Genomic DNA, 57,671 nt, shown 5'->3' with positions numbered 1-57,671 from the left:
TCTACCCCCATGCAACCGATCACGAGGCAGCGGAGTCGTCCCGAACCCTGTCGCGCGACGAATATATGACGAGCATGATCCTGTTCGCACGCAAGCGCGAGCGCGGCGGACAGCCGGTCTATCTCTATTTGTTCGACTACAAGTATCTCAACGCGGCGGGCCAGGACTTTGGCGCCTTTCATACCGCCGAGGTGCCCTTCATCTTTGGCGCGCTGGACAAGGGTGGCCGATCTCCCAGCGAGAACGACCGTCGCGTCACGGCCGAACTTCAGTCGCGGTGGCTGGCATTCATCCGCTCCGGCGATCCTTCCGCCGCGGCAGCGCCCTGGCCCCGTGCCTCCGAGCGATCGCTCATTGTCATGGGCCTCGGCACGAGCAACGCGCCGCGTCCTGGTGTCTCGAGCCAGCAGCGGTTCGACGTGCTGCGGGACTTTGCCGCGAGCGGCGGGACGCTGGCATTCATGTAGAGCGTTTCGATATGCCGACCCCGGACCTGTTTCCGGGCATCTCATCGCCTTCGATAAGGGATGGCCAGCCCCCCCAACGACCGGTCGGGCTGGTCGCGTCGTCAAACCGCCTGTGTCCAATCGCTCATCGCCAATCCTGCCACGGGACTGCGGAAACTCGGGATCGAGGTCTCCCGAAGGCTGCCTCATCCGATTCCGCCAGGATGCATTCCGGACGAACCAGATCCTGGCCGGCATGGGTGACTTGGCGAGGATCGAGCCGGAAACCGGCCAGGGAATTCGGGCCGGACGAGGTGCGGATAAGTGTCATGCGGTCACTCCGGGTTGACCCGTTGCCCCGTCGGGACCGAGCCATGTTCAAGTTCATGGGGGTCGGGCTCGATCATCATGAGGCAAGCTGCCTTGGCCATGCCGACGGCTTCACTCTGCGGTCCACCCGCCGTCGACGACGAGGCTGGTGCCCGTCACGAGTGCGCCGGCATCGCTGGCAAGGTAGAGGACGGATCCCATCAGATCCTCAACCGCACCAAGGCGCCCGAGCTTGATCCTGGCGAGGACGCTCGCCTTGAACGCAGGATCTTCGAAGAAAGGCCTGGTCATGGGTGTTTCGATGAAGGTGGGCGCGAGCGTGTTCGAGCGGATGCCGAAGGGCGCCAGGTCCAGCGCAATCGCCTTGCTCATGCCCTCGAGCGCCCATTTGGACGCGCAGTAGAGCGAGCGATCGGGGCCGCCGACATGACCCATTTGCGATCCGACATGGACGAGGCTGCCCTGCACGCCTTCAGCCATCATCCTGCGGGCGCAGGCCTGCGCGACGAAATAGGCCGATTTGAGGTTGAGGCCCATTACGGCGTCGTAATCGGCTTCGCTGACGTCCCACATGGCCCGCGGCCGGTTGGTCCCGGCATTGTTGACGAGAATGTGGAACGCGGGCTGCTGCGCGAAATAATCCCTGACCGCTTGGAGATCGGTCACGTCGAGGGTAACGGCCCGGGCACGTCCACCCGCCGCTCCGATCGCCCGCGCGCCTTGCTCGATCTCATCGCGGGTGCGCGCGACCAGCGTTACCTCGGCACCGGCCTCGGCCAGCGCCGCTGCCAGCGCGAGACCGATCCCGCGGCCTGCGCCGGTCACCAGTGCGCGCCGGTGATCGAGCCGAAAACTTGGAGTGCGCGGCAGGTCCACAGGCTTCAGATCGCGTCGGCGGGCTCGACCCGCCCCGCATAGGGCACGTTGCGATGGCCGAAGCGCCGAACCCGGATATTAGCCTGCTCGCCATGGCCCGCAAAGCCCTCGAGCGCGCACAGGCGGGAGCAATATTCCCCGATCATGGCCGAAGCCTCGTCGGTGAGGATCTTCTGATACGTGCAGGTCTTGAGGAATTTGCCGACCCAGAGGCCGCCCGTGTACCGCGCAGCCTTCCTGGTTGGCAGCGTGTGGTTTGTGCCGATGACCTTGTCGCCGTAGCTGACATTGGTGCGGGCACCCAGGAACAGTGCGCCATAATTGGTCATGTTCTCGAGGAAATAGTCAGGGTCGCGGGTCATCACCTGAACATGCTCGGAGGCGATCCTGTCGGCGATCGCGACCATCTCGGCGTCGCTCTCCGCTACGATCACCTCGCCATGCGCCTCCCATGCACGCCGGGCATGCTCGGCCGTGGGCAGGATTTCCAGGAGGCGCTCGACCTCGGCAATCGTCTCGCGGGCGAGATGTGTCGATGTCGTGAGCAGCACTGCCGGGCTGTCAGGCCCATGTTCGGCCTGGCCCAGCAGGTCGGTCGCGGCCAGTTCGGGGTCGCACCCGATCTCGTCGCAGATGATGAGCGTCTCGGTCGGCCCGGCGAACAGGTCGATCCCGACCCGGCCAAAGAGCTGCCGCTTCGCCTCGGCGACGAAAGCGTTGCCGGGACCGACAAGCATATCGACAGGCGCGATGGTTCGCGTCCCCAGACCCATGGCGCCGATCGCCTGGATGCCGCCGAGGCAATAAATCTCGTCGGCGCCTGCCAGGGCCTGCGCGGCGACGATCGCGGGCGAGGGCTTTCCCTGGAAGGGAGGCGCGCAGGTGACAACGCGCGGGACCCCGGCCACCTTGGCCGTCACGACCGACATATGGGCAGATGCAAGCAGCGGGTACTTGCCGCCCGGAACGTAGCAGCCGGCAGCATTGAGCGGCACATTTCTGTGGCCGAGTATCACGCCGGGCACCGTCTCGACCTCGACATCGGCCAGGGATTGACGCTGGATGCGCGCGAAGTTCCTGACCTGCGCCTGCGCGAACTCGATATCCTTGAGATCCTGGGCGGTCAGCTGGGCGATACACTCCTGGACTTCGGCAGGGGTCAGCCGGTAGCTTTCGCGATCCCACTGATCATATTTGATCGACAGCTCGCGTACCGCGTCGTCCCCGCGAGCCTCGATGTCGGCAAGGACCTCCTCGACGATATGCCGCACGGACCTGTCACGACTGGCCTTCGCCTCGGTTGTCGTTCCCAGCTTGAGATGAAAAGCCATCCTCGGTCCCCTGACGCATGCAACCACCTTCGCGGCTGAATTTATTCCCCTTATAGGGAATATATCCCGGACTAGCGTGGCTCGCCAGGGAGTGCAACAGGAAGGTGCCTCCCGCCTCGACGGGGCGACGGCAGGAGATCCATGATCGTTGCGCGCCGGCCGAGGGCTTGCTGGCCGTAGGGTGGCCTTCGCACGGCTGCCTTATGACGGTCGCTGCATAGCGTCCGAGCAGGCCTGCATCTGGCCTTTTCCCCGGCCGCCTCCTATCGTGGCTGCATGAATGGGGCCCGCCCAGGGGCTGGAACGATGACTTGAAAAGGCGCAACTATTGTCGGAGCAGACACCCAAGCGTGGCAGGGGACGGCCATCGCGGGACAGCGGTGATGTGGGGCCCGATGCCCTGGTCGAGGCCGCCCGCCAGGTGCTGATGAAAACCGATCCCGCGCTCGTGACGCGCCAGGCGGTCGCAGCCCATGCCGGCGTGGCACCGCGACTGGTGCGCTATTATTTCGGCAACATGCGCCAGCTCCTGGGCGAGGTCGTCTCGGGCGTGCTCAGGCAGGTCCGGACCGACATGGCGGCAAAGCGCGAGGATAGCCCGACCGACCGTATCCGCTTTAGGGTCGAGAGGACATTCCGCCTGTTCAATGAGAACAGGGGGCATCACAAGCTCGTCTCGGCGATGTTCTATGGCGACGAGGAAGAATCGCCTGAGCGAACCGAGTGGGTGAAGCTGCTCAACGATACCGTCGCGGACATCCAGAACATCGTGGACGAGGGCGTCCGCAGCGGAGAGCTGCGACCGATCGAGCCACGTTTCCTTCACATGATGATCGTGTCGATCTGCGAGTTCTGGAGCAGCAACGAGCCGATCATCGGCATAATCTTCAAGGACGACAGCGACCGGCCGGATCTCGAACGACGCTATGTCGAGTTCGCGACCGATATCATCCTGAACGGCGTGAAGCGGTGAAACCGGGCATGGGCTTTCGCGGTCAGCGGACGGTCATGCGCTAGCCTGCTGTTCCTCGAGCCACCGCTCGGCTTCGGCATAGGAGGGAAAGGCGCGAATGACCTCGCCGGCCGAGAGCCGCTTGGCCTGCAGGCCCGCGATCGCCGTTCCGAGCACCAGCGCCACGACATGCCGGCTATCCGACGTCACCTTCGCGATCGATCCGCCGATATAGTCGGCGACCTCCTTGGGATGCGCGAGCCGTTCGCGCAGGTCGACCAGCCAGAAGGAGCGCGCCGCCTCAGCATCGAGGCTTGTGGCCACCTTGAGCAGCGCGGCCCGGTGCTGTTCGGCAATCGATATTGTCCAAGTACCGACGATGCTGATCTGGACCCATCGCCGGGCTTGGTCCGCATCGATGGTGAAGCTCGCTTCTCGTTCCGCATGACGAAAGCGCACATTATCCTCCTTGGACATGCTCTCAAGATCGACGCGCTCGACGGAGAGCCCGGATGACCCCCTTGTCGGAATTCACGACCGAGCACGGGGCTGCCAAAACCGGGAACAATACCGAGCGAGCATACTGGCCTAGCTGTAGGATTCCTTCATGCGCTCTCGTGCCTGCGCCATGATCTCTGTCCTTTGGGAGACAGGCTCTCCGGCCATCTCCATCCGCCCCAGCTTCAATGACGTCTCCACGACATACTCCACGCGCGGAGACCGTATCTTCATGAACGAGGCAAAGGCTCTTGAAACGCAGCCAGCGCTTGCGTCGACTTCTCGCGCGAGGACGAGGGCGTCCTCTACGGCGAGGCCGGCGCCGGCCCCGAGGTGAGGGGTCGGGCCATGCGCTGCGTCACCGATCAGGATGACGCGACCCCGGTGGTAAGCGCCCCGGACGAGACAGGCGTCCAGCGGCCGGTAGTTGATCTCCACATGCTCGTCGATCGCGGGGATGAGGCCGGCCAAGGCCTTTTCGAACTCGCCCAATATCTCTCGCAGCCGGTTGGCCAGATGGCTCCGGCTGTGGCGCTGGGGCTCGGCGACCGCCTCGTTGAAGAACATGTACATCTTGTCGCTAGAGCACGGATTGAGGCCCATCTTGGCGTGATCCGACTGGAACATCATGCCTCGGACCACATGGGCCGGTCGGTCGAACAGCGCGCGCCAGCAGACCTGACCGGAATAAGGGGTCGCGGCGAACTCGGGCATGATCAGGCGGCGCATGCTCGAATATGCGCCATCGGCGGCCACCACCATGTCGTAGGTGCCCTGCCGGCCATTCGAGAAGGTCACGGTACAGCCCGTGGCGGTGCTGCTGAGGCCTGAAACCGATGCACCAAGTTCGAGTCTGACGTCGGTCGCGCGGACTCTGTCGGCAAGAATGGCGTGCAGAACCGGCCGCAGGATGGCGCCTTCGAGCAGCTCACCGCTATCCGAAGGCGCTGACAGGACCGACTCGATGTGATTGCCGTGGCGATCATGGACGTCCCATCCATTGTGCCGAAAGCCTTGGGCGGCAACCTCGTCACCGACCCCGAGGTCGCGCAGCGCCCGGCAAGTCAGAAGGGACATGGTGAGACCGGTGCCGATGGCCTGGAGGCGGGGCTGGACCTCGACGAGATGCACCTCGCTTCCAAGCTTCGAAAGCGCAAGGGCAGCAGACAGGCCCGCGATGCCGCCGCCAACAATCAGGATCCTCACCGCGTACTCCCACCTGATTTACTTTGCCCTTGTTGGACGCCCGCGGCCCTTCCCGACGGGAGGCGTCGACAACGCCGCTCGGTTGGGAGGCGGACCGGCCCTCGCTGCGCGGTGCGCCGCGAGGTCCGGTCCCGCAGATCGGCGCTAGAAATTATAGCCTACGGTCACGCCAAAGGTGCGCGGCGGGCTGATCGAACCCGAGAGTGGCGTGCCGAACGACGCCGAGTTCACGATCCCGCCAGTCTTCGTGATCTTGTCGGTGAGATTGCGGCCGAAGACCGTCGCGCTCACATGGCCGTCATCGCTCGTCCAGGTCAGGAACGCGTTGAACTTGGTGTTCCTGGGCTCCGCTATGCTGTCGACGTTGAAGGCGGTGAAATAGACCTTCGAGCGATAGTTGAGCTCGCCCCGCAGCTTGATCTCGCCACCCAGTCCGGCGAAGCTGTACTGCGCGCCAGCGGTCAGCGTGACGTCGGGCGCCTGGACCAGGCTGTTCCCTTCGAGATTCTGGAGCCCGAGCGCAGGCCGCCCCGGATCGACCGAGGAATAATCCCGATACTCCGAATGCATGACGGAGAGAACGCCGTCGAGCTGGAGGCCGTTGAAGGGAAGGAAGGTGAGCTCGGCCTCGCCGCCATACAATATGGCTGCGCCCGCATTCTCGGTCACGACGGAATTATTGACCACCTTCGCCAGCTGCAGGTTGGAATAGTCGTAGTAGAAACCCGCAATGTTCGCCCGCAGCCGGCGGTCGGCGGTCGTCAGCTTGAGCCCCGCTTCATAGGCCCAGATCTTCTCGGGCGAGAATGCAGGCACGTTGACGCCAAGATTATACCCACCGCTCTTGAACGCGCGCGATACCGTGCCGTAGATCAGGGCATCGTCGTTGAGCTTCAGCTCAAAGCCCGCCTTTGGCGTGAAGGCATTGTCGGTCACTTCGTCCTGGCGAGGAAAGCCCGGCATCGGCACCAGTGGTGCGTTCGGCGCATAATCGCGGACGAAATCGAGCTGGAAGATGTCGTTGATCGAGTGCTTTTCGTGATTGTAGCGCGCGCCGAGGATGACCTTGAACGCGTCGCTGACGGCGAGGTCGAGCTGGCCGAAGACGGCCGTGGCCTTGGTGCCGAGTCGCCCTTCGACCTTGAAGCCGTTGACCAGGCGATCCGCGCCGCCGTTGACGAGCAGGTTCCTGGCAGCCTGGGCCGACCCGAGGATCTTCTCGTCGAAATAATAGCCGCCGATGAGCCAGTTGCTGTTGCCGAACGATCCCGAGAGCTGAAGCTCCTGGCTATACTGGCGCGCCCTCTCGAAGAAGATGAATTGCGAGAGCGGCCGCTCGGTCATGTCGATGTCGGTGACGTCGCGAAACTCGGAATGGCGATAGGCGCTGATCGACTTCAGCGTCGCCGGCCCAAGGTCCCAGGTCAACGTGCCGGCAAGGCCATAGAGTTCGCGGCGGTTGGTGGGATCGAAGTCCGACCGGATGTTCCGCAGCTTTGATGAGGTGGTACCGCCCAGCACCGCGCCTCGGAGCGGGATGTCGGGCGAATATTGCCCGAAATAGTGGATGCCATAGGCGTGGTCGTTCTCGCGATAGGAGTCGGCGGAGAGATCTATCGTGAGATCGTTGGCGGGCTCGATGCGTACCGAGGCCCGGGCGCCGCGCTGGTTGGCGTCGTCGATGTCGTTGCCGGTATATTCGTTCTTGCCGTAGCCGCCGCGATTGTTGGACATGACGGCAAGGCGCGCCGCGACATCGTCGGACAGGCTGCCGCTGATCGCGCCCTCGGTAGCGACGCGGCCATAATTGCCGATCGTCAGGTTCAGATAGCCGCTGAGGCCATCGGTCGGTGCCCGGGAAATGACGTTGATCGAACCACCGGTGGCATTGCGCCCATAGAGTGTGCCCTGCGGGCCGCGCAGCACCTCGACGCGATCGACGTCGAAGAAGGTGCCCAGCTGTGCAGCCGGGCGGCTGATGTAGACGCCATCGAGGTGATAGGCCACCCGTCCTTCGGAGCCTGGATCGGGAATGTCGAAGCCGATGCCACGGATCGCGATCCGCGCGGCGCCGCCATAGGTCCCAAAATTGACGCTCGGTGCGATCGTCGTGAGCTGGTCGACTGCGGTTACCTGCCGCTGCTGAAGCGTATCGCCCTGGATCGCCGTGATGGCGAGCGGGATATCCTGCACATTCTCCGCGCGCTTCTGCGCGGTGACGACGATATCGCCGATCGTCCCCTCGTCGGCACCGGTGCTCGTCGCTTCGGTGCCTCCCGTCTGCACATTCGTCGGCACGGCATCCTGCGCCCAGGCCAGCGCGGGGGCGCAGCCTGCGGTCAGCAGCAGCCCGAGCTTCATGGTTCCCTGCATATTTCCTCCCCCGGGATCGGTTCGTGCGGGCGCCTCTGCCCCCACCTTTGCGGGCCGCCGCCAGCCTTCATCAGGCCGGACGATCTATTTCCCGCAGAGGGGAATAAAGGCAATGCGGTTAGGTCGTCAACGCGGTTTTTTTGAGACGCCGACCGACGCCGTGCTTGACGGTCGCGCTACCGGCGTCCATTAATTCCCCATTAAGGGAAAATTAGAAACGAGGCTTCCCAGAGGCCTGGAGGGTGCGAAAGATGGCGACAACCGTGACTGCGACACCCGCAGTCGAGCCCGTCGAAAGTGCGGTCCGGAGAGTCGCGCCGCACTGGTGGCTGGTCGCCGTGCTCACGGCGGTCAGCACCCTGGCCTACATCGACAAGAATATCGTCGCCCTCATGATCGTACCGATCCGGGCGGATCTGGGCCTGACGCCTACCCAGGCGGCCTTCGCACTCGGCTCGGCCTTCGCGATCGCCAACCTGTGCATCACGATCCCAGCCGGCTGGCTAGCGGATCGGGGAGATCGCCGCCTGATGATCATGCTGGCCATGTCCGCCTGGTCCATACTGACGGTCACCAGCGCCTTTTCCCAAGGCTTCTTCACCCTCCTCCTCGCGAGGGCAGGGGTGGGTCTCGCCGAGGGGCTTCTTCCACCCGCCTGCTATTCGTTGATCCGCCAGTCGCTCGCGCTCGATCACCGCGGCCGAGCCCTCAGCATCTTCTCGATGTCGGCGCTGGTAGGGAGCGGACTGGCCTTTCTCCTCGGCGGCTTCGCACTGGCGTTCCTTGAAGGCGTCGACATCAGTGCGCTGCCGCTGATCGGGCATCTCCCCACCTGGGGCGTGACGCTCGTCGCTACAGGAATGCTCGGGATCCCCGTGGCCCTCCTCATCCTCTCCCTCGCGGAGCCGCATCGCGCCGCGCCGCAGGCAACGGATCCGACGGTGCGGCTGAACGACGTCCTGCGCGCACTCTGGGCAAGGCGAGAGATTTTCGGGCCGCTGACCATCTTCTCGGTGGCTTTCGCGATGCTCAGCAACTCGCTCAACCTCTGGATGGCTCCGCTCCTTGCCGAACGCTTCGATATGACTCCCGGAGAGACCGGGCCTCGCATCGGTATGCTGCTCCTGGTCTTCGGCCCGATCGGCCTGATCACCGCCGGCATGCTCATCGATCGGATCGAACGCCGCTGGGGGCGCGGCGCGCAGCTCGTCGGGCTGCTTGTGTCGCTGCTGCTCTTCTTACCGGCCATCATGCAGCCGCTCGCATCCACCCGCATCGCCTTCTGGATCTGGCTGGCCGTCATCCTGCTCGGATCGACGACTTACTTGCTCGTAACGTCCAGTCTCGTCGCCCGTATGCTCGATCCTTCGATGACCGGCCGTGCGATGGCCATCTTCCTGCTCATCCAGGGCATTCTCGGCGCCGGGGTCGCGCCCACGGTCACGGCCGTGGCTATCGACACCGTCTTTGCGACCGCTGCGCACCCCATCTCGACCGCGATGAGCGTGCTGCATGGCGGATATGCCCTGGTGGCGCTCGCCGCGGCCTCCGTTCTCTTCCTGCGCAGCCCACGGCCGCCCACGGCCGCTGAAGCGGCCGAATGACATCCACGTCCGCAAGGCGTGAGCCAGGCCGACAGCATTTACCGGGGAGTTCAAACTTGATGCTACAAGACAATGCGCCACGTTTCCTGACCGACGATGACGTCCGGTCGGCCTTCGACTGGCGCGAAGCCTGCGAGGCGCTACGCGCGGCCTATGCCATGCCGGCGGGCGAGAGCCTGTTCCCGCCGCGGACAATGGCGCGCGGCGATGGTCTCTGGCTGCGGACGCTGAGCGGCATCTCGCCCGACGGCCGGGTCATGGGCGCGAAGCTGATCGCAGCTTCGCCGCGGATCGGCTTTGCATCCTATCTCATTGCGCTGTTCGACCAGTCCAGCCTGTCACTTGTCGCGCTGCTCGATGGCAATTCCGTCACCGGGTTCCGTACCGCCGCGACGTCTGCGGTCGCGGCTGACCTGCTCGCCGCGGACGGGCCGTTGCGGGTCGGCGTGATCGGCTCCGGGTTCGAGGCAAAGAACCACCTCCGCGCCCTGGCGTCGCTGCGACATCTCTCCGACGTGAACGTCTTCAGCCCTCGCGCGGCCAGCCGTCAGGCCTTCGCCGACGAACTCGCCGACCTTGGCTTTGCGATCACGCCGGCAGAGGCTGCGCAGGATGCAGTGCGCGGCACCGATCTAGTGATCTGCGCGGCGCGCTCGCGTGACGAGACGCCGACCATCGACGGCTCCTGGCTGGAGCCGGGCATGACGGTCATCTCGATCGGTTCGACATTGCCTGAGCAGCGGGAACTCGATCCGGAAACGATCCGCCGTGCTTCCCTGATCGTCGCGGACATGCCCGACGAGGTCGCCCACGACACCGGCGACATGCTCGCGGCAAGTGCGGCCGGCATCGGCTTTTCCGACAGGCTCGTGTCGCTCGCCGACGTCGCGGGCGGACGGACGCCGGCGCGGCGATCCTCAGAGGACATCCTGATCTACAAGTCCGTCGGCGCAGCGATCCAGGACCTGGTGGTCGCCGAGCTGTGCCTGCGGCGAAGCGCCCAACTCGGCATCGGCACCCTGCTGCCGGTCAGCATCGCACCTGTGAACAAGCGAAAGTAATCCAACATGCAGATATTGAGCGATGCCTCGCTTCTTCGGGAAGCGGCGCTGATCGACGGGCAATGGATCTCGAAGGGAGCGGGAGGCTCCGTAGTGCTCCGCAATCCGGCGAGCGGGAACATCCTTGCCCATATTCCTGAACTCGACCGCGCGCAGGTCGAGCAAGCGATCGAGGCGGCACACACCGCTTTCGGGCCATGGAGCGCCCGTCCACCGAAGGAACGATCGACCATCCTGCGCCGATGGTTCGACCTCATCGTCGCCAACAGCGACGATCTCGCCCGGCTGATCGTGCTCGAGGAAGGCAAGCCATTCGCCGAGGCGAAGGGCGAGGTCGCCTATGCCGCCTCCTTCGTCGAATGGTTCGCCGAGGAAGCCAAGCGCGTGAAGGGCGATGTGATGGGTGCCCCCGAGCCGGGCCGCCGCATCGTCACGCTGAAGGAGCCCGTCGGCGTCTGCGCGGCGATCACGCCCTGGAACTTCCCGGCGGCGATGATCACCCGCAAGGCCGCGCCTGCACTCGCGGCAGGCTGCACCATGGTGGTCAAGCCTGCCGAGCAGACGCCACTGACCGCCTTCGCACTGGCCGATCTCGCCTCGCGCGCGGGCGTCCCGGCCGGGGTGCTCAACGTCGTCACGGGCGATGCGCGCACGATCGGTGCCGAGCTCACCGCCAATCCCAAGATACGCAAGATCACCTTCACCGGATCGACCGAGGTCGGCCGCATCCTGATCGCCCAGTCGGCAGGCACGATCAAGAAGATGTCGATGGAACTGGGGGGCAACGCGCCCTTCATCGTGTTCGACGACGCAGACGTCGATGCGGCCGTCGCCGGCCTGCTCGCCACCAAGTATCGCAATACCGGGCAGGCATGCATCAGCGCGAACCGCGTCTACGTCCAGGATGGAATCCATGACCGATTTGCCGCCGCGCTGGTGGAAAGGGTCGCCGCCCTCAGGGTCGGCGAAGGCTTCGAGGAGGGGGTGCAGCAGGGACCGCTGATCGACGAGGATGCGGTAGCCAAGGTCGAGAGCCACATCGCCGATGCGCTCGCCAGGGGTGCCACACTCGCTACCGGTGGTAGCCGGCATGCGCGCGGAGGCCAGTTCTTCGAGCCCACCGTCCTCACCGGCGTTACCGCCGACATGCTAGTCACCCGCGAGGAGACCTTCGGCCCGGTTGCGCCCCTCGTGCGCTTCCACGACGAGGCAGAGGCGATCGCGATGGCGAACGATACCGAGTTCGGCCTCGCAGCCTACCTCTTTTCCCGCGACGCGGCGCGGATCTGGCGCGTGGCCGCAGCGCTGCAGTCCGGGATGGTCGGCATCAATACCGGCCTGATCTCGAACGAAATCGCCCCGTTCGGCGGCGTCAAGCAGTCGGGCCTCGGCCGCGAGGGCTCGATCTACGGCATCGATGAATATCTCGAGCTCAAATATCTCGCCTGGGAAGGCGCGCACTCTCTCTGAAGGAGCAGTTCATTGCCAAGCTATAAAAGAAATGAAGCGCGCGACTGGGCGCGCGAGCGCCTCGTCGGCGTCATCAGTTGCACCATCCCGTCGTTCACGCAGGACCTGAAGGCGATCAATGAAAAGGCGATCCGCCATGACACGCGGCTCGCGATCGAACACGGCTTCATGGGAACGCTCGGCGTTTCGGAAGTCTCGATCACGCTTGCAGAGTATCTCGACTTCCTGGCGCTCATGAAGGACGAGGCCGGTGATCGGCTGGTCATCCTCCACCACGCCAGCTGGAATGACCTAGCCCAGAACATCGAGGCGGTCAGGGGCGCCGAGGCAGCCGGCGCGGAGCTGGTGCTGCTCAGCTATCCGCCGAACTTCTATCCCCAGTCCGAGCAGGACATTTACGACTATACCAAGGCGGTCTGCGACGCGACGGATCTCGCGGTGATGCTCTTCCCCATGTATCTCTGGGGCTTCTCCTCGCGCATCCATCCTTCCGATATCCCGACCCCGCTGATCCGACGGCTGATCGACGACTGTCCCAATATCGCGGTGATCAAGGCGGAGGGCGGTTTCCCGTCGATCCAGTCGGTCATCGAGTGCGACCGTCTGTTCGGCAAGGAGGTGGTGATCTCGATGCCGATCGAGGGCGAGTTCATCCCGCTCGCGCAGATCATGCCCATCCAGCTCTCCGCGACGAGCGACCACGAATTCTGGGGACCGCTCATGCCGCAGGTCTTCAACCTCCTGCGCGAGGGCGACTTCGAAGCCGCCACCGAAATCTACTGGCGCATGCATCCTGCCCGAAAGGCGCGGACGCTGCTGCGACCCCAGCTCCATGGCGGCAACTTCATCAACCGCCAGGCGTGGAAGTTCCAAGGCTGGCTGCAGGGCTATAACGGCGGCCCGTTGCGCATGCCGACCCAGCGCATCCATGACCCGCAGATGCTGGCGCTACGCAAGGCGGCGATCGATTCTGGCCTTAATCCCAGCATGGATCCGCTGAGCGAATTCTTCATCGGTCGCCATCCGGTATGATTGGCTGTTTCTCAGCATCCTGAGCCGGCTTGTTTACCCGTCCCCGGAATGAGGGTTCAGGATCGAGATACGCGGAACGCCCGGGCATTGAGATGCCCGGGCTTCAACTGGTCGCCTTATGAAAAGACAATAGCAATGATCTGAGCAGGGGTTTGGGGCGCCACAGCCACAATCGGGGGCGAAGGACATGACTGGATGCTTTCCGACCTCGTCTTGTCGCGGAGCCTATCCTATCTTGCGCTGACCAGCGCCATCGTCGACGAATTGCGTAACATCTCGTCGCAAGAGGAACTGGCGTCGCTCATGCAGGCGATCACGCGCGCCATGGATTTCCGGCACTACGCGCTGATCCACCACGACGATCTGCGCGTCCCCCGCGGGGATCTGGTCGACTTCAAGGACTATCCGGCCGCGATCGCCGAACGTCTGATCGGGGAACGGCGCTACCGGCGCGACCCTGTCATTCGCGGGTGCATCTTCGCGTCGGGCGCCTTCCTATGGTCCGATCTGCCGCGCATCATCGACATCGATCGCCAGGATCGCCGGAGCTTGGAGATCGGCGCGCAAGAGGGCCTCAACGAGGGCATCACCGTGCCCTATGTGCGCCTGGGCGACCGCATGGGTTCGTGCACCTTCGCCGGCACCGACAAGCCCGATCAGGCGGACCGCTTCCTCGGCGCGGCTCAGATGGTCGGCATCTTCGCGTTCCAGGCCGCCCTCCATCTGCGGTCAGGCGAACGACCGCCAGCACCTGCGACACCGAAACTGCATCCGCGTCCCCGCGATTGCGTCGTGCTGGCGGGCCGCGGCTATTCCAACAAGCAGATTGCGCGGGCGCTCACGCTGACCCCGCGCACTGTCGATGGCTATTTGACGAGGGCGCGCCAACTGTTCGACGCCCATGATCGCACCGAACTCGTGGTCTGCGCGGTGCTGGCCGGAGAGGTCGAACTTCACGAACTGAAACGCCGTCAACCCGAGTAATCACTCGGTCTATTTCGAACCCCGGGCCGCTGCTTTCCTCGTGCGCGACATCGCGAGAGGGAGCACACCATGATACACGTCATCGACAACCATCTGGCACCGCAAAGCCGGTCGCTGCTGCAATCCATGTTCGCAGATCGCAAGCGGCTTTTCGTCGACCTGTTCGGATGGGACGTGCCCGTCGTCGACGATCAATATGAAATTGACCAGTTCGACAATCACCACACCGTCTATCTGATCGCCACCGAGAACGACGGCAGCCACGCGGCCTCGATCCGGCTGTTTCCGAGCACCCAGCCGCACATGCTCGGCACCCTCTTTTCTCACCTTTGTCCGCTCGGTGTGCCGGTCGATTCCGGCACATGGGAGAGCACCCGGCTCTGCCTGCCGCAACGCCACGGTGCTGAGCGGCGGCGGACCTTGCGCAACATGCTGTTCGCCGCGATGGTCGACGTCGCGCTGGAGCGCGGCATCGAACGCTACACTGGCGTCATCCCCGACCCCTTCCGCAAGGAGGTGCTGAGCCTCGGCTGGCAGGCCGAACCGCTGGGACCGGCGGTGCGCATCCCGGGCGGCCCAATCGGCGCCTTCCTCATCCACGTTCGGCCCGACACGCCCGAACGGCTGCGCTGGACCGGCGTCTATCCGCAAGCCGATGCACGGGTGCCGGCATGAGCGCCGCGATGGATTGCCAGGCAGGAGCGCTCGCGCGCGATGGCTGGTGCGTGTTCGGCCGCGCCGTCGATCTTGCGGTCATAAGCGGCATCGAGGCCGACCTGGAAGAACGCTTCGCGGAGACCCCGCTGTGCGAGGGTGTCTTCTATGGCGCGCGCACGAAGCGTTTCGGCTCGCTGCTGACCCGGTCGCCGGCGGCCGAACGCCTGGTCATGCACCCCCTGATCCTCGAGATCGTCGAGCAGATGCTGCTGCCATGGTGCGAGCGGATCGCGCTCAATCTCACCCAGGCGATCGAGATCCATCCCGGTGCCCTTCCGCAGCTGCCGCATCGCGATCAGGACATGTGGCAGGGACCCAAGGGCAGCCTCGAATATCTCGTGAACGTCATGTGGCCCCTGACCACCTTCACCTTCGACAATGGCGGCACGCGGCTTTGGACGGGCAGCCACTTCGATCAGGATGTGCCTGTGCTGCCGGAGCAGGAAAGCCTCGTGCCGACGGTGCAGCCCGGCGATGCCCTGATCTTCCTCGGCTCGACCCTCCACGGCGGCGGCGGCAATGCCAGCCCGGCGCCGCGTCGCGGGATCGTCATCAGCTACTGCCTCGGCTGGCTGAAGCCGTTCGAGCTCCAATGGCTGGTCTATCCGCCGCAGATCGCGCGACATTTCTCGCCCGAGTTGGCGGCAATGGTCGGCTATGCGCAACACCGGCCCAATCTCGGCAATGTCGAGGGACAATGCCCGTCGATCCTGCTTGGCGACACCGTGCCCGACCATCTGCCTGCGATAGACGCCCTGCGTCCTGACCAGGCCGAGGCAGCCGACCTGTTCCTCCGATCGCAGCTGGGCGAGGTCGGCTGAGACCGGCCATGTTCGCGCCGGACCCTGACGCCTTCGAAGCGATCCTGCAGCGCGGCCGCTCGGCTCTCGCCTGGGAAGTCCTGCGGCGCGATCCGGACTATCGCGCCGATCGGACGGTCATCTCAGGTTCGCCGGCAGATGCCGCATTCGTTTCGCGCTGGGGGCTGCACTTTCGCTGAGGATCCGGCGCACAGCTGCGCCGTTGTCCGGCCGATGTGGTCGGCGGCCGTGGACCCGCGCGTGCTCACGGCGAGCGTCGTCCCCGTATCCGACCAGGAGTCGAACGGCGCGCTCGCGCTCGCGCCCGTGGTGCGAAGGATGCGCTCCGCGGGGATCGATCATCTCCTGATCGATCGCGGCGAACTACTCAGGGTCGACCTTGTCGATCACAGGTCGCTCGACGGACCGGTCCGGCTTCATTTTGACCTGCCCGACGACGGCTGGCTGGAGGACCGAGTGGCCGTCATCCGCGTTCTCCGCGGTCGGTCGCGTCACGGCGCTCACGTTCAGTTCGCACGCCGGCTGTTGTCCTTGAGCGCAGTCGATGGCCGGGACGCCGGCGCAAGCCTCAAGGAGATCGCCGACCATGTCCTCGGCCCCGGAGACTGGCCAGGCGACGGCGAGCACCGCAAATCCATGATCAGGCGAATGATCGCGAGCGGCGACCGAATGCTTCGCGCCGGACCGTGCGACATCCTTGCCGACGGGCGACGGCCGCCGCGCCACCGCCGCCAATCCGATATGTGACACCCGGGTCGATTGGTCCAAACTGGATCAATTGCCTGTCGTCGGCAGGTTAGGCATCAGCAGCACATGCGGCTCCACGCCGAGGGACAACGCGATTTGATCGAGCCGGTCGATGCTCAGGCTGTATTTCTGACGTTCGAGCGCACTGACATAGGTGCGATCGATCCCCGCCGCGTCGGCGAGAGCTTCCTGGGACAGCCCCCTCGCGGTGCGCAGGTGCTTCAGATTCCTGGCAAGATGCTCTCGACTGGCCACGAGCCCGAAAAGACGGCATAGTCGAGTGACAATCCACGGAGTATACTCGTCGGCCATGAGGGAGCGTGTCGCTTGATCGGGATCAAACCCTTGGCTCCGGTAGGAGATGTCGAGAGCTATGACCGGCGCAATCTGGCATTGTATGCGGCTTTGCTCGAGGCCGACGATGCTGATCGCCACTGGCGCGAGGCGGCTTCCTCCCTGATGGATCTCGACTTGGCCCGTGACGATGCCGAGGCCTGCTGGCGATCGCATCTTGAGCGGGCGCGATGGATTATCGGCGAAGGGCTGGAAGCTGCGGTGGCCGCCTTCTCGGTCCGTCCGCCCGATCGGAACAGCTAGACATCTTTCCCTCGCCGGGCCGCTGGCGCACGTTGGCCTAGGGACCGATTCGATCCGCATCGCGCCTCAAGCACTTCCGAAAGTTCACGGACGCGCCTTCGTGAACTGAAACCGTTCCCGCCGAACACTGACGTCCTTGAACATATGTATTTGTTATAGAACAGGTTCTTTCGGGAAATCATGCTCGATTGCTCACGAGTGCTTCTAGATATAGAGTGCTTGGCTGTGGCAAAAAATTGCTCATGTCGAACTGACAGGAGCATCGTCGATGAAGGACATTCTGGATTTTCTCTCCCATTTCTCCGGCCTGCCGCCCGAGCAGTGGATCGGGCTCATCGCCCTTGCCGCGATCGCCCTTGCCGCGGGCTGCCTCTACGTCGTGCACAGCGTCGTGAAGGGGCAGTCGAAATGAAGGTGAAGCGGCCCGTCTTCGTGAAGCTGCCCGTTCGCTGGATCGACGCGGGCGGCCTGAAGGCGTTCAAGTGGAACCAGGGTGGCTCGGACGAGACGGCGGCGCTGATGCTGCTCGCCGTCCTCGCCCATCACATGGATTCCGAGGACGGGTCGGTGAAGCTGACCTACGACCAGCTCTGCCAGGCGGCCGACCTCAGCCGGGCGAAGGTCGCCGGCGCCCTTTCGATCCTCGAGGCCCGTGGCCTGATCGAGAAGGTCTCGGGCCAGCGCAGCGTCTATCGGCTGGCCGACTACAACGCGCTCGGCAACTGGGCGAAGCTGCCGGTGCGCGGCCTCTATGTCGGCGACCGCGTCCGCGCCTTCGCCGAGTTCAAGCTCCGCTCGCGCGTCGAGCTCGACGCGCTGAAGCTCTATTTCCTGTTCGCGGCACGCCGGAGCAACGCGATGAACATGGCGCCGATCAGCTACGAGAAGATCACCGAGCATTGCGGCGTCGCCAACGATCGCATCCGGCCGGCGCTCAACATCCTCGCCGTCAACGACCTGGTCCACACCGAACGGTTCACCAGCACGCGCGCCGAGGGCGGCGTCGCGCACGCCTACCGGCTGACCCATCTAGACGGCAACCGGCACCTCGGGACGATCGGCCGCGACAGCGATTTCGATCTGGGCCTGCCGGTCGAGGACACGGTCTATTGATCCCTTCGCGGGCAGCGGAGGCTCTGCCGCCGGCCTGACGCCGGCGGATGTTGTTTGAGGGGGACGGGATGAAGCTGGAGACCTTGCTGCGGCGGCGCGAGCCGGACCTGGCACTCGTTATCGGCAACGGCATCAACCGTCACGCCAACGCGGCCGCGACCAACAGCTGGGACGCGCTGCTGATCGGCATCGCCCGCGATTGCGTCCCTGGCGTCACGACCGTGCCGCCGGGCACCGCGCTCACCGAATTCTACGACGTCGTCGAGCTCAAGTCGCACGGTCGCACCGGCGCGATGCAGGCCGAGTTCTGCAAGTCGATGTCGGATTGGCGACCGTTCCCGCACCATCGCCGGACCATGGAATGGGCGCTGCGCCATCGCGCGCCGATCCTCACCACCAACTTCGACGACGTGCTGAGCCAGGCGGCTGACTGCGAATTCCAGTTTCCGCGCGATCCGAAGTTCACCGCCTATTATCCCTGGGGCTGCCATTTCGCCCGGCACGAGATCGACGATCCCTGCACCGACTTCGGCATCTGGCACATCAACGGCATGGCCAAGTACAAGACCAGCATCCGCCTCGGTCTTAGCCACTACATGGGCTCGGTGCGACGCGCCGGCGGCTGGATCCACGGCCGTAGCGACGAGAACCTGTTCCGCGCCAAGAACCGTCGCGAGTGGCAGGGCGCGCGGACCTGGATGCATCTCGTCTTCAACAAGCCGCTGCTGTTCGTCGGACTGGCGCTGGCCGAGAACGAGGTGTTCCTCCGCTGGCTGCTGATCGAGCGGGCCAAGTATTTCCGGACCTTCCCCGACCGCGTGCGCGATGCCTGGTATGTCTATGTCCACGATCCGCGCGACGAGCGGCAGGCGGGCAAGCACTTCTTCCTGGAATCCGTGGGCATCCGCTGCATCGAAGCGAAGAGCTATGCCGACATCTACGAGAACGTCGGCTGGATGCACGCGGCCGAGACGCTGGTGCTCAAGGGCTTCACGCTGATCGACGGGACCGGCCGCACTCCGGCCGCCGGATCGGCGATGGTGGTGACCGACGGCAAGATAAGCTGGGTCGGCCCGGCCTCGGCGCTGAAGGTGCCGACGGGCGCTAAGACGACGGACCTTGCCGGCAAATATGTCATGCCCGGCCTGATCGATACGCATGTCCATCTCGGCCTGACCGCGGACGGGCTGACCGTCGACGCGGCGAACCAGACCCAGGCCAATGTCGAGAGCCAGCTACGCGCCTATGCCCGCTATGGCGTGACAACCGTGCAGACCATGGGCACGGAGCAGGATGTGGTGCTGAAGATGCGCGACGCGCAGCGCGCCACCGGTCGCCCCGCAGAGGCGCGCATCCACGCTGCCGGACTCGGCGTGGTGGTGGAAGGCGGTTATGGCGGGCTTGCCGGCGTGACGAGGAAGGTCTCGACGCCTGCCCAGGCGCGCGCGGCGGTGGACCGTGAGGTGGCGCGTCATGTCGAGATCATCAAGTTCTGGCTCGACGACGAACTGGGCACCGTGCCGAAGATGCCGCCGGAGATCAGCCAGGCGGTGATCGATCAGGCGCATCGCGACCATCTGCGCGTCGCCTCCCACATCTTCTATCTTGAGGACGCCCAGCGCGTCGTCGATCAGGGCGTGGACGCCTTGTCCCACAGCGTGCGCGACCGGCCGGCGACGCCGGCGCTGATCGCCGCGATGAAGCGCCACGGCACGTGGCAGATGGCCTCGACGCTGGCCCGGGAGGAAGCGCTGTTCGCATATGGCACGCGGGCGCCGTTCCTGAGCGACCCCTTCTTCACCCAGGCGGTTGGCCCCAACGCCCTGCGCCAGCTTTCCGACCCGGCCTATCAGGCGAAGGTGGCGGCCGCGCCGCATCTCGGCGAACTGCGCGGCTTCCTGAAGATGGCGCAGCGCAACCTCAAGACGTTGGCCGACGCGGGCATCCCCTATGCGATGGGCACGGACGCGGGCGGTCCGGCGCGCTTTCCCGGCCATGCAGAGCATGTCGAGCTGGCGCTGATGGTCGAGGCGGGGTTGACGCCGATGCAGGCGATCGTCGCCGCGACTGGCGGCGGCGCCAAATTCCTCCACGACGCCAGCGTCGGCACCCTGGAGCGCGGCAAATGGGCTGACTTAGTGGTACTGGACGCCAATCCGGTCGCGGATATCCGCAACAGCCGCGCGATCCGCGCAGTCTATATCGCGGGCCTTCCCGTGCCTAGCATCAAGCGCTAGCCCTTGAACACCAAACCCGAGGCCGAGATCGACACCATGCCCGTCTCCACCACGCGCCCGACGCGTGTCCGCCACGCGGTGCTCTGGCTCACGGTCGCGGCCTATCTGATCACCTATATGGACCGCGTAGTGATCTCGACGGCGGCGCCGTCGATCCAGCGTGAGTTCGGCCTGACCAAGGAGACGATGGGCTGGATATTGGGCGCGTTCCAGATCAGCTACGCGTTGTTCCAGATCCCGGGCGGCTGGCTGGGGGACAAGTTCGGGCCGCGCAAGGCGCTGACGGCGGTGGTGGTGTGGTGGTCGTCCTTCACGGCGGTGACAGCGGCGACATGGTCGGCCGGATCGATGATCGTCGCGCGTTTCCTGTTCGGCATGGGAGAGGCGGGGGCCTTTCCGATCGCCACGCGCTCGCTGTCGCGCTGGATGCTGCCGGCCGAGCGGGGCTTCGCGCAGGGCGTCACCCACGCCGGCTCGCGCCTTGGCGGCGCGATCACGCCCGTGTTCGTCGCCCTGCTGATCGCGGATTTCGGTTGGCGGTCGCCTTTCCTGATCTTCGCCGCGATCGGGCTGGGCTGGGCCGCGCTCTGGTTCCTCTTCTATCGCGACACGCCGGCCGAGCATCGCGGCGTCAACGACGCCGAGCGCGCGATGATCGAGGACGCGATCGGCCGCGTCGCGCCGGTGGGGGCGAAGCACAGGGTGCCCTGGGGCCGCATCCTTTCCGCGCCGCAGATGTGGCTCCTGTCCTGCATGTACTTTTGCTACGGCTGGGGCATCGTCACCTTCCTGCAGTGGTTCCCCACCTATCTCAGCGACGCGCGCGGTTTCGACCTGAAGACCATGGGGCTGGCGGCGAGCATGCCGCTGTTCGCGGGCGTCGCGGGCGATCTGGCGGGTGGCTGGGTATCCGACCTGTTGTTCCGGCGCTCGGGCGCGCTGGCGATGGCGCGGCGCGTGGTGCTGCTGCTGGGTTTCGCGACGGCGGCGATCGCGGTGCCGCTGGCGGCGCTCACCGCCGATCCGGTTGTCGCCATCGCGTGGTTCGGTCTCGCGGTGTTCGGGCTGGAGTTGGTGGTAGGCGTGGCCTGGGCGATCACGCTGGACATCGGCGGCGAATATGCCGGCTCGGTGTCCGCCGTGATGAACACCTTCGGCAATGCCGCCGGCGCGATCGCGGCGGTCGCCACCGGCTATATCGTCGCGCATCAGGGATGGAACGCCGCCTTCTTCGTCATCGCCGGGCTGGCGGCGGTGGGCGCGCTGTTCGCCCTGACGGTGAACGCGAGCCGCCGGATCGCGTGAGGGGCGGGGGCGCCTAGTAGGGGCGTTCGCCGATCACGTTGCCGCCTTCTGCGTAGCGGCAGGTGAGGAACTGATCCGCTTCGCCGCTGACGAGCGTGCAGCCCATAGCCCTCGTCGCGCGCCATATGATCTGCGTGTAATGAGCGACGTCGATCACGTCGCCCGTCCGGCTCACATCGGGGAAACGGCCCGGTACGTAGTTCCGCAAGGTCCCCGACGTGGACGCGCTCGTCGCGAAGCTCAAGGCGCTGGGAGCGGGCGCATGAAGACGCTGATTCTGGTCGAGCACGACAATTCGGTTGTGAAGGATGCCCTGCTGTCGGTCGTTACCGCGTCAAAATTATCTGCGTGTCAATTTCCGCCGCGGCCACCTCCAAAGTCTGATTAGACGTTCCTGCTTGTCAGGATGAAGGTAGGCGTCAGGCTCATCGAAGAGCATGATCTTAGGCTCGAATAGTAGCAGTAAGCAAAAATCTGGATAACCTGGGAGCAACCACGGGGCGGCAGTCTCTAGCGGCCGATCTTGGTTACATAGTCCAACCGCTCGAGGAGATCATCTCCTTCGTGTTCTTCGGAACACCGTAGCTGGCGGCTCGGGCTGCCCAATGCACGGCCTCGGCTTTGCACGCTGCCCGTGAGGGTTTTGTCAGATGGACACGCTCGAAGCGGCTCGCAAATAGAGACATGTCCCATGCAACAGCGGGGCTTATTCTCTAGCCGAAACGATCCGATGCGGTCGGCACGGCGCGCCTCGGCTCTCGCCCCTGGCGACGCGCAGAATGAGATAGCCGAGCAGTCCCGAGAGCAAGGAGCCGGCAAGGACACCGATCTTCGCTTCTGCCCGAAGCAGCGGATCGCCCGGGAAGGCAAGGAGCGTGATGAAGATGCTCATCGTGAAGCCGATGCCGCAGAGCATGGCCACACCGAGGAGCTGGAGACGTCCCGCGCAGGCCGGCATGTCGGCAAGCTTCAGTCTGATCGCGAGCATGGCAAAGCCGAACACGCCGGTGACCTTGCCGACCAGCAGCCCCGCCGCCACGCCCAGGGTCACAGGCGCCGCCAGGACGCCCGGCTGCAAGCCGAGGATCGGCACGGCCGCGTTGGCGAGTCCAAAGATCGGCAAGATCAGGAAGCCCACCGGCACATGGAGACTGCGCTCCAGCCGATGGAGCGGACTCATGGTGCCCGCGTCGGGGCGAGCGGGCGTGCACTCCATCGGAATGGTCATCGCCAGCACGACCCCGGCAAGGGTGGCATGGATGCCCGAGCGCAGCACGAACACCCAAAGGATCACGCCTGCAGCGAGATAGGGCGTGAGCGGGCGGACGCCGAACCGGTTGAATCCGATCAGCACACCGAGCACGGCCGTCGCCGCGGCGAGGTCCACCAGCGACAGCTTGGCCGTGTAGAAGAACGCGATGATGGCAACGGCACCGAGATCGTCGATGATCGCCAATGCCGCCAGGAATACCCGCAATGAGGCTGGTACGCGGTTGCCGAGCAGGGCGATCACGCCGAGGGCGAAGGCGATGTCGGTGGCAGCGGGTATCGCCCACCCTGCTGCGGTCGGGCCGCGGTTGAACCAAAGGTAGATCAACGCCGGCACCGCCATCCCGCCGGCGGCAGCCAGACCCGGGAGGATGCGCCGCGGCCATGAGGAGAGTTGGCCGTCAAGCACCTCGCGCTTGATCTCCAGGCCAACGAGGAGGAAGAAGATGGCCATCAGGCCATCGTTGATCCAATGGGCAAGCGACAGCGGCCCGGCATGGGCCTCAAGCGCCGCCTCATAACGGCTCCCGAGCGGCGAGTTGGCGATAAGCAGCGCGACAATTGCCGCCGCCATCAGCACCATGCCGGCGGCAGATTGGGACTGGAGGAAACGACGGACGGCGCTCGGCCGCACCTGAGCCTTGGGGTTCATCGGCATTGCCTCGGACGCAGATGTTGAGCGCTGGCGGCCCGACCAGCGTGGAAACACCTGCCCGCCTCCTTACCCCGGAATACGAACACCCAGCCGGCCTATGGCATTGCCCCAGCCCGCGGGCAACCTGTTGCAGCCGCGCTCGGACGCGCCGACGCGATTGGCAGCTCAACGCGACAGCCGCGGCACCACCTCGACGATCAGATCGCCGCGCTGCAGGCGGCGCGCCTCCGGCTCCCAGAAACCGAACATCTTCTCGCCACGGTAGATACGGTGCCCGAGGCCGGTCCGGATCTCGGACAGGGCCTTGCCGACCTCCTCCTCCGTCACCGGCCGCTCATGAAGGGCGACGCGCCCTCCGGAGGCCGCGAGGTCGGCCATATAGTCCGCCAGGTGGGCGCCGTGGGTCGACCCGGCCAGAAGCAGTCCGGCAAAGCTCGCCGGATTGATCACTGTATCGGCGCCCGCCTGCTGTGCGATGGCCTCATTGTCTTCAGACCGGATGACCACGCTGATCGGCACGTTGGGGGCGAGGCGGCGGGCTGTCAGCACGATAAGGATGGAGGTGTCGTCGCGTCCTGCGGAGACGATGATCGCCTTGGCGCGCGCCACTTTCACCGCTTCAAGCGTCGCGTTGCGCGTGGCGTCTCCTTCCATCACGGTGGTCCCGCAGTCTCCCGCCAGACGAAGCTGCGACGGATCGCTGTCGATGACGACGATCATTTCGGGATCGGCGCCACGGCGGACGAGCTCGCTCACCGCCTCGGAACCGCTGGTGCCATAGCCGGCGACCACGACATGGCCGTGCAGGTGCTGCTGGATGACCTTCATGCGCCATTTCTCCCAGACGCGCTTGAGCAGGAAGTTATAGGCTGTGCCGAGGAAGATCAGCCAGACGAAGAGGCGGATCGGCGTCACCACGAATGTGTCGAACAGCCGGGCCTGCTGCGTCACCGGCACGATGTCGCCATAGCCGACCGTCGTCACGGTGATCATCGTGAAATAAAGCACGTCGGCGAAGCTGATCGCGCCGTCGACATTGTCGTGAAGGCCTTCGCGGTCGAACCAGTGCACCGCAAGCGCGATGCCGATCAGCCCCAAGGCGAGCAGGATGCGCCAGACCAGCGCCAGCCATACCGGCGTCCGGCTCTTGCGCTGGAGGCTGAGCGGGGTCGGGTCCGGATCGCTTGGCATGAGGGGCCCCACCAGCAACAAGTTCAGAACGGAAAGAAGATGGGGATGGCAACCACCCCCGCCACCCAGGTGATGACATTGAGCGGCACGCCGACCCTGACGAAATCCATGTACCTATACTCGCCAAGCTGGAAAACGAGCACGTTGGTCTGGTATCCGAACGGGGTGGCAAAGGCGGCGCTGGCCGCCATCATCACCGCGATCAGGAAGGGCCGCGGCGCCACCCCCAGGCTTTCGGCAAGCGCGACGGCCACCGGCGTGACAAGCACCGCCACGGCGGCGTTGGACAGGAATTCCGTGGCGAACAGCGTCACGCCATAGAGGATGGCGAGGGCGGCGAGGGGGCCGAACGGGCGGATGAAGTCGATCAGCAGCGCCGTCCCCGCTGCAGCCAGCCCGGTCAGCTCGATGGCCAATCCGACCACCACCATGCCGGCGATCAGCAGCAGCACCTCAGGGCGCAACCCGGCATAGGCCTCCTCCGGGCTGATCACCTTGAGCAGGATGAGCAGCACCGCACCGCCAAAGGCGGCCGCGGCGATGGAGGTAATTCCGACCGCCGCGGCAAGGACGACGGCAAGGAAGACGCCCAGCGACAGCATCGCCTTCCTTGGGTTCAAGGGCTTGTCCACGGCGAACAGCCCGATGTCGCCCAGCATTCCGTCTCCGGTCTGGACGTCCGGTTCGTAAGGCGCGGGCCGCGCACTCCTGTCGCTGTGGGTCAGCAGGCGGCCGCCGATCAGGAACAGATAGATGCCGCCGGTTGCGGCAACGATCAGCCCGACGGGCGTGATCTCGAAGACGCCGAACACCGGCTGGCCCGCATTCCTGGCCATGTCGTTGACGAGCAGGTTCGTGGACGTGCCGATCAGCGTGCATGTCCCGCCCATGATGGTGATGTAGCTGAGCGGGATGAGGAAGCGTTTCGGCGACAGACGCAGCGATGTCGCGACATCCTTCACCACTGGCGCGGCCAGCACGACGATGGGCGTGTTGTTGAGGAACGCCGATGCGCCGCCGCACAGGACCAGCACCAGCCACAAGCCGGCGCTGCCGAGACGCCCGCACAGTTTCGTCGCCTGCCGGATAAGCAGGCCGAGCAGGCCCGACAGCTCGATCGCATAGGCGATGACGAAGAGGCAGGCGAGCGCGATGATCGCCGGGCTGGCGAACGCCCCCTGCACCTCGGACGGGCGGACGACACCCAGCACCATCAGCGATGCGGCCGCCGTCAAGGCGGCGATCTCCGCCCGGATCCGGCCATGGATCAGCACGCCGACCACCGCGACAAGGACGATGAGCGCCGCAAGTTGGTTGAAGCTCATGCCACTGGCAGAGCTTTCCGGGGCGCCTTCGTCAAGCGGGACGCGGCCAACGCTCCCATATTGGCGTCCCCGGTGCTATCGGTCGGCAATGTCCCGGCGCCGACAAAAGCTCTCATCTGGCCAGCTTGTTGCAATGGGCGCGGCAGCGGCGCCCCTGGCCGCTCTCGCCCTGATGAGCTGTGGCCGGGAGCCGGCGGAACCTCCCGCCGCCAATATCCAGACCGAGGCTGCCTTGCCGCAGGACGTGCCGAGGGCGCCGGCCCTGCCGGTGCCGCCGCCGCCGCTGACACGCGGCGATCTGATCAGCGCGGCGGGCCAGGCGGCGTCCGCCTATGCGGAAGGCAAGCCACGCTCGACGGCCGACCCACTGGTCGCGCGCAATTTCGCGGTCAGGCTTCCCTTCGGATGCAACGGGCCGTCTCAGGCCGTCGATGCGGGGGGACAGGCCGAGGGCCTCGCCGCATGGACCTGGGGGCCGGACCACGGATCGATCCAGTTGCGCATGACGCCGGGCGACTGGCTCGGGTCGGCGATGCTGGCCGGAGCGGGGGCTTTGGACAAATGGGAAGCGGTCGAGGGGTTCTGGATCCCACGACCGTGGCTCGCCTCCGAAACCTGCCCGGCGGTGCGGGCAGATCCCCTGCAGACGGACGCTCCACCAGCATCGCCCCAGACGGTCGGGCTGGCCGCTGTGTTCGAAGTCGGCAGCTCCCGGCTCGCCCGCCGCAACGGTCGCGCTTATGAATATACCATCCGCGCCAAGGGTGATGCACCGCTGATGCCGCCGCAAGACGGCTTTCGGATGCTGCTCGAAGGTCGGATTGCCGCCTTCCCGAGCGGCCAGGCGATCGAGTGCCGCGCCACCGGGCCGGACCAGCGGCCGGTCTGCATCATCGCCGTAAAGCTCGATCGGGTGACCTATGAGGATGAAAGCGGCACCACCCTGAGCGAATGGCGCGCCGGCTGACTTTCGCGGAACCCGGGGTGGCGATCTGGACTCTGATCTGAAGGTGAGATGAAACAGCGAAGGGTGTAGTCCCGACCTTGCTCCGGCCCCTCACGCGGGCGACGAGCCGGCCCGCGCGCGGTGCAGGTCCTGCTCGGCCTGCCGGAATCGAGACACCGTGCGTTATCTGGGCATCGACGTGGGCTTCTCCGTCCGGGGAATTGGACAGCTCGGCCTCCCGTCGCAGTCAGAACGAAGATCAGGCGGCACAATGAGCAGCGACGAGCCAGTCGATGTTCTTCAGAAAATCATGCAATACCGGTGACGGATTGTCCGCCCGATACCCCACCGCGATCTCGATGACCGGAGAAGGCCCGGCGAGTGGCCTGCTGACGACCGAACGAGGCAGGAGCTTTTCGACATAGGCCGGCAAAAGCGTCAGCCCGCCGGTCGACGCCACCAGCGAGATACCGGTGGCGAAGCTGTCGAGAAAATGGCTGGACGAGACGGAGATGCGCCGCTCGCGCAGGTAGCGTTCGACGATGCCGCGCAGCACATGCGGTGTATCGGTATAGCCGATGAAGGGAAAGCCTCCGAGGTCCGTCGGGTCGATCTCGGCTCCGGCGGCCAGGGGGTGGTCCGACGGAAGGATCGCCAGGATCGGCTCGGACGCGATCACTTCGTAGCTGACGTCGGCCTGCGGCTCGATGCGTGAGAAGCCAAGGTCGATCTCGCCGCGCTGCACGGCCTCGGCAATGGCAGGCGAGAAGTCGCTTGAAACGCGAAAATCGATCTCCTTGAGCTGATCCCGGAGGATCTGCGTGACATGGGGGAGCCACTCCACTTCCTGTCCGGTCAGGAAGCCGACCGAGAAGCTGGCCTTGGCCGGCCGGGCGGCGCGCCGGGCCGCGGCGATCGCTTCGGCCGCCTGGCCCAGAGCCAGTCGCGCGTGATCGAGAAAGGCTTGGCCGGCCGCGGTCAGCGTCACCCCGCGAGAGGTGCGGACGAGCAAGGGGGCGCCCACCTCCATTTCCAGGTCACGAAGCTGCCGACTCAACGAGGGCTGGGCGGTGTGCAAGCGCTTTTCGGCAGCAACCGTCAAGCTGCCCTCCTCGGCAACCGCGACGAAGTAACGAAGATGGCGCAGCTCCACGCGCCATGCCTAGCAGGTATGACGGACAAAGCTACAAAGTCTTTCCGCTGCGCTGCTCCCTGAGGCATTTATTGGAGGCACTTAAGAGCTCCCGCAGGCGGGTATGCCGAAGGGGCATTGCCGACAATCGACGCGCAAGACCGGGCGGCCGACCTGTGGCGGCCCATTGCGCTCACCCAGGTGAAAGGATCCATCCATGACCACGATTTCCATTGTCACCGGCGGCAGCCGCGGCCTCGGCCGTAACACCGCGATCAGCATCGCTCGCCGCGGCGGCGACGTAATCTTCACCTACCGCAACGAGGCGAGCCAGGCGCAGGCCGTCGTCGCCGAGATCGAGTCCCTCGGCCGCAGGGCTGCCGCGCTCCGGCTCGATGTCGGCGACATCGCCGCGCTGCCGCCCTTTGTCGACCAGGTTCGCACCACGCTCCGGTCCTGGGGCCGGGAGCGCTTCGATCATCTCGTCAACAATGCCGGTCACGGCGAGATGGCGAGCTTCGCGGAGACCAGCGAGGCCCAATTCGATCAGCTCTTCAAGGTCCATGTGAAGGGCGTGTTCTTCCTCACCCAGGCGTTGCTGCCGCTACTCGCCGATGGCGGCCGCATCGTGAACTTCTCGTCGGGCCTCACTCGCGTGTCCTATCCGGGTTTCTCGGCCTATTCCGCGGCCAAGGGCGCGATCGAGATTCTCACGCTCTACATGGCGAAGGAACTGGGCAGCCGGGGCATCACCGCCAATACGATCGCGCCGGGCGCCATCGAGACCGATTTTCTCGGCGGCGCGGTGCGAGACACGCCCGAATATAACGAGGCTCTCGCCAACATGATCGCGCTCGGGCGGGTGGGCGTGCCCGACGATATCGGGCCGGCCATTGCCAGCCTGCTCGGTCCCGACAATCGCTGGATCACTGCCCAGCGGATCGAAGTGTCGGGCGGCCAGAACATCTGACTGTCCATGCCCACCAATCCATTATCCACCATGACGGAAGGAGACTGTCGATGACGAATATCCTGATCATTCTCTCGGCCGCGGACAAATGGACCCGCGCCGATGGCTCCATCTATGAATCGGGCGTCTGGGCCCAGGAATTCGTCGATCTCGACGAAGCCTTTGTGAGAGCCGGCTTCAAGGTCGACCTGGCGAGCCCCGGGGGCATCGTGCCGACGATGGACAAGCGCAGCCTTGATCCGGGCATCGTAGGCGATGTCGTGGCAGACCGCATGCGCGCCTATCTCGACGAGAATGCCGCGCGGATCGAAAAGCCTCTCGTGCTCGCCGATATCAGGACCGCCGAATATGATGCGATCGTCGTCCCCGGCGGGCACGGCCCGGTGGAGGATCTGTACAAAGACCCCGATATGGGCCGTATCTTGGTCGAGTCCTCCCGGGACTCCAAGATCATCGCCGCAGTTTGCCATGGCCCGGCAGCATTTCTGGCGGCCCGGGATGAGAATGGCCGCTGGCCTTTTGCGGGCCGCAAGATGACCGCGCTCAGCAACGAGGAGGAGATCGAGTTCGGGACGGCGGAGAACGCGCCGTGGCTGTTGGCCGACGCGCTGCGTGAACGTGGTGGTATGTTCGAGCAAGGTCCGAACTGGCGCGCCCATGTCGTCAAGGACGGCAATCTGCTGACCGGTCAGAATCCGCAGTCGTCAGCGCCCCTCGCCGAGGTCGTGATCGCCGCGCTTCGGTAACGGAGCGAACCAAGGGTGGGTTTTTATGCTGCGCTGCCCGGAAGCCGCCGGTCGGCTTCCGGGGCCGAAAGCGGCTAGACAGTTCGAGGTATAAGCTGGCCGGCCGGCCTCGCGGCCCAAGCCAGTCATTCAGCGGCTGCGCCGTGAGTCCTGAGACCTGGTATTCGTTCACCCTGTTCCTCGGCGGCTCGAAGGATCTTTACGGCCGTTTCACCTCGATTCGATCGATGGCAGCTTCCGTCAGCACGTCGGTGCTTTCGGTCCCAACGGTTGCGGACGAGTTTCGTCCGGCCTCGTCTCTGCGGCGCCGGGGAGTACAGCTAGACGCCCCCGCGGCCCGCAGCGTGTCTACTGGCTCGACGTGTAATCTGGAGGGGGCGCGCAGGTGCCCATCGGCCATAGAACCCCCTGTCAGCCTCGCCGGGCGGTCCTCCGCTTTCCTGGTCCTCATGCATGCGCTGTACAATTCTCGAATCGTCGCTCGGGGTGCGCGATCATCCCTCCCGCTGTCTGTCCGTCCAACCCGCCGGCATTAGTGCACGGGCAGGGCTAAGCCCGCCGTTGCACCGCAAAGGTGTGCGAAATCCCGTCCACGTCGCCGAGATGAGAACATTCCCGCACCTCGATGACCCTGCACCCGGATGCTTCGATGATGCTAAATATCTCGTGCTGCGGCAGCGCGTTCATCTCCATTGGCTCCTCAGGACCCGACAGATAGGGCGCCACCGCGAACGACTGGCCGGCAATGTAAGTCGGCATCTGGACTACGGCCATGCCGCGGGGCCGCAAGCAGCCCAACAGCTTACGATAGAGAGCAGCCATCACGGGGGGTGGATTGTGCTGGAGCACGATCCTGCTGACGATGAGATCGAAATTGCCAATCGTATCGAGATCGGCGACGTTCGAAATCAGTCGAAATTGGGCATTGTCGATTCCGAAGCGGGCGGCGGACTTCTCGGCTTCACGAAGATGACCTGGCGATATGTCGACCCCGACGACAGTATTTGCATAGCGGGCCAGGGCCACGGTAAGGCGGCCCACACCGCAACCGAAATCAAGCGCTCGCTCGACATGCTCGCAAGCCAGATCCGCACGGCGCAGATAATTCAGGCTTCTCTCTACATCCGATCGCCCGTGCTCGAAGAATCCGTCGATGTGTTCGGGAAGCGTGTCCTTGAAAAACAGGGGATTTGTGAGAACCGACCAATATGGTTCAGTCTCGCCGAATGACTGCCAATGGCGAGCGATCCTCTCGAACATAGCCTGCTCCTGATCCGGCGTGCAGTCCACCTCGACGCGGTTTTCTCGAGCTTCGAGGTGGCGCCCGATCCGCGCCGGATCGCCAGGAGCGCGGAAACGGCTTCGAAACTCCTCTGACTGAAGCGCGGAGGCCAGGGTCTCAGCTAGCGTGCGGCCGCTCGCCGCATGCATGCGGACGACGTCCTCATTTTCAGGCTCCCGGCCGAGGAGACCGCGATAAACATCGCGAATTATTTCTTCGGACACCTGCATTGCTCTCTCCATGCCGTCGGGACACACGCCGTCGTCGGGGCGGTCTATGGCTGCCGAGATAAGATCGCAACGGGCCAGAATGACACTGTAGTATCGCGCCCGCCCCTTAGCGTACTTAATTGGCGGCCCTTGGTGATCGCGACCGCGACCGGTCCGATAGGGTCAGGGCGCCCGATGGCGGCGCCCGGTGGACATATTGTAGAGGCCATTGGCGTTCGTCGCCGCGACGATCCGGTCGAATTGTCGTAACTGTAGGCGGGTTGAGATTGCTGTTGCCCGTTGGCAGGTATCGGTGACAGTGGTGCTCCCGGTGCGGTCGCCCCGCCACGCCGCAATGCCCAAGGCCGTGCCGATGAGCCGCATGTCGGTACGGTGGGACGGGGTAACCCGGGTCGGATGGAATCGCCGGCTGGCCTGGCATACGCGCTGCTGGAAGGTCGGAAACGGGCCATCGCCGTTGAGCTGGTCAACGAGACCATTTCCGCGGCCGCGACCGCGAGGAGAGAGGAACGACGGCATCGCGGTCAGCCCTTATGAACGAACAACGATGTGTTCCCGTCAGTGCCGTTGCGGAAGATCGGGCTGGCGCCTCCCGCCAACACCTCTGCCATGTCGTGTCGCAGCGTCTCCGGACTGGGCATGCCGGTATAGAAGCGCCAGCCGGTGAGATCGGACGCGGTGATGGTCGCGAGCAGATAGCCTTCCACCGTGCCGGGCTTTCCGGCGCGGGATGCCTCGATGGCCTTGATGATATCGGTGACGGGAATGACGAGCGCGATCGGCGCGCCCTTTGCCTTGGGAATGGCCCTGCGTTCGCGAGAAGGCTTGTCCTCACCCCAGAGTTCATATCGGGCATCGCCTGCGGCCAATGGGCCCAGATCGCATTCGGGCCTCTTTGCAGCGCTCTTATAGTCGATGCGCAACAGCTTCGGCATCATGCTCATCGAGACGACGATCTGCGCGCCCTCGGTGGTGGATGCGCCCACCTCCTTGACGGCCGCGCCGACATCCGATGAAACGGAACAAGCCGCAAAGGCCGGAGCCGCCGCGACGGTCGCCAACAAGGCGCTGATCGAAAGCATGATGCGCATAATCGACTCCCCATTTCGAGCAGAGAAGGCTCGCCTGCCGACAGGCGCCCGGTCAACCCGCCGAGGTTGCAAAGCCTGACGAAAGGGTCCGAAATGGTGGCAAAGGCAAGGGGCGCTCTGTACTGTGAAGGGTTAGTTGCCAGCTTCCACACGAAGCTGATGTGACCTACGCAGCAGGCAGCCCGGCGCTCCATTTCAGTCGTTCGACGGAAAGCGCGTCCGGGGCGCTCTCGACGGGCCTGGCGGACCGAGCAGCCAAAGCGGCGAGGAACGATAACGCTTAACGGCTGGACGTCTATCATCGACGAAATGCGGACGTGCCGCTTTCAGGCAGTCTCGGCTCGAGATGCGCAACGCTTGTCCCCCTGTCAGGCACATATCTCGCTTCACCTCGGCTGATGGCTCGGGCATCTAGGCTTCCCACGAAGATGCGCTGGAGCGATCGGTGCCTGTTACGCGAACTGCCCTATGGAGACGCGTCGGAGGAGGTCTCAGGTCGCACATCCTCCGAGCCAACGTTCAGGCCCCCGCTGATGGCCAAATCGCTCCGGCGGAGGAGGAAGCTGTTAGGCGACTAAGCATTGCCGATCTCGATAAGGCTGTTGAGGTGTTTCTCCAGCCTGCTCGACATGGCGAGTTTGGAAACAGCGTATTGGAGTTGCCGGAGTGGTTCGACCCTTCTCTGGATGTCGAGACCGCTGATTATGCTAGGCAACAGCTGCGCCTCTGGAGCGAGATCACGCTGCGGAGCAGTTACGATCCAGTTACGTGCGAGGAGTCGCCGGAGGTTCTAACCATGGATTTCCTCCGACGACCAAGCTTCTATTCCACCGGGCGAGCCGACGAAGCTGCGCCACACGTGCTGGCTATGGGGAACATCTTGCTCCACAGCGGCATTCGGGAGGGTGACAGAGTCCTGGAATACGGTGCCGGCTTCGGCCGCAATGCACTCGCATTCGCCCGACTAGGTGCGAAAGTCGATACTGTTGATGTTGATCAGGGCTTTTGCCAGGCTGTAGAAGCATCGGCGGGTCAGTATGACGTCGATCTCCATGCTTATAAGGGACTTTTTGGGTTCAATCCCGCAGGTCATGACTGCGCCTATGATCTTATCCTCTTCTACGAGAGCTTTCACCATGCGTTCAACTTCCGAGATCTGATACCGCGCCTTCATGGCATGCTGAAGGCGGGAGGTCGTCTGATATTGGCAGGGGAACCGATCGTCCCGAAGGGCCAGGCCCTACTTCCCTACGACTGGGGCATTAGACTGGACTGGCAGAACGTTGCCGTGATGCGGCTTCGAGGTTGGATGGAGTTGGGTTTTACGCAACCTTACCTGATGTCTCTGTTCGAGAAGGCGGGCTTCTCGTGGCGCCTTCACGACGATCCACGGACTGACAAGGCGCGCCTGTTCCTCCTCCGCAAGGACTAAGTGCGACGGAGCCTGACGAGACACCTGTAACAGCGGGGAACGTCCGCTGCTGGGCGGATAGCCGCGGTTCCAGCCAGGCGGAGCAAATATCAGCTATAGGCCGATAGCTGACACTCTCATTCTACCAACGGTTCTGATTGCCGTACCCATCGGTTTCGAAGTGCGCTGGATCGTAAATTATCTCCTGTCATTCCCGGAGCCCTCACCCTTGTCCGCCCAGGGGGATCGGTCCCCGTTCCCTGCTGCTGGCGTGCCGGACGGTGACAGTATCCAGGGCGATACGTTGCTCGTCGCTTTTGGCCTGTTTGTCTTCACCCTGCTCATCCACCTGGGCGCCCTCGTCGCTTTGGGCGTTGCTGCGATCCGCCGCCGCGTGAATGTCCGCTTCCCACCCCGAACCGAGCACGGGCATCCAAGGCGACCAGAAAAAGCGCATACTTTGTAGATAGCCCCGAAACCGTCGATCTATCTCTTGAACGCATGGCTTTGATCGGTCTTAGAGCCCGGGGGATCATCGCGACGTGGACGCGAAGGAAGGGGCAATGTCGATGCGTTTGGCCGGACCACTGTTCGGACTGGTGGCCGTGCTTGTATCGCCAGCCAGTGCGTCCGCCGCGGACAAGTTGTTGCTCGCGCCGGCTCCTGACTGGGTGCAAGCCATTGCCACACCTGCCGGTGTGCCCGGTGACGATGCGGCAATTCGCATATTGCTGCTCGACCAGCAGCTCAATTTCAGGGCCGGTGGCACCGCGATCTATGTGCATAGCGTCTCGCGTATCCAGACGCCGCAAGGGCTGGCGGCATCCAACGCCCTCAGTCTCGTCTGGCGTCCGGACAGCGATGTGCTCACGGTCCATCATATCCGCGTGATCCACCAGGGCCAGACACGCGAGCTGGCGGTCAAGCCCGAGGATTTCACGATCCTGCGCCGCGAGAACAACCTCGAACTGGCGGCGCTCGATGGGGTGCTGACCGCGACGATGCAGCCGGAGGCGCTGGAGGTCGGCGACACGATCGACATAGCCTATACGCTGGAGCGGCGCGATCCGGTGCTCGCCGGCCATGGGGAGCGCATGCTGATCGGCGGGGCGGGGGTGCCCATCCGTGCCTTCCACCTTTCCGCCCAGTGGGACAAAGGCCAGCCGATGCGCTGGCGCCCGACCGACCTGCCCGCCACGCCCAAGGTGGTCGGGCAACGGCTGACGCTGGATGTCGCCGATGTGCAGCCCCTCGTGTCGCCGGCGGGCGCACCGGCGCGTTTCCAACTCGGTCGCCTACTGTCGTTCAGCGATTTTCGCTCCTGGGAAGAGGTGGCGGCCCTGTTCGCCCCGCTCTTCACCAAGGCACGGACGCTTGACGCTGCCTCCCCGCTCAAGGCCGAGGTCGCGCGCATCCGCGCCGCTTCCAACGATCCCGTGAAGCAGGCCGAGGCGGCGCTGGAGCTGGCGCAGGATCAGGTGCGCTATGTCGCCATCAGCCTCAACGACGGCAATCTCGTGCCGGCGAGCGCGGACGCGACCTGGCAGCGCCGCTATGGCGATTGCAAGGCCAAGACGGCGCTGCTGCTGGCGCTGCTCGACGGCCTCGGCATCCAGGCCGAGCCGGTGGCCGCCAATGTGATCCTCGGCGACGGCATGGACGAGCGGCTGCCGGGGGTCGGCGCCTTCAACCACGTGCTCGTTCGCGCGACCATCGCCGGCAAGGCCTATTGGCTGGACGGCACGCGCATGGGCGACACGTCGCTGGCGCGGCTGCGCGTGCCGGCGTTCGGCTGGGTGCTGCCGCTCAGGGCCAGGGGCGCAACGCTGGAGCGGCTGATGCCGCCGCCCGCGGACGTGCCGGATACGCGCTCCATCGTGAAGCTGGACGCCTCGGCCGGACTCTATGCGCCGGCAAAGGCGCATGTCGAGGTGGTGATGACGGGGGACCTCGCCTTCGGCACCTCGATCAGTCTCGCCAATCTCACGCCTGCCGCGCGCGATCAGGCGCTGCGCGACTATTTTCGAGGTCGGTACGACAGCATCACGCCAGCCAGGGTCTCCGCCAGCTATGACAAGGCGACGGGCGAAGAGACCATGGTGATGGACGGCACCGACCGGATGGACTGGTGGGTCAGCAGGAGCTTGCCGGGCCATGAAGTGAACGGAGCCACGTTCGGCTGGCGCGCCGATTTCACCCGCGCCGATGGGCCCTATAAGGACGCGCCATTCGCGGTAAACTATCCATCCTTCACCCGCGACGAGGAGGAGGTCATCCTGCCGCGCGGGGGGCGGGATTTTACGGGCAAGCTGGCAGGCGACGAGGATCGCACCGTCGCCGGACGACATTTCCTGCGCCGGATGACGATGCGGGACGGCGTGATCCACATGACGGCGGAAACGCGCAGCCTTGTCCCCGAATTCCCCGCCGCCGAAGCCGCCGAGGCGGAAAAGGCGCTGCGCGCGATGGCGGATGTCACGATCTATCTTCGCCCCCCGCAAGCCTATCGCCCCACCGATGGCGACGAAGCGGCCTTCCAGGCGGAGACACCGAAAGATGCCGCCGGTTACGTGCTGCGAGGAGAATCGTTCGGACGGCAGAAGCGCTGGCAGGATGCGCTCGACGCCTATACGCAGGCGCTGAAGCTGGACACGAATAATGTGCCGGCCCTTGCCGGGCAGGCGCAGGTCTTTCTGGCGAGAGGCGAGTTCGCCGCGGCCAAGGAAAAGAGCGACAAAATCCTCGCCGACAAGCCGGATGACCGGGCGGGATTGAGGATCGCGGCCGGCGTGTTGATCGGGATGAACGATTACGCCGCGGCGTTACCGATTCTTGACAAGGCGATCGCGGCGACTCCCGGCGATGCATGGCTCGTCGGTTCGCGCGGGGCGGCGAAATTCCGCACGGGCGATATCGACGGCGCGCTTGGCGATTATGATCAGGCCCTCAAACTGGATCCCACCCAATTTGTTCAGGCCTATTCTGCCCGATATCTCGCCAGGCTCCACCGCGATGGCCGGGAGAAGGCGGCGGCCGAGGGCGATGCGCTGCTCGCCGCCTATCCCGATGATCCCAGGGCGATCAGGCTTGCCGCCGAAATGTTCAGCAATGGCGGGCGGACGGCGGATGCCGCGCGCCTCTATGACGGGCTGGTCGCGAAAACTCCGGATGATCCGTCTATCTGGACGGCGCGGTCCGCGATCTGGCCGGCGGACCAACGTGACAAGGCTGTTGCCGATGTCGAGACGGCGCTCGCGATCAAGCCCGACGCGCCGGCCGCGTTGTCACGCCTCGCCGCCTTGCGCGAGAATGCAGGAGATTATCCGGGCGCGCTGGATTTATACAAGAAGCTGAGGGACCTTTCCCCGCCCATGGAACGCCCCTGGACCCAAATCACGATCGCCCGCGTGCTCGCACGCAGCGGTGACAAGCAGGGCGCCACCAAGCTTTTCGCGGAGGTACGCGGCGAAAAGGACAAGGGCGCCAGCATGTTGAATAGTCTTTGCTATGAAGCAGCGGTCGCGAATTTCGCGCTGGATCAGGCGCTGGCGGATTGCCGGGCCTCCCTGGCCTTGCAGGCTTCGGAGGCGACGCAGGACAGTCTTGGCTTCGTGTTGTTGCGGATGAGGCGATTTGACGAGGCGATCGCCGCCTATAACGAGGGGCTGAAGAAAATGCCCGCCCGCTATGAAACGGAGGCTGCCATGCATTACGGCCGCGGCCTCGCCCTGATCGGCAAGGGAAGGAACGCCGAGGGCGAGGCTGACCTCGCCAGGGCGCGCGACCTCTCCCGGATCGTGGAGACGACATTCCGGCGCAACGGCGTGATCCCTTGATTTAACGGCGAGTGGATAAAGCGCTGCGCTTCCGATCAGCAACAAGACGTCCAGTTCTCGGCCCAGGAGGCCCGAAGGCGGGCTGACCGCTTCCCATCCCGGACCGGTCACCTGGCATCGGAATCGGCCGGGGCGGCTGCTCGCGCCCAGTTGCAGACGAAGCGAGCAGCCCAAACGCTGCTGATATGTGGTCGCTCATGGTCCTTCCCGGCCGAGGGCCGCTCTTTCACTGAGCCTGACGCGAATGACCGCTACGGAGATGGAAGGCGACCGTTCGTCTCGCGAACGCGGTATGCGATCCGGCCGCTCCGGCGCGGTCAGGATGACGAGGGACGTGGAACGGCCGGCGCCTCTGCCTCCAGCGAATAGCCCGCCGTGCGCCAGGCGGCGATGCCGCCGTCGAGCGCTGTGGCACGCAGATAGCCAAGCTCACGCAGCGTAGCGGCGGCGAGCGTGGAGATCTTACCGAACTCGCAGCAGGTGACGATGCGGACCGTGGGATCGGGTAGCTCGCTGTTGACGCGCAATTCGAGCTGGCCGCGCGGAAGGTGGCGGGCGCCGGAGATGTGGCCGGCGGCAAACGCCTCCTTCTCACGCAGATCGAGGACGACCAGATCGCCGCCGCTATTGGCGCCGAGCCGCGCATCCAGCTCCTCCATGGCCATGAATGGAACGCGGGCGGCCGCCTCGGCGAGGAGCTGGGCCACCGTCTTGCCGCCGCTCATATTGGTGCGCAGCGCCTCGGTGAGGTGGGTGGGGGCGGCGAGATCGAGATCGCGCATCATCGCCACAAACTCGGCGCGCTCCGTCTTCTGAAGGCGGGGATTGGCGGCGATCTCGTCGGCGATGGTGGAATGCTCGCGGTCCTTATAATCATGCGCCGGATAGACGCGCGTGTCGCCGGGCAGGCGGAGCAGCTTTTGGAACAGGCTCTCGTAGAGCGCGTGAGGGTCGCCCGAGGGCAGGTCGGTGCGTCCGGTGCCGCCGATCAGCAGCGTGTCGCCGGTGAACACCCGATCGGCCATCACCAGGCACATGGAATCGCCGGTGTGGCCCGGCGTGTGCATGGCCGTCAGCTTGAGCGCGCCGGCGATCAGCATGTCGCCGTCGTCGAGGCGGAGATCGGCATAGGGCGCTGCCGCCTGCCGGTGCATCACCACCGGCACGCCGAGCGTCGCGCCCAGCTGCCGGCTGGCCGAGAAATGATCGGCGTGGGTGTGGGTGTCGACGATGTAGCGCAGCGTCAGCGCGTTCTGGAGCAGATGGCCGCGATAATGATCGGCGAGGCTGAGTTCAGGATCGATCAGCACCGCCGCGCGCGATGCTTCGCATCCCAATATGTAGGAGCGGCAGCCACCCGCGGCGAAGGCTTCGAAAAGCATCGCCTTATTCGGGCTGGGGGACGAGGCGCAGATAGGGGCGCGGCGCCTCCCACCCGTTCGGATAAAGCGTCTTCGCCTCATCGTCGGAGACGGAGCCGGCGATGATCACCTTGTCGCCGTCCCGCCAGTTGACCGGGGTGGCGACGCGATGCCTGGCGGTGAGCTGGATCGAATCCAGCACGCGCAGGATCTCGTCAAAATTGCGTCCGGTGGTCATCGGATAGCTGAGCATCAGCTTGATGCGCTTGTCCGGGCCGATGACGAACACGGTGCGGACCGTGGCGTTGTCGGCCGCGGTGCGGCCGTCCGAGCCGCCTTCAATCTCCTCCGGCAGCATGTTGTAGAGCTTGGAGACGGCGAGATCGGTGTCGCCGATCATCGGGAAATTGGGGGCGGTGCCCTGCGTCTCGGCGATGTCGTCGGCCCAGCGGGCATGATTGTCGACCGGATCGACGCTGAGGCCGATGATCTTCGTGTTGCGGGCATCGAATTCGGGCTTGAGCTTGGCCATATAGCCGAGTTCGGTCGTGCAGACCGGCGTGAAATCCTTCGGGTGGGAGAAGAGGATCGCATAGCCGTCGCCGATCCATTCGTGGAAATCGATCCTGCCCTCGGTGGTTTCGGCCGTGAAATTCGGCGCCACGGAATTGATGCGAAGCGACATGCCCATGCTCCCTGACCAGCGTCATAATCAGCCTAGCAGAGGCGCAGGCTGCCGTCAGCGTCCCTTCAACACGGGGAATAGGCTACTCCGGGAGAGCCGCGCCCGTCTGCATCGGAAGGTTCCCGGCGGCCGCGGCCTGAATTTGCATCGCCCATGGCGGTGGCTCAGTCGCTTATCGCGCGTCGGCGATAGTGGCCTGGCGTGCGATCAGCTGCCAGCCTGCACTCCGTCTGGCCCAGACATCGGTGAAGGGCCGCATCACCTGCTTGCCAGCGCCGGGCCCCTTGATCGGGACCATTGTGTCATAGCCCATGACAATTGTGACCTCGGGCTTCTCGCCGACGAAGGTGATGTGCTTGTGAAAGTCCTTATAGTCGAGGAAGTCGCTCTCCATCACCGCGATCACCTCCTCGCGGCGCAGCACAATATTGTCTGGCGAATTCACGACGAAGTCCTCGGCCCAAACCCCCCGCACGCCGGGAGCATCGTGGGCCATCATGGCTTTTCCCAATCGGCCATAGGCCGCCCCGATCTCAGCTGGCATATGAACGCCGGGAGCGAGTTGCGCCGAGACGGGGGTAGCAACGAGCAACATGGCTGACAGGCCAATCTTCGTGAACATGAGCGCTCCTGATTTCGAGCTGCCAGCGCATCGTACGATGAATTATCGCTGACAATGGTAGCTTTTGAGGCGTTGGTCGCGGCGCAGCTTTTTCCTTGAGGCGATTATGTCTCTCAAGTGATGTGCCGGATACAAACCGGTGCATAAGCCACGAGGCATGTACGAATTCGCTGCAACGGCCCGACGACCTGCTCATCCACATCGGCCGGTTTAGCCGTTCCGTCCGAGGCGCGAGGGGAGGCCCCGCGTTGGGGCCTTCCCCACCTCAAGCGGTGAGTGCGGTCTGCCGGCGACGCATTGCAGCGCCGGTGAGGCCAAAACCCGCGATCATCATCGCCCAGGTCGCCGGCTCAGGCACGGCCGAGCCCGGCGGCGGCGTGTCGGGCGCTTCCAGCAGGAACGGCGCGGCCAGCACATAATCCGCCGCGAACGCCGGATCGATCACGAAATAGGGATCGAGGAAGGCGGTGGTGCTCGTCGCACAGTTCACGCCGGGAAGGTCGCACTGGCTGTTGGTGCCGGCGCCGGCAGTGGCCAGCACGTTCAGGCTGATCGTGATGTCGCGATTGGTCGGCAGCATGACCGTCTGGCTGAAGTTGATCGGCACATAGCCCTGAGCACCCTGGAAGCCGGACCACGCCTGCACCTTGATCACCTCGAAGCCGCCGCCCGGCTTCGGCAGGCCGCCGATCTCGAACGTCGCCTCGCGTGGCCGAAGCCGTAGTCCTGATCGAACTGGCCGGTGCTGTCGGCATAGCCGAAGGCGGAGATGGTGTAGGGCACGCCCTCGGGCCGATCCTCGCCGATGACGCGGATGTCGTAGACGAGGTGGCTGGAGGCGCCGGAGCCGCCGCCATAGCCCGTCGCCTGCGCGGACGCGCCGACCGAGCCATTATGAGCCGTCGTGACATTCGCGGCGCCATTCGCCGCGCCCTGGTGGGGATAGTTGCCGATCGGCGTCTCGCTGGACCCCGACACGCCGCGCGGCTGGGCGCCGAACCCGCTCGCGCCGTTCGAATCCTCCAGCGCATAGATCGCCGTCGCGCCGGCAGTGACGGACGAGGCGATATAGCCCCGGATCGGCTGGTCGACCGCGTGCGCGGCCGTCGGCAGCGCCATCGCCGCGGCGAACGCCACGCCTGCGTAACCCCGCCGGCCGAGCGCCGGTTTCCGCCCGGCTTCGTGACTGTCGATCAACATCCTCACACCCCTTTTTGCCCAGCGACATCGCCAAAGGATCGTCGTCGACATGTTGACCTTGTGTTGGCTTGCCTATCCCTGAGCGACCGACACGTTCTCTGGAACGACCAAGGCGTCGCTTCGTCCGGGAAGGCCTACCGCCACAATTGCTGAATCGGGCGACATATCGAGGGCCGGGTCGGCACGCCCGTCGGCGACGAGCGCGCGAATGTCGATCGCCGGGCCGGGCGTCGCGGTCCTGCCCGATCACGTCTGTGCCCAAGTGGTTGCGGGGGGACAGGGGTGGTGCATCCGGTCTTCACCATCCGGTAGGACCTGCCTCCATCGGTCCGCCCGCTGATCGACCATCTGACCGCCGTCTTTCCGCGCGACATCCTGGCAACGGGCCGGCGCGGACCGAGCGGTAGAGGAGCGCCACGCCAAGGAGCGCCGCGACCAGGTCGATGCCGACGCCCAGCCAGCCCGCCCCGAGGCTCGGGGCATGGGCGGTAGCGGCAAGGATCATAAGACCGCCGCTCGCAGCGCGAAGCACCTGTCGGACCATGCGGCGATCCGGGAGGACGTTCGACAGGGCCAACGCCCCGACGAGCGTGCCCCAGAAAAGCGGTAATGGCGGCCATCCGAGCAGCAGGACGCCGATCGCGGAAGCCGCGTAGGCGGCCGGCTGTGCCCAAACCAACGCTTCCCAAAGCCGCTCGCCAAGAGGGGCCGGTCGGCCCTGTTCGCGACGGCGGTGGAACCAGACCGACATGCCGCTTGCGATGATCGTGGTCAGGCCGCTGCCCAGGAGGACATAGATGAGCTTGAGCGGCAGCCCGCCATAGGTGCCGTAGTGAAGCGGCGTGATCATGCCATAGATGCGCATGCCGACGCCGCCATCGGTGAACCCCGCCTTGGCCAGCAGGCGTCCCTCGGGCGAGAAGGTCCAGCCCTCGTTGCGGGCGAGGTGCGCCGGCTCGGCAGTGGTGAGACTGACGATCTGGCCGCGCGTGCCCGCCTGCAGGAACAGCACGCTCGTCACGGGCGCTCCGGGCGAGCGCGCGGCGATCGTCGCCAGCATCGGCCGCATGTCGGGCAGCGGGGCCGCGCGCCGGTCGGCGGTCGGGCCGGGGCCGGTGAGCGCGGCGATCGCCTTCTGCTGGTCCCCCTGAAAGGCGACCAGTGCCAGCACGCCGATGATCAGCCCGGCCAGCCCGAGCAGCGACCCGGTAAGCGCGACGATAAGGTGGAACGGCAGCCCCCAGACGCCGAGCCGGTTGTGCAGGTCGGCCGCGGCGAGACGCGGCGCGCCACCCCGCCGTAGCCGGAAGGCATCGCGGATGATGCGGCGATGGGCGAGCAGCCCTGAAATCAGGCTGGCGATCAGCACCGTGCCGATGATCCCGACCAGATAGCGGCCGAAGGGATCGGGGATGTTGAAGCTGTGATGGTGCTCGCGCACGAATTCGGCCCAGGGCGCGGATGCCGGCGGCAGCACATGGCCCGCTGCATCCACGCTCCATGTCCGCTCGTCCCTGCCGTCATAGGCGGTGACCGACATTCGCGGCAGCAGGTCGCTCGGCGCCGTGACGATCAGCGTCTCGACCTTGCTGCCGCCCGCGCGGGCGCGGGCATAACCTTCGGCGGCAGCGCGGATCAGGGCGGCGTCGCTGGCGCTGGTGACGCGCGGCGCATCGGGCCGCTCCCATTGCGCGAACTCATCGGCGAGCACCGCCACGGTGCCGCTGAAACAGACCAGATAGAACAGCGCCGCAAAGACGATGCCGAGTGTCGAATGGGCATCGAGCAGGGCGCGGGTGAATGCGCGCGGGATGGCCAGCTTCATGATGTCAGCCCCTCGGAAGCATCGCCACGGCGCAGCCGACCGTGCCGATCAGCGCCAGCCCGGCGACAGGCAGCCACAGCCGCGTCGCCGCCAGCGCCCAGAGGATCGCCAGCGCCCACAACGAGGGCACGAGCAGGCCGGCGATGATCAGCCGGGTCTGCTCCGCCAGCGGCGCGGCGAGCGCGAAGGCCATTCCCGCCGCGATCGCGGCGAACAGGCCGAGCAGCGCCGCCGTCATGCCCCTGAGCAGGCCGCGCTGCCGATGGCCGGGCGCCAGCGGCGTGGGCGCGACGGCCCGCTCCCTGACCTCTCGGCCCGGACGCCGCTCGGCCGTGGCGAGGATGAAGACCAGCGCCACCAGCGACCCGCTCTCGACTGCCAGGGACACGCCGATCTCGGCCCGGAAGCCGGCGATCCACAGGATCGTGGCCAGCCCGAAGAGGCCGATCGAGCCGATCAGCCAGCGCCCCTGACGGCGCCGCCATGCGATTTGCGCGGCGAAGACGGCGCCGAACGTCAGCACCAATGCCCCGATGATCAGCACGAATATCACCCCGAAACCCCTTTCGACGGCTCTTATCGCTAATGACATTGACTCGCAATAGCTGTCCGCCTAACGGCGCCATCAGCCCAGGGGGGAATTTCCATGCAGCTTCGATCGGCCACCGTCGGCGTCCTTGTCGCCTTGCTCGCCTCTACCGCCGCCACGCCGGGTCATGCGCAGCCTGCCGCCACCGCCGCCCCGCCCGAGGAGCCGGCGGACATCATCGTCACCGGGGAGAAGACCGACCGATCCATCCAGAAGACGCCGACCTCGGTGCGCGTCTTCACCAGGGAGGATATCGAGCGTGAGAACCTCACCAACGTCTTCGATCTCTTCCGCCGCACGGCGAACGTCTCGACGACGTTCGATGACCAGGGCTTCACCATTCGCGGCATCGCCAACGACAATGTCACCGGCGTCGGCACGGGCGATCTCGCCACCGTCTATCTCGACGGTTCACCGTTGCCGCGCGCGGCTTTGCAGGGGCCGCTCGACCTGTGGGACCTGGAGGCGGTGGAGGTGCTGCGCGGACCGCAGTCGACATTGCAGGGGCGCAATGCGCTCGCCGGCTCCGTCATCCTGCGCACCACGGCGCCGGGCTTCGACTGGAGCGGCCGGGCGCGCGCGATCCTGACCGATACCGGCGGGGAGCGCCGCTTCGGCGCCGCCCTAGGCGGGCCGATCGTCGCCAACGAGATCGCCTTCCGCATCGCCGGCGAGCATCTTCGCAAAAAAGGCTATGTCACCAACGAGACGCTCGGCGACACGCGCGCCGGTTTCCGCGACGGCGACAATATCCGCGCCAAGCTGCTCGTCACGCCGGCGGCGCTGCCCGGGTTCAGGCTGGTCGCCGGCTATCTCCACGATGTCCACAGCAACGGCGTGGCCTATTCGTTCGACGATTATCCGGGTGCCTTCAACCACCGCATCACGCTCGGCAACCGCCCGACTACCGATCGCACCCGCACCGATATCGGCACGCTCGACGCCAGCTACGCACTCACCTCGGCACTCAGCATCAATGCGGTCAGCACCTTCAACCGTATCCGCACCGCGACCGTTTATGACGGCGACGACCTGCCCGAGGACAGCGCCTATGGCGATTTCCGGCAGGACCAGCGCACCTTCACGCAGGAAGTGCGCCTGAACCTCGATACCGATCGCTTCGATGCGCTGCTCGGCGGCTATTATTCGCACCTCGACAACAAGCGCGACCGTTCGCACAGCGTGTTCAAGCTGCGCCCGGTCCAAGACCTTGGCCTGCCCGATACGATCAGCGGCTTTTATCCGGCGGAGCTGGTGATCGACACCAACCAATTCTATCCGCAGACCGTGCGCAATCTCGCCCTGTTCGGCGACGCGACATGGGATGTCCTGCCGCGCCTCAAGCTGCGCGCCGGCTTCCGCTATGATCATGAGCGGCAGGTGCGCGCCAACAACAATGCCGTCACTCTCGCCACGCCGCTGCCCGATCCGGCCGCGTTCGGCCCGCTCGCGCCGACGATCCGCATGATCAATGGGCTGATCGACGCGCAGCTGTCCGCCGCCAACGCCTTCTCGCCGCCGGCGACCACCAATTTCGACGCCTTCCTGCCCAAGGCCGGGCTCACCTACGAGTTCAGCGACGATGCCTCGGTCGCGGCCACCGTGCAGCGCGGCTATCGCTCGGGCGGCAGCGGCGTCAATCCCGGGCGTGGCGCGCTCTATACCTATCGGCCGGAATTCACCTGGAACTACGAACTGGCGCTGCGCAGCCTGTGGCTGGACCGCAGGCTCTCGGTCAACGCGAACATGTTCTACATCGACTGGAAGGACCAGCAGGTGAATGCCCAGCTCTCCTCCAACCGCTATGACTATGAGACGATCAATGCCGGGTCGTCGCGGGTCTGGGGCGGGGAGCTGGAGCTGCGCTATCGCCCGAGCCGGACGTGGGACCTCTATGCCTCGGCCGGCTATTCCAAGACCCGTTTCAAGGAGCTCGACATCAGTGATCGCGGTGGCGGCAATCTGTCCGGCGAGGAGTTTCCCTTCGCGCCGCGCTGGACGCTGGCTGGCGGGGTGAGCTGGCAGCATCCGCGCGGCTGGACCGCCGACGCCAATGTCAGCTACCGCAGCGCCGCCTATGAAAGCGTGCTGGACCAGACGGAGCGCCAGCTCCCCGGCTACGCCTTCGTCAACGGCAAGATCGGCTGGCAGAATGATCGCTACGGCGCGTTCGTGACGGCGCGCAATCTCTTTGACGCGCGCAACTTAGGCTACACCTACCGGAACATCCGCCAGGAGAGCCAGTTCGGAGAGCCGCGCGTGATCGGCATCTTGCTGCAGGGGAGATTCTGATATTCATGCACCGGGCCTGTCGGTGCGGCGATACGACCTCCCCGGGACGACTTGCGGCCTGCCGGAGCGCGCGCATGGCGCATTGTGCGGAGAAACTATGCAAAAGGGGGGCGAGGGCGCGCCCCCCCCTTTTTGCGTGGCCGCGCCGCCCGGCTCAGAAGTTGAAGCGGATGCCGCCGGTGAAGTAGCGGCCGATGATATCGGCATAATTCACCGTCGGGTAGCGCAGGCCGATGCTGCCCGTATAGCCGGGATCCTGGAAGATGCCGCCCTTGGCGTTGAACAGGTTGTTGACGTTGAGGAAGGCGGTGACGCTGCCGCCCCCGACCTTGAAATCATAGGCGAGGTTGACGTCGGTCTGCCAATAGGCCGGCACATCGGGAATGTCGTAGACCAGCGTCGCATTGGCATTCTGGTGCACCGACGAATAGAAACGCTCCATCAGATCGAGCGAGAAATCACCGAGCCGATAATTCACCGACATGTTTACCTTGTCGCGCGGCACGGCCTGGGTGCCGGAGGCATTGGTGATGAGCGCGCCGGGGATCGTCTGCGTCCTGGTGACGGGCTGGTGCGTCCACAATGCGCGCAGCATCAGCGCGCCGGCGCTCTCGAGGTTGAGGCGATAATTGGCCTCGACGTCGATACCCTTGGCCTGGACGCGAGCGATATTCTGGTTGAGCGAATAGTTGAGCGTCGGGAAGTTCGCCGCCGACTTGTCGTTATAGGAGATCGGCCGGACGACCAGCTGGCAATAGGGCGAGGAACCGTCCGAGGCGAGGCAGAGATTCTGCACGATCGGGTTGAGACCGCTGACCGAGCCGATCGCATTGTCGATCTTCACATTGTAATAATCGACCGACAGGCTGAAGCCGGGGAAGAAACGCGGCGTCACCACCACGCCGGCGGTGATGTTCTTGGCGATTTCCGGACGCAGCTCCGGATTGCCGCCGGTGACGGTGTTGAGCTGGGCGGCAACATTGGTCAGCGGATCGGTGACACCCGACGCGCTGATGATCTGTGCCTGATAGAGGTCCCACAGGGTCGGCGCGCGGAATTCGCGCGAGCGGGTGGCACGCACCCGCACTCCGTCGATCACCGTCCATTCGAGCCCGAGCTTCCACGTGCTGGCCGAGAAGCTGGTATCGACGCCGCCATTGCCGCTCGCCTCATATCTGGCATAGCGATAGGCGCCGTTGAAGGTGAGCAGCTGCACGAACGGCAGATCGCGCAGCAGCGGCACGTCCGCCTCGATATTGGCCTCGTAGATATTCTCGCCGCCGGTGGCGCCGGACTGGACTTCCTTGAAGTAGCGCAGGTTCGATGCGGGATAGGAGCCGGGCAGCGAATTGCCGGCCGCACCCAGCCGCAGATATTGCGGATTGAACGTCGGGTCCGGGGTGCTGGTCGTCACCTTCAGCGACTGGTGGCGATATTGGCCGCCGATCGCCGCCTTGATCGGCCCGGCCCACCCCTCGAACACCGTGCCGGTGAGGTTGGCGCCGAAATCGTCCATGCTGTTCCTGGCGACCCACCAGGTGTCGTCGAAGATGAAATCCTGCGCCGCCGCCGAGGCGCGGTCCTGGCCGAACAGGTTTATCGGCGCGCAGCCGGGGAAGGCGCCGGGCGCGGACAGCGTCACCCGGCAGACGATGTTGCCGGTGGCCGGGTCGCGCACCGCATCGGCGGCGGCGAAGAAATTGGCCGAGTTGACGTTGTTGAGCGAGGTGTAGCGCGAGCGGTTCTCGCCATGCGTATAGTGGAAATCCCAGGCATAGTCCCCGAGCAACGTACCGTTGAGGCCGACGGTGGCGGCGCCGGCGCGGGTCTTCAGCTCCAGCGCGAGCTGGCGCATCAGATCATTGTCGAAGCGATTGACGGCGAAGCTGGACGTGCCGCTGGTCGCCAGCGTCGCCTGCTGGGCGGCGCTGAGAAAGGCATTGTCGCTATAGATCCACAGCGGATAGGAGCCGGCCGAACTGGTCGGATTGGCGGCGTTGGCGTTGGAGATGTTGGTGTAGATCTGGCTCGCCGCATAGGTGCGGTTCGAGGCGTAACGCCCTTGAACGTAGAAATGGACGTCGTCGGTCAGATCATAGTCGAAGCGGGCGAACCCCTGGGCAGTGCGCAGGTCGCTCAACAGATATTCATTGTGGACATAGCCGCCGTCGCCGCCGATCGCGGCATTGGCGGTGACGGTCGGCGTGCCCGGGTTGAACGGCGCCAGCGAACCGTCGCTCAGGAACTGCATGCCGGCGAACGGCCCGGTCATGACGAGCCCGCCGGGCGCGGCGTTGCTCTGCCGCGCGCCATAGACGAGGCGATACGGATTGGCCGAGGTGCCGGCGCCGACCACCGCCGGATAAAGCCGGCCATAGGGGCGCGACGCGGTGTCGTCGACGCCGTTGCGTTTGTAGAACTCGGCGCTCGCCTCGAAATGGCCGCGGTCGCCGACATTGACGCCATAGGCGACGCCGACGCGCACCGACTTGGCATCGCCATATTTTGAGATGCCGCCCTGGGCGAGGCCCTTGATGCCGGTGAACTTGTTGTCGGTGATGAAGTTGACGACGCCCGTCACCGCGTCCGAGCCATAGACCGCCGACGCGCCGCCGGTGACCACCTCCACACGCTGGATCAGCAGCTGCGGCAGCATGTTGGTATCGACGGTCGTGTCGTAGAAGGTGCCGGGCACGCGATTGCCGTCCTGCAGGATCAGCGTGCGGATCGCACCCAATGAGCGCAGGTTGAGGAAATTGCCGGGGGCGCCGAAGCCGCGACCGTTGGCGTTGACCGAGTTGTTGGGCGTCTGCTGCCCGGCGTTGAACTGGGGCAGGCGGTTGAGGCCGTCCGGAATGCTCGTCGGTGTCGTCGCTTGCAATTGCTGCGTGGAGACGACCGTCACCGGCGTCGGCAGGTTGTTGCCGTTCTGGATACGCGAGCCGGTGACCACGATCTCGCCCCCGGCATCGCCGGACACCGCACCGGCATCGGGGGCGTCGGCGGGCGGTGCCGCTGTGGCGGGGGAATTCGGCGCCTGCACGCGCGCAGCTGCGGCAGGCCGGGCCGGGCCGCTTGGCGCCTCGTTCTGCACAATGCTGCGGCGCGCGAGCACGGCAGTCCTGCCGTCGAAGGAGACGAGCCGCAGGCTGCCCGGCGCGATGAGCTGGTGCAGCCCTTCCTCCACGCTGTGCCCGCCGGTCACGCTGCCCGACGTCACCCCCTCCGCGTCCGCGCTCGACACCAGCACCTGAATGCCGGCCTGGCGCGCGAACTGGAGGACGGCGGCACGGGCGGGCTGCGCCGGTACGTTGAAGTTGCGCATCGCCACGTCGGCGGCGGCGGCCGGCGCGGCATGAACCGCCGCGATGCTCAAGACGGATACCTGGCCCAAAAGCAGCAGCCCGTAAGCGCGCATCACCCTCTCCCCTGTGTTGACGCGATCTCACGTCGCGCACCTAGGAAGATGAAGGTCGTCGGGATTTCCTTCAGGGTGGTGGCGCCGGCACGATGCGAATGATGTTGCCGGCTCTTGCCACACGGCCGCCGACAAGGAGAGCGGCCGCCTCGACAAAGCCGTCGACGTCGTTGGTGCGAAAGGAGCCGATCATCCGCCGTCCGCCGATCGCCGGATCGATTACGAGCGTCATCTTATTGTAGCGATTGAACTCGTCGGCTGCCGCCGCCAGCGTCATGTCGTCGAGGATGATCTGCCCGTCCCGCCAGGCGAGCGGCTGTTCGGGATCGACCGCGCGCACCGCGACCCGCGCCGCGCCATCCACACCGTGCCACAGCACGGCGCGGTGGCCGGCGGCGACCAGCGTCGGCGCGGCGGCATCGCGCGTCGACCAGATCTTCACCACTCCATCGGTGACGACGATTTCCGAACGATCGCGATGGCGACGCACGTCGAAGGCGGTGCCGACCGCCCGCACCCGCGCCGCGCCCGCGGCCACGGTGAACGGCCGTGCCTTGTTGTGGGCGACCTCGAACCACGCCTCGCCCTTGACCAGCTCGACCTCGCGGCCGCCCGCGCTAAACGCGACGCGCACGCTGCTGTCGCTGTTGACCACGGCGAGGGAGCCGTCCTCGAGCGGCAGGCGGCGGATTTCGCCGACACCGGTGGCGATGTGCTGGCCACGTGGCCGGACCCGCCAGACTGCGCCGAGCGCCAGCAGCGCCGCCATGCCGCCGCCGAGCCCGAGCAGCGCGCGGCGGCTATGGGGGTGCTCATCCACCGGCCCGGCCTCTGCCTCGCCGGCATCGACGCGCAGGGCGCGAGCACGATCGAGCAGGCGAAACGCCGCCTGCGCCCGCAACAGCGCGCCGCGCTTGCGATCGTCGCTCGCCAGCCACGTCGCCAGCGCCGCCTCCTCACCCGAGGTGAGGCCGCGATCCATCCGCGCAACCCAGCCGCACGCGTCCTCATCAATCCTGGACGACGGCTCGCCGCTCATGCCTTCCACCTCTTGGCCGGCGCATGGGCATCTCCGCCCGTTCCTCCTCCGTCATCGACAGGAGGATGCGGCGCAGGCCCCGCAACACCTCGTTCTCTACGATCGATTCGGAGATGCCAAGCCTGGCGGCGATTTCCTTCTGCGACAGGCCCTCGATCTTGCGCAGCCGGAAGATGCGGCGCCCGCGCTCGGGCAGCGCGGAGATGAGCTGTTCCACCCGCGCCAGCGTGCGGCGGCCGGCCAGCATGCGCTCGGGCGAAATCATGTCGAGCGGCATCGCCCGCTCCAGATCGGCGATGCCGCTGATTGTCTGGAAACTCACCACGCGGCTGCGCCGGGCCTGCTCCAGCACGACATTGCGCGCAGTGCGAAACAGATATTGGCGCGGGTCCTGAATATGCTCGACATGGTCGAGCGCGGCGATCCGGCAATAGGACTCCTGGATGACGTCGTCGACCTCCACCGCCGAGAAGGCGGCCGCCAGCCACGCGCGCAGGCGCGGCTCGTGCGGCAGGATGTTCTGGGCGACCCATCCGATCAGCTGCGGCGATGCCATTGCTCGAATTCCTCGGCGGCATGCACGACGCGCGCCACCCCCGAAGTCTTGTATGCATCACCTATTTAATTGCATGCAATAGAAAAGGCTGACCTGGCCGTCCATGATCCGCCTTCGATGAAATCGATGCGTCGGCTGGCGCTTACGCTGCCGCCGACCTTGGTCCTGCTGCTGAGGTGGCGGCGGCGAGGCGACGCATGATCGCGGCCCCGACCGCCTCAAAATGATGCCTGCCGAATTTCTCCAGCACGCGCACCCGGGCGGCAGCACCCATCTCCGCCAGCGCCTCCGGCATCGAGAGGCATTCGGCAAGCGCGAAGGCCAGCCCTTCCGCGTCGCCGGGGGCAACGACCAGCCCGGTCTCGCGCGGCCGGATCGTCCAGGGCATCTCGCCGACCGCCGCGCCGATGACGGGCAGGCCGGCCTCCATCGCCTCGTGCACGGCGATGCACAGGCCCTCGCGGCGCGACGGCTGCACGTAGAGATGAAGCCCCGCAAGGAAGGCGCGCGGATCGGGCTGGAAGCCGACCAGACGGACAGTGTCGAGCCCGGCGTTATCGATCGCCGCCGCGAGCCGTTCGCGCTCGGCGCCGTCGCCAGCGATGAGCAGCTCGAACGACGCCGCCGGCCGGAAACGATGGGTACGCAGGATCGCCAGCGCCTCGATGAGCACATCATAGCCCTTCGCCGGGTGCAGCCGCCCGAGGCTGCCGATGCGCACCGTCTCGCCCGGGCGCCAGCGCCGGGCAGGGGGAACGGCCTCGTCGGCGGCGAACAATGGCCAGGTCACCAGCCGCTCGTCCGCGATGCCGAGGCGCTGCCGGGTCAGCGCCGCGACGCATTCGGAATCGGCGACCCACAGCGCTGAATGCCGCTGGCGCAGGCGGAGCAGCAGGCGGTTGGCCGGCCTCAGCCAGGCATTATGCTGCCAGCTCACCACCGGCAGGCCAAGGCGCCGGCCGGCGATCTGCCCGAGCAAGGTCGCGCGCGTCAGCGAGGTCCAGACCAGATCGGCCTTCCAGCCTGATGCCTGCTCGGTAAGCCATTGCAGGGCGGCGCGATGGTCGCTCTCTCCATCCGGCCGCACGCGGACGTCGAGCCCGGCCGCTTCCATCGGGGGGAGGCCGCGCCGGTTGCGCCCGGTCAGCGCGAGGATCAGCACCTCGGCGCCGTTCTGCTGGAGAACGCGGGCGATCGCCGGCACCGGTGCTGCGGCGCCGCCGCCTTCGACCGAGTTGATCACATAAGCGATGCGCATCATGCCGCGGTCTGCTCCAGCGCGTCGGCGCGCCAGCCGCTGTGGTCGAAGCCCGCGAGCCGGGCGATGACGCGGGCCGCGCGATCCGAGGACGCCTCATCGGTGAGATCGAAGCTGTGACGGAACAGCGTGTCCTGGATCGGCGCGAAGCGGGCGGCATGATCCCGGCGAGACTCGGCAAGCGCCTGTTCCAGCTCTGCCACATTGCCGATCACCGGCCCCGTGGACCAATGGAGGTAGTTCGCATCGCGCGCCCAGTCGGTCCGGTGCGCGTCCACGAAAACGCACGGTCGCGGACGGCGGAGGAACTCGTAGACCTGACTGCTGACGTCGCCGAGATAGATGTCGGCGCGGTTGGTATAGGCCATGGTCGTCGAGGCGCGGCTGCCGAGGTCGATGTGGATGTTGGGCGCGCGCAGGTAGCGCTCCTCGATGCGGCCAGGCCGATCGATCCTGAGCTTGTCGATGGTCACCACGAACGGCCGCTCGAAGAGCATGACGTGGGGCGCGAAGATCAGCTGATAGTCGTCATGCTGCGCGAACCAGTCGAGGATGGCGCGCCCCATCTTGTACCAGGATGACAGATGTGGGGAGACATGGGGGTTGTAGAGAACGATCGGCCTGCCGTCATTCATCAGGCCGTGCGTGGCGATCGGATCCTGCATGTCGAACTTGGGATAGCCGACGATGCTGATGCGGTCAGGATCGGCCCCGGCGTCGCGGATCAGCCGGTCGCGGATCTTCGCGCCGGAGACGAGGATATGGTCGAACCCGGCGCTGGCGGCGTTGAAACCGATCGCGCGATCGCCGGCGCCGTGGCGCGTATGGACGATCTTCAGACGATCGAGGCCGTAGCGGCTTTTGAGGACCAGCGAAGTCTTCTCGGCGACGACGAGGATGTCGAGCGACCGGAAGAACTCCAGATTGTCGCGATAGACGAGCAGCTTCGCGGCCGGAATGATTGATCCGCCAGCCGCGGCCAGCAGGCGGCTCCCGCGCCGCCGAAGCGTGAGCGGCTGGAGCCTGACGGCGCCCGCAAGGGCGGGGCCGGCGAGCCGGGTGACCTCGGCCTGGAGCCGGGCGTTGGTCGTCGCCAGAATGATCTCCGCGCCCGTGCCCATTCGGGCGAGAGCGAGGGCGATCGGCAGGCTGTGCGCAACCTGATGGATCTGATCATGATTGAAGAGAAAGCCGATACGCATCGGCGCAAGACGGCACGGCGTCGCCCCACCGCAGTCGGTCGCTCGAAATTTTCTTTGGGGGCGGAGCGGCGTGCCGAGCTGGCCGGGCTGAGGGCAGGCGCGGCGAGACGCCAGTCGCGCCCGCTCTACCAGGTGCGAGCGAGCGAGAGGGTGAAGGTGCGCGGGCGCAGCGGCGTATATTGCGGCGCCCGCGCGATCGAGAAGGGGTTGCCGAAGGCGAAACTGTCGCCCTTCACATCGAGCAGATTGTCGATCCGCGCGCCAATCGTCACGCGGTTGCGCCTGAGGAAGGCGGCAAGCGAGGCGGTGGTGTAATTGCCCATCTCACGATCGAGATTCTCGTCGAAGGTGAGACGCGAGCGGCCGACATAATTGGCCTGGGCGGACAGGCTCGTCGCCCAGCTGCCGAGTGCAAAATCATATTGCGCGGCCAGCCGCCCGGTCGCATCCGGGGCGATGGGCAGGCGGCGGTCGTCGACCTCCAGTCCCGCTTCGGTGCTGACCAGCCGGGCATGAAGATAGCTGCCGCCGGCCGAGAGCGTGACGCCGGTGAGCGGCCGCCACTCTGCCGTCGTCTCGATGCCATAAATGCGGCCCTTGCCGGCATTCCGGGTGGAGATAAGGCCGTTGGGCAGCAGATAGTCCGACTGGATGTGGCTCCAGCTCGTATGGAAGAGGCTGGCGCCGAGCGACAGGCTGCTGCCGGGCAGCGTGTGGCGGATGCCGAGATCGAACGTACCGAGCTCGTCGGAATCGAACCGTCGCGACACAGACTGGCCGAGCGGCGCCAGCCCGCCCGGCCGCAGCCCACGGGCATAGCGAAGATAGAGGATGCTGCGCTTGCCCGGCGTCCAGGAGACGGCAAGGCTCGGCGAGAGAAACGTCTTCACGATGCGATCGGAGGATCCGCCCGCCTGCTCGACGGCCTCGTCCTCGGCGATCGAGCGGAACAGGCGCGCGCCCGCCGTCGCCTTTACAGCGGCGATCAGGGGCATTGTCAGCTCGCCGAAGGCGGCGAACTCGGTGATCTTGCGATCGAGGGATTCGACCGCCACCGTCGTCATCGCCGAACTCATGCTCGCCTCGTTGTGGCTGCGCGCCTGCATGAAGGACAGGCCGGCCAGCCAGAGCGACGAGCCGGCTGGCGACAGGCGCAGCTCGTGGTTGAGGATCGTGTATTTGCGATCGTCGCGATAGGTGGATTGCCCACGCAAGCCAAACTGTTCCGAGGCGTCGCTGGAATCCAGCTGATAGCCGACGCGGTGGTCGACGTAGCTGGTCGTGGCGAGCAGATCGAACGCGCCAATCCTGCCCTGGATCGTCGCGGCGGCGGATTTGAAGTCGTTATCGGTCGGCTCGGGCACGCGGGCGTTGCGATGCACCGTCTCGTCGGACGCGGTGACATATTGGCTGTCCTTCGAGTTCATGTTCTGCACCACGCCGGAGAGATCGATCGTCCAGTCGGGGTCGGGCTGCCAGCGCGCGGCCAGCCGTCCGCCCGAGGATTGCGTGACATTGGCGTTGCGGTTGCGGCCGAGATTGTCGATCCAGCCGCCGGAGCGGGTGACATAGCCGACGCCGCGCACGGCCAGGCTGTCCGCCACCAGCGGCAGGTTGAGCACGGCTTCGCCGCCCGCGCCGGGGCTGCCATGTTCGACCGCCTCGCTGATGATGCGCATGCTGCCGCTGGTGGCGGTGAGATCGGGCTTGCGAGACACCATGTGATAGATGCCGCCGAGCGCGCCGGAGCCGTAGAGCGGGCCCTGCGGGCCCTTGAGAATCTCGACGCGCTCCATGTCGACGAGGCGGATGTCGGGATCGGGGGCGTCGAAGGTGATGCGTACCTCGTCCAGCTGTACCGCGACCGTGGACTGGCTGGGGCCGTTGAACGGGCTGTCGGCGACGCCGCGGATGAATTGCCGGTTGCGGCCCGGACCGAGATTGGTGACGGCGAGCCCTTCCACCGAAAGGGAGAGGTCGCGGCTGCTCGTGGCAAACCGGCTGGAAACCTGCCCGTCGAGCGGCACGATCGACACCGACATCGCCACGTCCTGCAGGAGTAGGGCGCGTTTCTGGCCGGTAACGACGATGTCCGGCGTGAGCGGCGGGCCGGGCACGATGGCTTCGGCCGGCTCCCTTGCCTCCGGAGTGGCGGGCCGCCGTGCCGTCTGGGGTGCGCGCTCGATGCGATAGGCGGATGCGCCGACCTGCACCGCGCGCCAGCCGCTGCCGGCGAGCAGTCGACGCAGCGCCGCTGCGACGCCCATCGATCCCCGCAGCGGTGGGGCGTGGAATTGTGGCAGCGCGCCCGCCATGCCGACCGAGGCGCCGGTCGCCTGCGACAGGGCCGAGAGCGATCCACCGATGGGTCCGGCGGGAATGGAGAGCGCGAACTGTGGCTCCCGCGCCCGGGCCGGAGTGACCGGCAGGAAGAGCTCAGCGCAGGGGAGCAGCCATGATGCGAACGCTGCCGCCCTTCTCCTGATAGGAGATCGCCATGAGATCCGAGAGGTTAGCCAGAAGTCTCGAACCATCGCCAATGGCCAATACTCCCGAGAACGGCCGATCACCGATCGCCGGATCCACCGTGATCGCCTTGCCGGAATAGCGCGCAATGTCCGCCGCGACGATGCTGAGCGGCGCGTTGCTATAGACAAGCCTGCCGCCGCGCCAGCTGCCCACATCCCCCGCCTGCACCGGGCCCAGCCGGGCGGCGTCGCTGCCGTTGCGGGCGATGAGCTGCTGGCCGGCGGAGACGCGGGTTGCGGCACCGCCTGCGGGCGCGATCGAAACATGGCCCTCCGCGACGGCGAGCATCACCGCGTCGCCGGACAGGTTCAGCCCGAAGCGCGTGCCGATGTCGCTGACGGCATAGCGGCCGGCGGTTATCGACAAGGTGCGGCGGGGATCGTGCGCGACCTCGAAATAGGCGTCGCCCCGGGTCAGCTCCAGCTGCGTCGGATCGCTGTCGCGCAACACGAGCTGAGAGGCCGGGGCGAGATCGACATTGATGCCCTGCGCCATGGCGATGTGCTTGGTCTCGCCCGGCGCGGTCGTATAGACGGCGTCGGCCTGCGTCTGCTGCGGCCAGAAGGCGGGAACGCCGAGGGCGAGCGCGATGGCCGCCGCCATCGACCCATAGAGCCACACCCGCCGCGACAGCCCGGCCCGGCGGTCGGGCTCCTCCTGCACGACCGGCGCCGATGCACGAAGATCGCCGGCGCGCTCGTTCACGATGCGGTCGGTGAGGGCGACCTCGTCAAAGGCCCGGCGGTGCAGCGGATCAGCCTCCAGCCACAGCGTATAGTCTTCCCAGTTCGCGTCATCGCGCGCGAGCGCGTGATGCCAGGCCAGAGCCTCGTCCAGCAGCCGTTCGCTGATCTCCGACCGCGCCGTCATGGCGATGGGCTTTCTTGCAAAATCATAATGCGATGTTGGACGTCACGCATGCGAGCCTACCTCAGTCCAGCAGCGCGCGGCGGAGATATTTTATGGCGACCGCCATATGCTTCTCCACGCCGCTCCTGGAGATGCCGAGCCGCATCGCCACCTCGGCGTGGCTCAGCCCTTCCACCTTGTGCAGCTCGAACACGCGGCGCGCGCCGTCGGGCAGCGTCTCGACCGTGGACAGCAGCCGGGTGGTCTCCTCGCGGTCGAGGATCAGCTGCTCGGCATTGGGCGAGGCATCGGCGGGCTCTGTTCGAGCCGTCCCGGAAAGGTCGTCGAGCCAGATCCGTTCGCGCCGCATCCGGCGCTGCTTCTCCCGCAGGCGGTCGACGACGAGGTTCTGGGCCATGCGGAACAGATAGGCCCGGCCATTGGCGATCGGCGCCTGTGCCG

At 65.7% G+C, this 57,671-nt stretch carries 50 protein-coding genes and 1 pseudogene (2 of these 51 only partly in view); 22 read left to right on the top strand and 29 right to left on the bottom strand.

What is annotated here, in order from left to right; all coding sequences use genetic code 11:
• Positions 1–467 carry the end of a carboxylesterase/lipase family protein gene (locus KOF26_RS07175; RefSeq protein WP_253201213.1) on the top strand. Its footprint begins 1,114 nt before the window's first position, so 467 of the gene's 1,581 nt are visible here — the last part of the coding sequence; its start codon lies off the left edge, out of view; the stop codon is at positions 465–467.
• 420 nt (positions 468–887) lie between these two features.
• Here the strand turns inward: KOF26_RS07175 and KOF26_RS07170 are convergent, their stop codons facing one another.
• A complete protein-coding gene (locus KOF26_RS07170; RefSeq protein ID WP_363182012.1) occupies positions 888–1,601 on the bottom strand; it encodes an SDR family NAD(P)-dependent oxidoreductase in 714 nt (237 codons plus the stop codon).
• Between the two features lie 56 nt (positions 1,602–1,657).
• Positions 1,658–2,983 (bottom strand): histidinol dehydrogenase, encoded by a 1,326-nt coding sequence (hisD, locus tag KOF26_RS07165; protein WP_216322442.1) that lies wholly within the window; start codon positions 2,981–2,983, stop codon positions 1,658–1,660.
• A 385-nt stretch (positions 2,984–3,368) separates the two neighbouring features.
• Here hisD and KOF26_RS07160 point away from each other — a divergent pair, with 385 nt between their 5' ends.
• Entirely contained in the window at positions 3,369–3,956 is a 588-nt protein-coding gene (locus KOF26_RS07160; protein ID WP_216322439.1) for a TetR/AcrR family transcriptional regulator, read from the top strand.
• A 33-nt stretch (positions 3,957–3,989) separates the two neighbouring features.
• Here the strand turns inward: KOF26_RS07160 and KOF26_RS07155 are convergent, their stop codons facing one another.
• The 3 genes from KOF26_RS07155 to KOF26_RS07145 form a co-directional block, all read right to left on the bottom strand.
• Complete coding sequence (locus KOF26_RS07155) at positions 3,990–4,394, bottom strand: hypothetical protein (protein ID WP_216322436.1); 405 nt, start codon at positions 4,392–4,394, stop codon at positions 3,990–3,992.
• 129 nt (positions 4,395–4,523) lie between these two features.
• A complete protein-coding gene (locus tag KOF26_RS07150; RefSeq protein ID WP_216322420.1) occupies positions 4,524–5,639 on the bottom strand; it encodes an FAD-dependent oxidoreductase in 1,116 nt (371 codons plus the stop codon).
• 144 nt (positions 5,640–5,783) lie between these two features.
• Positions 5,784–8,012, bottom strand: a complete 2,229-nt coding sequence (locus KOF26_RS07145) for a TonB-dependent receptor (protein ID WP_216322417.1) — start codon at positions 8,010–8,012, stop codon at positions 5,784–5,786.
• 251 nt (positions 8,013–8,263) lie between these two features.
• Here KOF26_RS07145 and KOF26_RS07140 point away from each other — a divergent pair, with 251 nt between their 5' ends.
• From KOF26_RS07140 to KOF26_RS07100, 9 genes are all read left to right on the top strand, one after another.
• On the top strand, positions 8,264–9,616 hold the full coding sequence (locus tag KOF26_RS07140) for an MFS transporter (RefSeq protein ID WP_216322414.1): 1,353 nt from the start codon (positions 8,264–8,266) through the stop codon (positions 9,614–9,616).
• A gap of 194 nt (positions 9,617–9,810) precedes the next feature.
• The gene (locus KOF26_RS07135; RefSeq protein WP_216322412.1) at positions 9,811–10,677 is read left to right on the top strand and encodes an ornithine cyclodeaminase family protein; all 867 of its coding nucleotides are present in this window, start codon (positions 9,811–9,813) and stop codon (positions 10,675–10,677) included.
• Positions 10,678–10,683: 6 nt separating this feature from the next.
• Positions 10,684–12,147: an NAD-dependent succinate-semialdehyde dehydrogenase gene (locus KOF26_RS07130; RefSeq protein ID WP_216322409.1), complete on the top strand. Its 1,464-nt coding sequence runs from the start codon at positions 10,684–10,686 to the stop codon at positions 12,145–12,147.
• Positions 12,148–12,159: 12 nt separating this feature from the next.
• On the top strand, positions 12,160–13,179 hold the full coding sequence (locus KOF26_RS07125; protein WP_216322406.1) for a dihydrodipicolinate synthase family protein: 1,020 nt from the start codon (positions 12,160–12,162) through the stop codon (positions 13,177–13,179).
• Positions 13,180–13,374: 195 nt separating this feature from the next.
• The gene (locus tag KOF26_RS07120; protein ID WP_216322403.1) at positions 13,375–14,163 is read left to right on the top strand and encodes a LuxR family transcriptional regulator; all 789 of its coding nucleotides are present in this window, start codon (positions 13,375–13,377) and stop codon (positions 14,161–14,163) included.
• A 69-nt stretch (positions 14,164–14,232) separates the two neighbouring features.
• On the top strand, positions 14,233–14,838 hold the full coding sequence (locus KOF26_RS07115) for an acyl-homoserine-lactone synthase (protein WP_216322400.1): 606 nt from the start codon (positions 14,233–14,235) through the stop codon (positions 14,836–14,838).
• Positions 14,835–15,701: a phytanoyl-CoA dioxygenase family protein gene (locus tag KOF26_RS07110; protein ID WP_216322397.1), complete on the top strand. Its 867-nt coding sequence runs from the start codon at positions 14,835–14,837 to the stop codon at positions 15,699–15,701. The genes KOF26_RS07115 and KOF26_RS07110 overlap by 4 nt, the downstream gene beginning before the upstream one ends.
• Positions 15,702–15,709: 8 nt before the next feature.
• The gene (locus KOF26_RS07105) at positions 15,710–15,880 is read left to right on the top strand and encodes a transcriptional regulator domain-containing protein (RefSeq protein WP_216322393.1); all 171 of its coding nucleotides are present in this window, start codon (positions 15,710–15,712) and stop codon (positions 15,878–15,880) included.
• A 34-nt stretch (positions 15,881–15,914) separates the two neighbouring features.
• Positions 15,915–16,448 carry a DNA -binding domain-containing protein gene (locus tag KOF26_RS07100; protein WP_216322390.1) on the top strand — a complete coding sequence of 178 codons (534 nt, stop codon included), beginning with the start codon at positions 15,915–15,917 and terminating at the stop codon, positions 16,446–16,448.
• A 27-nt stretch (positions 16,449–16,475) separates the two neighbouring features.
• Here KOF26_RS07100 and KOF26_RS07095 read toward each other — a convergent pair whose 3' ends face one another.
• A complete protein-coding gene (locus KOF26_RS07095) occupies positions 16,476–16,760 on the bottom strand; it encodes a helix-turn-helix domain-containing protein (protein WP_216322387.1) in 285 nt (94 codons plus the stop codon).
• A 15-nt stretch (positions 16,761–16,775) separates the two neighbouring features.
• Here KOF26_RS07095 and KOF26_RS07090 point away from each other — a divergent pair, with 15 nt between their 5' ends.
• The 5 genes from KOF26_RS07090 to KOF26_RS07070 all read left to right on the top strand — a co-directional run bounded on the left by KOF26_RS07090 (position 16,776) and on the right by KOF26_RS07070 (position 21,700).
• On the top strand, positions 16,776–17,045 hold the full coding sequence (locus KOF26_RS07090) for a hypothetical protein (protein ID WP_216322384.1): 270 nt from the start codon (positions 16,776–16,778) through the stop codon (positions 17,043–17,045).
• Positions 17,046–17,313: 268 nt separating this feature from the next.
• On the top strand, positions 17,314–17,457 hold the full coding sequence (locus KOF26_RS07085) for a hypothetical protein (protein ID WP_216322381.1): 144 nt from the start codon (positions 17,314–17,316) through the stop codon (positions 17,455–17,457).
• Positions 17,454–18,158, top strand: coding sequence for a hypothetical protein (locus KOF26_RS07080; RefSeq protein ID WP_216322377.1), 705 nt, complete (start codon positions 17,454–17,456; stop codon positions 18,156–18,158). Before KOF26_RS07085 ends, KOF26_RS07080 begins: the two co-directional genes overlap by 4 nt.
• A 68-nt stretch (positions 18,159–18,226) precedes the next feature.
• Entirely contained in the window at positions 18,227–20,395 is a 2,169-nt protein-coding gene (locus tag KOF26_RS07075) for an amidohydrolase family protein (RefSeq protein WP_216322374.1), read from the top strand.
• 3 nt (positions 20,396–20,398) lie between these two features.
• Positions 20,399–21,700: an MFS transporter gene (locus tag KOF26_RS07070; RefSeq protein ID WP_253201212.1), complete on the top strand. Its 1,302-nt coding sequence runs from the start codon at positions 20,399–20,401 to the stop codon at positions 21,698–21,700.
• 13 nt (positions 21,701–21,713) lie between these two features.
• Here KOF26_RS07070 and KOF26_RS07065 read toward each other — a convergent pair whose 3' ends face one another.
• The 4 genes from KOF26_RS07065 to KOF26_RS07050 form a co-directional block, all read right to left on the bottom strand.
• A complete protein-coding gene (locus tag KOF26_RS07065; protein ID WP_253201211.1) occupies positions 21,714–21,944 on the bottom strand; it encodes a CAP domain-containing protein in 231 nt (76 codons plus the stop codon).
• Positions 21,945–22,406: 462 nt separating this feature from the next.
• Complete coding sequence (nhaA, locus tag KOF26_RS07060; RefSeq protein ID WP_216322371.1) at positions 22,407–23,621, bottom strand: Na+/H+ antiporter NhaA; 1,215 nt, start codon at positions 23,619–23,621, stop codon at positions 22,407–22,409.
• Positions 23,622–23,789: 168 nt separating this feature from the next.
• Positions 23,790–24,815: a potassium channel family protein gene (locus KOF26_RS07055; protein ID WP_216322367.1), complete on the bottom strand. Its 1,026-nt coding sequence runs from the start codon at positions 24,813–24,815 to the stop codon at positions 23,790–23,792.
• 23 nt (positions 24,816–24,838) lie between these two features.
• Positions 24,839–26,140, bottom strand: coding sequence for an SLC13 family permease (locus KOF26_RS07050; protein ID WP_216322364.1), 1,302 nt, complete (start codon positions 26,138–26,140; stop codon positions 24,839–24,841).
• Positions 26,141–26,372: 232 nt separating this feature from the next.
• On the opposite strand from KOF26_RS07050, the gene KOF26_RS07045 reads away from it, so the two are divergent.
• Positions 26,373–27,107: a hypothetical protein gene (locus KOF26_RS07045; protein WP_216322360.1), complete on the top strand. Its 735-nt coding sequence runs from the start codon at positions 26,373–26,375 to the stop codon at positions 27,105–27,107.
• A gap of 238 nt (positions 27,108–27,345) precedes the next feature.
• Here the strand turns inward: KOF26_RS07045 and KOF26_RS07040 are convergent, their stop codons facing one another.
• Positions 27,346–28,239, bottom strand: a complete 894-nt coding sequence (locus KOF26_RS07040) for a LysR substrate-binding domain-containing protein (RefSeq protein WP_216322357.1) — start codon at positions 28,237–28,239, stop codon at positions 27,346–27,348.
• A gap of 196 nt (positions 28,240–28,435) precedes the next feature.
• On the opposite strand from KOF26_RS07040, the gene KOF26_RS07035 reads away from it, so the two are divergent.
• Complete coding sequence (locus KOF26_RS07035; protein ID WP_216322354.1) at positions 28,436–29,188, top strand: SDR family NAD(P)-dependent oxidoreductase; 753 nt, start codon at positions 28,436–28,438, stop codon at positions 29,186–29,188.
• 50 nt (positions 29,189–29,238) lie between these two features.
• Positions 29,239–29,934 (top strand): type 1 glutamine amidotransferase domain-containing protein, encoded by a 696-nt coding sequence (locus KOF26_RS07030; protein WP_216322351.1) that lies wholly within the window; start codon positions 29,239–29,241, stop codon positions 29,932–29,934.
• Between the two features lie 549 nt (positions 29,935–30,483).
• Here KOF26_RS07030 and KOF26_RS07025 read toward each other — a convergent pair.
• The gene (locus tag KOF26_RS07025) at positions 30,484–31,446 is read right to left on the bottom strand and encodes a class I SAM-dependent methyltransferase (protein ID WP_216322350.1); all 963 of its coding nucleotides are present in this window, start codon (positions 31,444–31,446) and stop codon (positions 30,484–30,486) included.
• A 524-nt stretch (positions 31,447–31,970) separates the two neighbouring features.
• Entirely contained in the window at positions 31,971–32,537 is a 567-nt protein-coding gene (locus KOF26_RS07020) for a hypothetical protein (protein ID WP_216322347.1), read from the bottom strand.
• Positions 32,538–33,144: 607 nt separating this feature from the next.
• Here KOF26_RS07020 and KOF26_RS07015 point away from each other — a divergent pair.
• The gene (locus tag KOF26_RS07015) at positions 33,145–33,969 is read left to right on the top strand and encodes a class I SAM-dependent methyltransferase (protein WP_216322345.1); all 825 of its coding nucleotides are present in this window, start codon (positions 33,145–33,147) and stop codon (positions 33,967–33,969) included.
• Between the two features lie 202 nt (positions 33,970–34,171).
• On the opposite strand, the gene KOF26_RS07010 is transcribed toward KOF26_RS07015, so the two are convergent.
• Entirely contained in the window at positions 34,172–34,405 is a 234-nt protein-coding gene (locus tag KOF26_RS07010) for a hypothetical protein (RefSeq protein ID WP_216322341.1), read from the bottom strand.
• A 106-nt stretch (positions 34,406–34,511) separates the two neighbouring features.
• Here KOF26_RS07010 and KOF26_RS07005 point away from each other — a divergent pair, with 106 nt between their 5' ends.
• Positions 34,512–37,784, top strand: coding sequence for a DUF3857 domain-containing protein (locus KOF26_RS07005; RefSeq protein WP_216322337.1), 3,273 nt, complete (start codon positions 34,512–34,514; stop codon positions 37,782–37,784).
• A 317-nt stretch (positions 37,785–38,101) separates the two neighbouring features.
• Here the strand turns inward: KOF26_RS07005 and KOF26_RS07000 are convergent, their stop codons facing one another.
• From KOF26_RS07000 to KOF26_RS06970, 7 genes and pseudogenes are all read right to left on the bottom strand, one after another.
• Positions 38,102–39,166 (bottom strand): MBL fold metallo-hydrolase, encoded by a 1,065-nt coding sequence (locus tag KOF26_RS07000; RefSeq protein WP_216322334.1) that lies wholly within the window; start codon positions 39,164–39,166, stop codon positions 38,102–38,104.
• Between the two features lie 4 nt (positions 39,167–39,170).
• The gene (locus tag KOF26_RS06995) at positions 39,171–39,830 is read right to left on the bottom strand and encodes a peroxiredoxin (protein WP_216322329.1); all 660 of its coding nucleotides are present in this window, start codon (positions 39,828–39,830) and stop codon (positions 39,171–39,173) included.
• 172 nt (positions 39,831–40,002) lie between these two features.
• A complete protein-coding gene (locus tag KOF26_RS06990; RefSeq protein WP_216322326.1) occupies positions 40,003–40,452 on the bottom strand; it encodes a nuclear transport factor 2 family protein in 450 nt (149 codons plus the stop codon).
• A 265-nt stretch (positions 40,453–40,717) separates the two neighbouring features.
• A pseudogene (locus KOF26_RS06985) lies at positions 40,718–40,816 on the bottom strand (PEPxxWA-CTERM sorting domain-containing protein); the annotation flags it as partial.
• A 287-nt stretch (positions 40,817–41,103) separates the two neighbouring features.
• Positions 41,104–41,652 carry a hypothetical protein gene (locus KOF26_RS06980; protein ID WP_216322323.1) on the bottom strand — a complete coding sequence of 183 codons (549 nt, stop codon included), beginning with the start codon at positions 41,650–41,652 and terminating at the stop codon, positions 41,104–41,106.
• 298 nt (positions 41,653–41,950) lie between these two features.
• Positions 41,951–43,477, bottom strand: coding sequence for a PepSY-associated TM helix domain-containing protein (locus KOF26_RS06975; protein ID WP_216322320.1), 1,527 nt, complete (start codon positions 43,475–43,477; stop codon positions 41,951–41,953).
• A 4-nt stretch (positions 43,478–43,481) separates the two neighbouring features.
• On the bottom strand, positions 43,482–44,030 hold the full coding sequence (locus KOF26_RS06970; protein ID WP_216322317.1) for a hypothetical protein: 549 nt from the start codon (positions 44,028–44,030) through the stop codon (positions 43,482–43,484).
• 93 nt (positions 44,031–44,123) lie between these two features.
• Between KOF26_RS06970 and KOF26_RS06965 the strand changes: the two genes are divergently transcribed.
• Complete coding sequence (locus KOF26_RS06965; RefSeq protein WP_216322315.1) at positions 44,124–46,358, top strand: TonB-dependent receptor; 2,235 nt, start codon at positions 44,124–44,126, stop codon at positions 46,356–46,358.
• A 154-nt stretch (positions 46,359–46,512) separates the two neighbouring features.
• Here the strand turns inward: KOF26_RS06965 and KOF26_RS06960 are convergent, their stop codons facing one another.
• The 8 genes from KOF26_RS06960 to KOF26_RS06925 all read right to left on the bottom strand — a co-directional run.
• Complete coding sequence (locus KOF26_RS06960) at positions 46,513–49,776, bottom strand: TonB-dependent receptor domain-containing protein (protein ID WP_216322313.1); 3,264 nt, start codon at positions 49,774–49,776, stop codon at positions 46,513–46,515.
• Between the two features lie 70 nt (positions 49,777–49,846).
• Positions 49,847–50,815: a FecR family protein gene (locus KOF26_RS06955; RefSeq protein WP_216322310.1), complete on the bottom strand. Its 969-nt coding sequence runs from the start codon at positions 50,813–50,815 to the stop codon at positions 49,847–49,849.
• On the bottom strand, positions 50,787–51,371 hold the full coding sequence (locus KOF26_RS06950) for an RNA polymerase sigma factor (RefSeq protein WP_253201210.1): 585 nt from the start codon (positions 51,369–51,371) through the stop codon (positions 50,787–50,789). The genes KOF26_RS06955 and KOF26_RS06950 overlap by 29 nt, the downstream gene beginning before the upstream one ends.
• A gap of 142 nt (positions 51,372–51,513) precedes the next feature.
• Positions 51,514–52,632, bottom strand: a complete 1,119-nt coding sequence (locus KOF26_RS06945; protein ID WP_363181996.1) for a glycosyltransferase family 4 protein — start codon at positions 52,630–52,632, stop codon at positions 51,514–51,516.
• Positions 52,629–53,831 (bottom strand): CDP-glycerol glycerophosphotransferase family protein, encoded by a 1,203-nt coding sequence (locus tag KOF26_RS06940; protein ID WP_216322307.1) that lies wholly within the window; start codon positions 53,829–53,831, stop codon positions 52,629–52,631. The genes KOF26_RS06945 and KOF26_RS06940 overlap by 4 nt, the downstream gene beginning before the upstream one ends.
• A gap of 125 nt (positions 53,832–53,956) precedes the next feature.
• Positions 53,957–56,146, bottom strand: coding sequence for a TonB-dependent receptor (locus KOF26_RS06935; protein ID WP_253201209.1), 2,190 nt, complete (start codon positions 56,144–56,146; stop codon positions 53,957–53,959).
• Between the two features lie 121 nt (positions 56,147–56,267).
• Positions 56,268–57,230 (bottom strand): FecR family protein, encoded by a 963-nt coding sequence (locus KOF26_RS06930; protein WP_216322302.1) that lies wholly within the window; start codon positions 57,228–57,230, stop codon positions 56,268–56,270.
• A 61-nt stretch (positions 57,231–57,291) separates the two neighbouring features.
• A protein-coding gene (locus KOF26_RS06925; RefSeq protein WP_363181994.1) for an RNA polymerase sigma factor crosses the window boundary here: on the bottom strand, positions 57,292–57,671 show its 3' portion. 142 nt of this gene lie beyond the right edge of the window; only the last 380 of its 522 coding nucleotides appear in the window; its start codon lies beyond the right edge, outside the window — the gene reads right to left on this strand; it ends in the stop codon at positions 57,292–57,294.

It is taken from the genome of Sphingomonas quercus (genome assembly GCF_018863195.1).
GTDB lineage: Bacteria > Pseudomonadota > Alphaproteobacteria > Sphingomonadales > Sphingomonadaceae > Solisphingomonas > Solisphingomonas quercus.
The sequence above is the reverse complement of the archived record's forward strand: the minus strand, read 5'-3'. Positions and strand labels throughout refer to the sequence as shown.

What these genes read in the sequence shown, in the direction of transcription:
- hisD (WP_216322442.1), bottom strand. Translation starts at nt 2,983, where the DNA reads ATGGCTTTTCATCTCAAGCTGGGAACGACAACCGAGGCGAAGGCCAGT.
- KOF26_RS07145 (WP_216322417.1), bottom strand. Translation starts at nt 8,012, where the DNA reads ATGCAGGGAACCATGAAGCTCGGGCTGCTGCTGACCGCAGGCTGCGCC.
- KOF26_RS07140 (WP_216322414.1), top strand. Translation starts at nt 8,264, where the DNA reads ATGGCGACAACCGTGACTGCGACACCCGCAGTCGAGCCCGTCGAAAGT.
- KOF26_RS07135 (WP_216322412.1), top strand. Translation starts at nt 9,811, where the DNA reads ATGGCGCGCGGCGATGGTCTCTGGCTGCGGACGCTGAGCGGCATCTCG.
- KOF26_RS07130 (WP_216322409.1), top strand. Translation starts at nt 10,684, where the DNA reads ATGCAGATATTGAGCGATGCCTCGCTTCTTCGGGAAGCGGCGCTGATC.
- KOF26_RS07120 (WP_216322403.1), top strand. Translation starts at nt 13,375, where the DNA reads ATGCTTTCCGACCTCGTCTTGTCGCGGAGCCTATCCTATCTTGCGCTG.
- KOF26_RS07115 (WP_216322400.1), top strand. Translation starts at nt 14,233, where the DNA reads ATGATACACGTCATCGACAACCATCTGGCACCGCAAAGCCGGTCGCTG.
- KOF26_RS07110 (WP_216322397.1), top strand. Translation starts at nt 14,835, where the DNA reads ATGAGCGCCGCGATGGATTGCCAGGCAGGAGCGCTCGCGCGCGATGGC.
- KOF26_RS07105 (WP_216322393.1), top strand. Translation starts at nt 15,710, where the DNA reads ATGTTCGCGCCGGACCCTGACGCCTTCGAAGCGATCCTGCAGCGCGGC.
- KOF26_RS07100 (WP_216322390.1), top strand. Translation starts at nt 15,915, where the DNA reads ATGTGGTCGGCGGCCGTGGACCCGCGCGTGCTCACGGCGAGCGTCGTC.
- KOF26_RS07095 (WP_216322387.1), bottom strand. Translation starts at nt 16,760, where the DNA reads ATGGCCGACGAGTATACTCCGTGGATTGTCACTCGACTATGCCGTCTT.
- KOF26_RS07085 (WP_216322381.1), top strand. Translation starts at nt 17,314, where the DNA reads ATGAAGGACATTCTGGATTTTCTCTCCCATTTCTCCGGCCTGCCGCCC.
- KOF26_RS07080 (WP_216322377.1), top strand. Translation starts at nt 17,454, where the DNA reads ATGAAGGTGAAGCGGCCCGTCTTCGTGAAGCTGCCCGTTCGCTGGATC.
- KOF26_RS07075 (WP_216322374.1), top strand. Translation starts at nt 18,227, where the DNA reads ATGAAGCTGGAGACCTTGCTGCGGCGGCGCGAGCCGGACCTGGCACTC.
- nhaA (WP_216322371.1), bottom strand. Translation starts at nt 23,621, where the DNA reads ATGAACCCCAAGGCTCAGGTGCGGCCGAGCGCCGTCCGTCGTTTCCTC.
- KOF26_RS07055 (WP_216322367.1), bottom strand. Translation starts at nt 24,815, where the DNA reads ATGCCAAGCGATCCGGACCCGACCCCGCTCAGCCTCCAGCGCAAGAGC.
- KOF26_RS07050 (WP_216322364.1), bottom strand. Translation starts at nt 26,140, where the DNA reads ATGAGCTTCAACCAACTTGCGGCGCTCATCGTCCTTGTCGCGGTGGTC.
- KOF26_RS07035 (WP_216322354.1), top strand. Translation starts at nt 28,436, where the DNA reads ATGACCACGATTTCCATTGTCACCGGCGGCAGCCGCGGCCTCGGCCGT.
- KOF26_RS07030 (WP_216322351.1), top strand. Translation starts at nt 29,239, where the DNA reads ATGACGAATATCCTGATCATTCTCTCGGCCGCGGACAAATGGACCCGC.
- KOF26_RS07025 (WP_216322350.1), bottom strand. Translation starts at nt 31,446, where the DNA reads ATGCAGGTGTCCGAAGAAATAATTCGCGATGTTTATCGCGGTCTCCTC.
- KOF26_RS07020 (WP_216322347.1), bottom strand. Translation starts at nt 32,537, where the DNA reads ATGCGCATCATGCTTTCGATCAGCGCCTTGTTGGCGACCGTCGCGGCG.
- KOF26_RS07010 (WP_216322341.1), bottom strand. Translation starts at nt 34,405, where the DNA reads ATGCGCTTTTTCTGGTCGCCTTGGATGCCCGTGCTCGGTTCGGGGTGG.
- KOF26_RS07005 (WP_216322337.1), top strand. Translation starts at nt 34,512, where the DNA reads ATGTCGATGCGTTTGGCCGGACCACTGTTCGGACTGGTGGCCGTGCTT.
- KOF26_RS07000 (WP_216322334.1), bottom strand. Translation starts at nt 39,166, where the DNA reads ATGCTTTTCGAAGCCTTCGCCGCGGGTGGCTGCCGCTCCTACATATTG.
- KOF26_RS06995 (WP_216322329.1), bottom strand. Translation starts at nt 39,830, where the DNA reads ATGTCGCTTCGCATCAATTCCGTGGCGCCGAATTTCACGGCCGAAACC.
- KOF26_RS06990 (WP_216322326.1), bottom strand. Translation starts at nt 40,452, where the DNA reads ATGTTCACGAAGATTGGCCTGTCAGCCATGTTGCTCGTTGCTACCCCC.
- KOF26_RS06980 (WP_216322323.1), bottom strand. Translation starts at nt 41,652, where the DNA reads ATGTTGATCGACAGTCACGAAGCCGGGCGGAAACCGGCGCTCGGCCGG.
- KOF26_RS06975 (WP_216322320.1), bottom strand. Translation starts at nt 43,477, where the DNA reads ATGAAGCTGGCCATCCCGCGCGCATTCACCCGCGCCCTGCTCGATGCC.
- KOF26_RS06965 (WP_216322315.1), top strand. Translation starts at nt 44,124, where the DNA reads ATGCAGCTTCGATCGGCCACCGTCGGCGTCCTTGTCGCCTTGCTCGCC.
- KOF26_RS06960 (WP_216322313.1), bottom strand. Translation starts at nt 49,776, where the DNA reads ATGCGCGCTTACGGGCTGCTGCTTTTGGGCCAGGTATCCGTCTTGAGC.
- KOF26_RS06955 (WP_216322310.1), bottom strand. Translation starts at nt 50,815, where the DNA reads ATGAGCGGCGAGCCGTCGTCCAGGATTGATGAGGACGCGTGCGGCTGG.
- KOF26_RS06950 (WP_253201210.1), bottom strand. Translation starts at nt 51,371, where the DNA reads ATGGCATCGCCGCAGCTGATCGGATGGGTCGCCCAGAACATCCTGCCG.
- KOF26_RS06945 (WP_363181996.1), bottom strand. Translation starts at nt 52,632, where the DNA reads ATGATGCGCATCGCTTATGTGATCAACTCGGTCGAAGGCGGCGGCGCC.
- KOF26_RS06940 (WP_216322307.1), bottom strand. Translation starts at nt 53,831, where the DNA reads ATGCGTATCGGCTTTCTCTTCAATCATGATCAGATCCATCAGGTTGCG.
- KOF26_RS06935 (WP_253201209.1), bottom strand. Translation starts at nt 56,146, where the DNA reads ATGGCGGGCGCGCTGCCACAATTCCACGCCCCACCGCTGCGGGGATCG.
- KOF26_RS06930 (WP_216322302.1), bottom strand. Translation starts at nt 57,230, where the DNA reads ATGACGGCGCGGTCGGAGATCAGCGAACGGCTGCTGGACGAGGCTCTG.